Source organism: Thermodesulfobacteriota bacterium (genome assembly GCA_025062045.1).
Classification (GTDB): domain Bacteria; phylum Desulfobacterota; class Syntrophorhabdia; order Syntrophorhabdales; family JANXAF01; genus JANXAF01.
The window spans coordinates 113,895-171,565 of record JANXAF010000001.1; the positions used below are offsets into that span (position 1 = coordinate 113,895).

The 57,671-nt window shown below is 42.9% G+C and carries 59 protein-coding genes (2 of these 59 cut by a window edge); 28 read left to right on the plus strand and 31 right to left on the minus strand.

The window, feature by feature from the left end:
* Positions 1-165, plus strand: partial view of a MoaD/ThiS family protein gene (locus NZ583_00555; protein MCS7280108.1) — the 3' portion only. Its footprint begins 102 nt before the window's first position; 165 of the gene's 267 nt are visible here — the last part of the coding sequence; its start codon lies beyond the left edge, outside the window; it ends in the stop codon at positions 163-165.
* 3 nt (positions 166-168) lie between these two features.
* Here the strand turns inward: NZ583_00555 and NZ583_00560 are convergent, their stop codons facing one another.
* From NZ583_00560 to NZ583_00585, 6 genes are read right to left on the minus strand one after another with little or no spacing between them, the layout of a single operon-like run.
* Positions 169-621: a carbon monoxide dehydrogenase subunit G gene (locus NZ583_00560; GenBank protein MCS7280109.1), complete on the minus strand. Its 453-nt coding sequence runs from the start codon at positions 619-621 to the stop codon at positions 169-171.
* Positions 622-631: 10 nt separating this feature from the next.
* Positions 632-853 carry a hypothetical protein gene (locus NZ583_00565; protein ID MCS7280110.1) on the minus strand — a complete coding sequence of 74 codons (222 nt, stop codon included), beginning with the start codon at positions 851-853 and terminating at the stop codon, positions 632-634.
* Between the two features lie 15 nt (positions 854-868).
* Positions 869-3,199 carry a molybdopterin-dependent oxidoreductase gene (locus tag NZ583_00570; protein MCS7280111.1) on the minus strand — a complete coding sequence of 777 codons (2,331 nt, stop codon included), beginning with the start codon at positions 3,197-3,199 and terminating at the stop codon, positions 869-871.
* Position 3,200: 1 nt separating this feature from the next.
* Positions 3,201-3,686 carry a (2Fe-2S)-binding protein gene (locus NZ583_00575; GenBank protein MCS7280112.1) on the minus strand — a complete coding sequence of 162 codons (486 nt, stop codon included), beginning with the start codon at positions 3,684-3,686 and terminating at the stop codon, positions 3,201-3,203.
* 10 nt (positions 3,687-3,696) lie between these two features.
* Positions 3,697-4,563: a xanthine dehydrogenase family protein subunit M gene (locus NZ583_00580; protein ID MCS7280113.1), complete on the minus strand. Its 867-nt coding sequence runs from the start codon at positions 4,561-4,563 to the stop codon at positions 3,697-3,699.
* Positions 4,560-4,775, minus strand: coding sequence for a hypothetical protein (locus NZ583_00585; GenBank protein ID MCS7280114.1), 216 nt, complete (start codon positions 4,773-4,775; stop codon positions 4,560-4,562). Before NZ583_00585 ends, NZ583_00580 begins: the two co-directional genes overlap by 4 nt.
* Positions 4,776-5,134: 359 nt before the next feature.
* Here NZ583_00585 and NZ583_00590 point away from each other — a divergent pair, with 359 nt between their 5' ends.
* The 6 genes from NZ583_00590 to NZ583_00615 are packed head-to-tail and all read left to right on the plus strand — an operon-like array spanning position 5,135 to position 12,125.
* Complete coding sequence (locus NZ583_00590) at positions 5,135-6,493, plus strand: TrpB-like pyridoxal phosphate-dependent enzyme (GenBank protein MCS7280115.1); 1,359 nt, start codon at positions 5,135-5,137, stop codon at positions 6,491-6,493.
* Between the two features lie 2 nt (positions 6,494-6,495).
* Positions 6,496-7,605, plus strand: coding sequence for a pyridoxal phosphate-dependent aminotransferase (locus NZ583_00595; protein ID MCS7280116.1), 1,110 nt, complete (start codon positions 6,496-6,498; stop codon positions 7,603-7,605).
* Between the two features lie 11 nt (positions 7,606-7,616).
* On the plus strand, positions 7,617-8,846 hold the full coding sequence (locus NZ583_00600; protein ID MCS7280117.1) for a hypothetical protein: 1,230 nt from the start codon (positions 7,617-7,619) through the stop codon (positions 8,844-8,846).
* Entirely contained in the window at positions 8,843-9,418 is a 576-nt protein-coding gene (locus tag NZ583_00605; protein ID MCS7280118.1) for a 2-oxoacid:acceptor oxidoreductase family protein, read from the plus strand. Before NZ583_00600 ends, NZ583_00605 begins: the two co-directional genes overlap by 4 nt.
* Entirely contained in the window at positions 9,415-11,139 is a 1,725-nt protein-coding gene (locus NZ583_00610; protein MCS7280119.1) for a thiamine pyrophosphate-dependent enzyme, read from the plus strand. Before NZ583_00605 ends, NZ583_00610 begins: the two co-directional genes overlap by 4 nt.
* Positions 11,136-12,125 (plus strand): glycosyltransferase, encoded by a 990-nt coding sequence (locus NZ583_00615; GenBank protein MCS7280120.1) that lies wholly within the window; start codon positions 11,136-11,138, stop codon positions 12,123-12,125. The genes NZ583_00610 and NZ583_00615 overlap by 4 nt, the downstream gene beginning before the upstream one ends.
* On the opposite strand, the gene NZ583_00620 is transcribed toward NZ583_00615, so the two are convergent.
* Genes NZ583_00620 through NZ583_00640 form a run of 5 tightly spaced genes read right to left on the minus strand, consistent with a single transcriptional unit; the run spans position 12,096 to position 16,067 of the window.
* The gene (locus NZ583_00620; GenBank protein ID MCS7280121.1) at positions 12,096-12,311 is read right to left on the minus strand and encodes a dodecin family protein; all 216 of its coding nucleotides are present in this window, start codon (positions 12,309-12,311) and stop codon (positions 12,096-12,098) included. The two genes, NZ583_00615 and NZ583_00620, sit on opposite strands and share 30 nt — an antisense overlap.
* Positions 12,312-12,335: 24 nt before the next feature.
* Positions 12,336-13,481, minus strand: a complete 1,146-nt coding sequence (locus NZ583_00625) for a cysteine desulfurase (GenBank protein ID MCS7280122.1) — start codon at positions 13,479-13,481, stop codon at positions 12,336-12,338.
* A 3-nt stretch (positions 13,482-13,484) separates the two neighbouring features.
* Entirely contained in the window at positions 13,485-13,895 is a 411-nt protein-coding gene (locus tag NZ583_00630) for a 4Fe-4S binding protein (GenBank protein MCS7280123.1), read from the minus strand.
* A 10-nt stretch (positions 13,896-13,905) separates the two neighbouring features.
* Complete coding sequence (locus tag NZ583_00635; protein ID MCS7280124.1) at positions 13,906-14,631, minus strand: UPF0280 family protein; 726 nt, start codon at positions 14,629-14,631, stop codon at positions 13,906-13,908.
* 2 nt (positions 14,632-14,633) lie between these two features.
* Positions 14,634-16,067 (minus strand): M48 family metalloprotease, encoded by a 1,434-nt coding sequence (locus tag NZ583_00640; protein MCS7280125.1) that lies wholly within the window; start codon positions 16,065-16,067, stop codon positions 14,634-14,636.
* A gap of 69 nt (positions 16,068-16,136) precedes the next feature.
* On the opposite strand from NZ583_00640, the gene NZ583_00645 reads away from it, so the two are divergent.
* The 8 genes from NZ583_00645 to NZ583_00680 are packed head-to-tail and all read left to right on the plus strand — an operon-like array spanning position 16,137 to position 23,080.
* Positions 16,137-16,874, plus strand: a complete 738-nt coding sequence (locus tag NZ583_00645; protein MCS7280126.1) for an SDR family oxidoreductase — start codon at positions 16,137-16,139, stop codon at positions 16,872-16,874.
* Between the two features lie 34 nt (positions 16,875-16,908).
* Positions 16,909-17,370 carry a hypothetical protein gene (locus tag NZ583_00650; GenBank protein MCS7280127.1) on the plus strand — a complete coding sequence of 154 codons (462 nt, stop codon included), beginning with the start codon at positions 16,909-16,911 and terminating at the stop codon, positions 17,368-17,370.
* 1 nt (position 17,371) lies between these two features.
* Positions 17,372-18,382, plus strand: coding sequence for a sulfate reduction electron transfer complex DsrMKJOP subunit DsrM (dsrM, locus tag NZ583_00655; protein MCS7280128.1), 1,011 nt, complete (start codon positions 17,372-17,374; stop codon positions 18,380-18,382).
* 35 nt (positions 18,383-18,417) lie between these two features.
* Positions 18,418-19,974: a (Fe-S)-binding protein gene (locus tag NZ583_00660; protein MCS7280129.1), complete on the plus strand. Its 1,557-nt coding sequence runs from the start codon at positions 18,418-18,420 to the stop codon at positions 19,972-19,974.
* Positions 19,955-20,335, plus strand: a complete 381-nt coding sequence (gene dsrJ / locus NZ583_00665) for a sulfate reduction electron transfer complex DsrMKJOP subunit DsrJ (GenBank protein ID MCS7280130.1) — start codon at positions 19,955-19,957, stop codon at positions 20,333-20,335. The genes NZ583_00660 and dsrJ overlap by 20 nt, the downstream gene beginning before the upstream one ends.
* Positions 20,336-20,339: 4 nt before the next feature.
* Positions 20,340-21,074, plus strand: coding sequence for a 4Fe-4S dicluster domain-containing protein (locus NZ583_00670; GenBank protein ID MCS7280131.1), 735 nt, complete (start codon positions 20,340-20,342; stop codon positions 21,072-21,074).
* Between the two features lie 6 nt (positions 21,075-21,080).
* Complete coding sequence (nrfD, locus tag NZ583_00675) at positions 21,081-22,244, plus strand: polysulfide reductase NrfD (protein MCS7280132.1); 1,164 nt, start codon at positions 21,081-21,083, stop codon at positions 22,242-22,244.
* Positions 22,232-23,080, plus strand: coding sequence for an ABC transporter permease (locus tag NZ583_00680; GenBank protein ID MCS7280133.1), 849 nt, complete (start codon positions 22,232-22,234; stop codon positions 23,078-23,080). The genes nrfD and NZ583_00680 overlap by 13 nt, the downstream gene beginning before the upstream one ends.
* Here NZ583_00680 and NZ583_00685 read toward each other — a convergent pair whose 3' ends face one another.
* The 3 genes from NZ583_00685 to NZ583_00695 are packed head-to-tail and all read right to left on the minus strand — an operon-like array spanning position 23,081 to position 25,906.
* The gene (locus NZ583_00685) at positions 23,081-24,385 is read right to left on the minus strand and encodes a TRAP transporter large permease (protein ID MCS7280134.1); all 1,305 of its coding nucleotides are present in this window, start codon (positions 24,383-24,385) and stop codon (positions 23,081-23,083) included.
* Positions 24,378-24,935 carry a TRAP transporter small permease gene (locus tag NZ583_00690; protein ID MCS7280135.1) on the minus strand — a complete coding sequence of 186 codons (558 nt, stop codon included), beginning with the start codon at positions 24,933-24,935 and terminating at the stop codon, positions 24,378-24,380. The genes NZ583_00685 and NZ583_00690 overlap by 8 nt, the downstream gene beginning before the upstream one ends.
* Positions 24,857-25,906 carry a TRAP transporter substrate-binding protein gene (locus NZ583_00695; protein ID MCS7280136.1) on the minus strand — a complete coding sequence of 350 codons (1,050 nt, stop codon included), beginning with the start codon at positions 25,904-25,906 and terminating at the stop codon, positions 24,857-24,859. The genes NZ583_00690 and NZ583_00695 overlap by 79 nt, the downstream gene beginning before the upstream one ends.
* A gap of 274 nt (positions 25,907-26,180) precedes the next feature.
* Between NZ583_00695 and NZ583_00700 the strand changes: the two genes are divergently transcribed.
* The gene (locus tag NZ583_00700) at positions 26,181-27,371 is read left to right on the plus strand and encodes a pyridoxal phosphate-dependent aminotransferase (protein ID MCS7280137.1); all 1,191 of its coding nucleotides are present in this window, start codon (positions 26,181-26,183) and stop codon (positions 27,369-27,371) included.
* Positions 27,372-27,373: 2 nt separating this feature from the next.
* The gene (locus tag NZ583_00705) at positions 27,374-28,561 is read left to right on the plus strand and encodes a pyridoxal phosphate-dependent aminotransferase (protein ID MCS7280138.1); all 1,188 of its coding nucleotides are present in this window, start codon (positions 27,374-27,376) and stop codon (positions 28,559-28,561) included.
* On the opposite strand, the gene bioD is transcribed toward NZ583_00705, so the two are convergent.
* From bioD to NZ583_00760, 11 genes are all read right to left on the minus strand, one after another.
* Entirely contained in the window at positions 28,558-29,253 is a 696-nt protein-coding gene (gene bioD / locus NZ583_00710) for a dethiobiotin synthase (GenBank protein MCS7280139.1), read from the minus strand. The genes NZ583_00705 and bioD overlap by 4 nt on opposite strands.
* Positions 29,250-29,450, minus strand: coding sequence for a hypothetical protein (locus NZ583_00715; GenBank protein MCS7280140.1), 201 nt, complete (start codon positions 29,448-29,450; stop codon positions 29,250-29,252). The genes bioD and NZ583_00715 overlap by 4 nt, the downstream gene beginning before the upstream one ends.
* A 12-nt stretch (positions 29,451-29,462) precedes the next feature.
* Complete coding sequence (locus NZ583_00720) at positions 29,463-30,104, minus strand: redox-sensing transcriptional repressor Rex (GenBank protein ID MCS7280141.1); 642 nt, start codon at positions 30,102-30,104, stop codon at positions 29,463-29,465.
* Positions 30,105-30,188: 84 nt separating this feature from the next.
* Positions 30,189-30,986, minus strand: coding sequence for a 4-hydroxy-tetrahydrodipicolinate reductase (dapB, locus tag NZ583_00725; GenBank protein MCS7280142.1), 798 nt, complete (start codon positions 30,984-30,986; stop codon positions 30,189-30,191).
* A complete protein-coding gene (dapA, locus tag NZ583_00730; GenBank protein ID MCS7280143.1) occupies positions 30,979-31,875 on the minus strand; it encodes a 4-hydroxy-tetrahydrodipicolinate synthase in 897 nt (298 codons plus the stop codon). Before dapA ends, dapB begins: the two co-directional genes overlap by 8 nt.
* Positions 31,876-31,888: 13 nt before the next feature.
* On the minus strand, positions 31,889-32,701 hold the full coding sequence (gene dapF / locus NZ583_00735; GenBank protein MCS7280144.1) for a diaminopimelate epimerase: 813 nt from the start codon (positions 32,699-32,701) through the stop codon (positions 31,889-31,891).
* On the minus strand, positions 32,698-33,966 hold the full coding sequence (lysA, locus tag NZ583_00740; GenBank protein ID MCS7280145.1) for a diaminopimelate decarboxylase: 1,269 nt from the start codon (positions 33,964-33,966) through the stop codon (positions 32,698-32,700). Before lysA ends, dapF begins: the two co-directional genes overlap by 4 nt.
* Positions 33,966-34,943 carry a hypothetical protein gene (locus NZ583_00745; GenBank protein ID MCS7280146.1) on the minus strand — a complete coding sequence of 326 codons (978 nt, stop codon included), beginning with the start codon at positions 34,941-34,943 and terminating at the stop codon, positions 33,966-33,968. The genes lysA and NZ583_00745 overlap by 1 nt, the downstream gene beginning before the upstream one ends.
* Entirely contained in the window at positions 34,912-36,285 is a 1,374-nt protein-coding gene (gene argH, locus NZ583_00750; protein MCS7280147.1) for an argininosuccinate lyase, read from the minus strand. The genes NZ583_00745 and argH overlap by 32 nt, the downstream gene beginning before the upstream one ends.
* Positions 36,282-36,959: a YggS family pyridoxal phosphate-dependent enzyme gene (locus NZ583_00755; GenBank protein MCS7280148.1), complete on the minus strand. Its 678-nt coding sequence runs from the start codon at positions 36,957-36,959 to the stop codon at positions 36,282-36,284. The genes argH and NZ583_00755 overlap by 4 nt, the downstream gene beginning before the upstream one ends.
* The gene (locus NZ583_00760) at positions 36,956-37,546 is read right to left on the minus strand and encodes a Maf family protein (GenBank protein MCS7280149.1); all 591 of its coding nucleotides are present in this window, start codon (positions 37,544-37,546) and stop codon (positions 36,956-36,958) included. Before NZ583_00760 ends, NZ583_00755 begins: the two co-directional genes overlap by 4 nt.
* Here NZ583_00760 and NZ583_00765 point away from each other — a divergent pair.
* The 3 genes from NZ583_00765 to NZ583_00775 are packed head-to-tail and all read left to right on the plus strand — an operon-like array spanning position 37,538 to position 40,727.
* Positions 37,538-37,933, plus strand: a complete 396-nt coding sequence (locus tag NZ583_00765; GenBank protein ID MCS7280150.1) for a divalent-cation tolerance protein CutA — start codon at positions 37,538-37,540, stop codon at positions 37,931-37,933. The two genes, NZ583_00760 and NZ583_00765, sit on opposite strands and share 9 nt — an antisense overlap.
* A 47-nt stretch (positions 37,934-37,980) precedes the next feature.
* Positions 37,981-39,558 (plus strand): benzoate-CoA ligase family protein, encoded by a 1,578-nt coding sequence (locus NZ583_00770; GenBank protein MCS7280151.1) that lies wholly within the window; start codon positions 37,981-37,983, stop codon positions 39,556-39,558.
* 5 nt (positions 39,559-39,563) lie between these two features.
* Entirely contained in the window at positions 39,564-40,727 is a 1,164-nt protein-coding gene (locus tag NZ583_00775) for an MFS transporter (GenBank protein ID MCS7280152.1), read from the plus strand.
* Between the two features lie 8 nt (positions 40,728-40,735).
* Here NZ583_00775 and NZ583_00780 read toward each other — a convergent pair whose 3' ends face one another.
* Positions 40,736-40,831 carry a 30S ribosomal protein THX gene (locus tag NZ583_00780; protein ID MCS7280153.1) on the minus strand — a complete coding sequence of 32 codons (96 nt, stop codon included), beginning with the start codon at positions 40,829-40,831 and terminating at the stop codon, positions 40,736-40,738.
* A 53-nt stretch (positions 40,832-40,884) separates the two neighbouring features.
* Entirely contained in the window at positions 40,885-42,624 is a 1,740-nt protein-coding gene (locus NZ583_00785; protein ID MCS7280154.1) for an amidohydrolase family protein, read from the minus strand.
* A 100-nt stretch (positions 42,625-42,724) separates the two neighbouring features.
* On the opposite strand from NZ583_00785, the gene NZ583_00790 reads away from it, so the two are divergent.
* The 4 genes from NZ583_00790 (at position 42,725) to clpB (ending at position 48,963) form a co-directional block, all read left to right on the plus strand.
* A complete protein-coding gene (locus tag NZ583_00790) occupies positions 42,725-43,735 on the plus strand; it encodes an MBL fold metallo-hydrolase (GenBank protein ID MCS7280155.1) in 1,011 nt (336 codons plus the stop codon).
* On the plus strand, positions 43,723-45,771 hold the full coding sequence (locus tag NZ583_00795; GenBank protein MCS7280156.1) for a molybdopterin-dependent oxidoreductase: 2,049 nt from the start codon (positions 43,723-43,725) through the stop codon (positions 45,769-45,771). Before NZ583_00790 ends, NZ583_00795 begins: the two co-directional genes overlap by 13 nt.
* Complete coding sequence (locus NZ583_00800) at positions 45,764-46,312, plus strand: pyridoxamine 5'-phosphate oxidase family protein (protein MCS7280157.1); 549 nt, start codon at positions 45,764-45,766, stop codon at positions 46,310-46,312. The genes NZ583_00795 and NZ583_00800 overlap by 8 nt, the downstream gene beginning before the upstream one ends.
* 62 nt (positions 46,313-46,374) lie before the next feature.
* Positions 46,375-48,963 (plus strand): ATP-dependent chaperone ClpB, encoded by a 2,589-nt coding sequence (gene clpB / locus NZ583_00805; GenBank protein ID MCS7280158.1) that lies wholly within the window; start codon positions 46,375-46,377, stop codon positions 48,961-48,963.
* On the opposite strand, the gene NZ583_00810 is transcribed toward clpB, so the two are convergent.
* Together NZ583_00810 and metG are read right to left on the minus strand one after the other, a co-directional pair.
* On the minus strand, positions 48,960-50,522 hold the full coding sequence (locus NZ583_00810) for a Na/Pi cotransporter family protein (protein MCS7280159.1): 1,563 nt from the start codon (positions 50,520-50,522) through the stop codon (positions 48,960-48,962). The two genes, clpB and NZ583_00810, sit on opposite strands and share 4 nt — an antisense overlap.
* Positions 50,523-50,570: 48 nt before the next feature.
* Positions 50,571-50,900: a methionine--tRNA ligase subunit beta gene (metG, locus tag NZ583_00815; GenBank protein MCS7280160.1), complete on the minus strand. Its 330-nt coding sequence runs from the start codon at positions 50,898-50,900 to the stop codon at positions 50,571-50,573.
* Between the two features lie 136 nt (positions 50,901-51,036).
* Here metG and NZ583_00820 point away from each other — a divergent pair, with 136 nt between their 5' ends.
* Genes NZ583_00820 through NZ583_00835 form a run of 4 tightly spaced genes read left to right on the plus strand, consistent with a single transcriptional unit; the run spans position 51,037 to position 55,227 of the window.
* A complete protein-coding gene (locus NZ583_00820) occupies positions 51,037-51,666 on the plus strand; it encodes a cobalamin-dependent protein (GenBank protein MCS7280161.1) in 630 nt (209 codons plus the stop codon).
* Position 51,667: 1 nt separating this feature from the next.
* Positions 51,668-52,516, plus strand: a complete 849-nt coding sequence (locus NZ583_00825) for a dihydropteroate synthase (protein MCS7280162.1) — start codon at positions 51,668-51,670, stop codon at positions 52,514-52,516.
* On the plus strand, positions 52,517-53,380 hold the full coding sequence (locus NZ583_00830; GenBank protein MCS7280163.1) for a hypothetical protein: 864 nt from the start codon (positions 52,517-52,519) through the stop codon (positions 53,378-53,380).
* Positions 53,377-55,227, plus strand: a complete 1,851-nt coding sequence (locus NZ583_00835) for an ASKHA domain-containing protein (protein ID MCS7280164.1) — start codon at positions 53,377-53,379, stop codon at positions 55,225-55,227. The genes NZ583_00830 and NZ583_00835 overlap by 4 nt, the downstream gene beginning before the upstream one ends.
* Here the strand turns inward: NZ583_00835 and NZ583_00840 are convergent.
* Positions 55,222-56,559: a uroporphyrinogen decarboxylase gene (locus NZ583_00840; protein ID MCS7280165.1), complete on the minus strand. Its 1,338-nt coding sequence runs from the start codon at positions 56,557-56,559 to the stop codon at positions 55,222-55,224. The genes NZ583_00835 and NZ583_00840 overlap by 6 nt on opposite strands.
* A gap of 27 nt (positions 56,560-56,586) precedes the next feature.
* On the minus strand, positions 56,587-57,671 hold the 3' portion of the coding sequence (glmM, locus tag NZ583_00845; protein MCS7280166.1) for a phosphoglucosamine mutase. 265 nt of this gene lie beyond the right edge of the window; 1,085 of the gene's 1,350 nt are visible here — the last part of the coding sequence; its start codon lies off the right edge, out of view; the stop codon is at positions 56,587-56,589.

Consider the following 57,671-nt stretch of genomic DNA (forward strand, 5'->3'; position numbering starts at 1 on the left):
AATCTCCACCCACACATCGAAGAAAAACTGTTCGACAAAAACAAAAAGTTAAGAGGTTATGTTGAGATCCTAGTAAACGCTAAAAGTACATACCCACAGGAACTCTCTTACCCTGTAAATGACGGGGATACAATAAACCTTATCGTATTTCTTTCTGGTGGATAAACCTTAGGCCAAAGCTTTGAGTTTCTCCTGTAAGTTCTTCGTAAATTCCTTCTCCACATCTTTCGCTTTGGCCCTCATAATTCTGTCTCCGAACATTGCGAGTTTTCCAACTATCTGCACATCAGTTTTATAAGTTATCTCGACTTCTCCATTTCCCAAATCCTTAAGGTCTACGACACTTTTCTGTCTAAAATGCCCAAGCTTCGTAATATCCTCCCCTTCGCCTTCAAGCTCTATATGATTAGGTCTTTCGACTCTCGTGAGCCTGCTTATGAACTTAAGTTTTGCCGAGATAGGCCCAACCTTTTGTTTCACGACGCACTCATAAGTATTCTCTCCTATGAGTTTTACGGATTCGGCTCCGGGAAGGCATGTTAAAATCGTCTCGGGCTTTAAGAGAAAGTCGAATAGCTTCTCTATGTCGGCCTTTAGTCTGAATTCCCCTTCTATAACCATCCCTTCCCTCCTACTCTTTTATTTCGGCCTGAGCTTCTTCTACGAGTTTTGAGAGTATCTCATAACTTCTGTTTCCTGGACCGGCTGTCTGCTCTAAGAGCAAATCTATAAAAGAATAACCCCTAGACTCTACCCAAGCCCTGTGGGGTTTATCACCTGTTCCAAAGATATGGCGTGCAACCTGCATACTTGTTGCGTATTGTTTCTTGCAGACGGGACACTTAAAGTTCACAGTATGCCTCCTTTCCTACTTTTCCTCCTTTTTTTCCTTCTCTTTCAAAGCCTTAAGGATCCTTTCCGGAGTGAATGGCAGCTCTTTAAGCTGGATTCCCAGGGCGTGGAAAATGGCATTTCCAAGCGCAGCAGCGGTTGGGTTGGTCAAGCCCTCACCAGCTTCTTTGGCCCCGTACGGGCCTTCTGCCTCGTAAGTATCTATTTCGATCATCCCTGTCTTTGGCATATCGGCAGCCCTTATAACTTTGTAGTCCACAAGGTTAGGGTTCAGAATCTTTCCCTCTTCCATGGGCTGATCTTCAAGATACCCGTATCCTAAGGCCATAGCCGCAGCCCCTTCTAGCTGTCCCAAAAGCCCCAAAGGATTTATAGGCTGGCCGCAGTCATGGGCAGTCATTACTTCGTGAATCTTTATCTTTCCAGTTTCAGGATCAACCTCAGCATCAACAGCCTGCATCATGTAACTATAGGCAGGAGATATCATTCCTTTCCTTCTGGGCGTGTAGTAACCACGACCGATTATCCTCTGTCCGTCCTTTGCCCTGATGGCCTTCTTTACGAGATCCTCGTATTTCATTCCCCTTTCAGGTCTAGCAATTACGTGAACCCATCTGTCCTTTATGTCCAAGTCATAGACTATGTTTAGGCCCATCTCTGCGTAGGCGTACTCAAGTAACTGCCTCTTTGCGTCTTCGGCTGCCATCTTTACCGCGTTTCCAGCCATAAGTGTCTGACGGGATCCCCACGCACCCAAATCAGGCGGACAAATACCAGTATCTCCTGAGAAGACACGCACATCCTCCACTTTTACCCCCAAAGTTTCGGCGCAGATCATGGCTAATGTGGTGTTTGAACCTTGCCCAATGTCCTGAGCCCCAACATAGAGATCCACAGTTCCGTCATAGTTTATAACTACAACTGCGGAGGAAAAGGAGTAAGGCGTGTCAAACCAGTTAAATATACCTCCGGACATGAAACCAGCAGCCGATATCCCGATTGCCCGGTTTGGACCTAAATCTCCCTTCGATTTGACCCACTCTTCTATCTTGTCTATACACTGAACCATGCCACAACTTTGAATATAGGCTTGACCTGGCACTTCGTAACATTCGGTGTGCGCATTCTTCCTTCTCACCTCAAAAGGATCGAGGCCTAAATCCTTGCACATCCATTCAATCTGTTGTTCGGAACAGAACATGGCTTGAGGAGCACCAAAACCTCTCATTGCGGTTGAAGGGATCGTATTTGTGTATACTCTAAAACCATCGTATCTATAAGCTTTCCATTTATAAGGGAAGGAGCAGAAAAAGCCTGTTAAGTAAAGCGCGGTGGCACCCATTCCCGTATAAGCCCCACCGTTTGTAAAGACGCGGACCTCCCTTGCCAAAAAAGTTCCGTCTTTTTTCATCGCTGTTCTTATGTAATAGTACATGGGAGTCCTTCTTTTGGATGCTATAAAATCTTCCTCTCTGGTAAACACTATCTTTACAGGTCTGCAGACCTTCTTTGAAAGTACAGCGCTACAGAAAATCGCGGCATCAAGCTCGAACTTTCCACCAAAACCTCCACCTACGTACTGTGCAATGACCCTCACATCGCCTTCCCTTAAGCCCAAAACCCATGCAAGAAGAGCCTGCATGTAATAAGGCGCTTGGGTCGAACACCAAACTGTAAGTTTTCCGTCTGGTGTGTAACTCGCCACAGCCGCTCTCGTCTCCATACACATGTGATGCTGACTCGATGTCCTAAACCAGTCCTCCCTTATGTAACCGTCTCTTTCGGCCTCAGCAAAAGCTTCCTCCACGTCTCCCCACTCTATATGTCTAGTTACGTTAATGTTCCTTTCCACACCTTCGTGGATTTCTGGTGCGTCTTTCCTTATAGCCTCCATGGGAGTAAAAACGGCTGGTAACACCTCGTATTCCACTTCTATCAACTCCAATGCCTTCTCAGCTATCTCTTCGGTCACTGCACAAACTGCCGCAACTGGTTCCCCAATATACCTTACCTTTTCCAATGGAAGGATCTGTTCGTCACAAAGTTCTTTATACCTTCTCCATATACCCTGCTTTATCCCCAAAGTGTCCTGACCCGTTGCAACAGCCATGACACCGGGAAGTTCCAGCGCCTTAGAATAGTCGATCTTTTTTATTTTAGCATGGGGATAAGGGCTTCTTAGGATTTTCCCGTAAAGCATATTCGGCAGTTTTATATCCGATGCGTACTGGGCCCTCCCCGTAACCTTAGCGTAACCATCGATATTGCGCGTCTTGTGGTTGATAACCGAGTATTTTACGCCCGGTTTAAAGACAGAGTACTTTATGTCTCTTGCTTCATGGCTCATATTAGCCCTCCTTGTATTCTCCCCTTGAGACTGCCTGAATAGCTCTGATAATGCTATTATATCCCGTACATCTACATATGTTTCCGTCTATTCCTTCTCTAATCTCCTCCTCTGTGAGCACCCTTCCTTCGTTTTCTTTAAGCAGCGCAGTGGCCGACATTAACATTCCCGGTGTGCAGAACCCGCACTGAAATGCTCCGTAGTCAAGGAAAGCCTCCTGAATGGGACTTAGCTTTCCGTTCTTCTCTAAGCCTTCAACCGTCGTGATATTCATGCCTTCCACTTGAACTGCAAGCACGGAACAAGATTTTACAGCCATGCCATCCACTAAAACTGTGCAAGCACCACAAGAGCCGCTTTCACATCCTTTTTTCGTTCCTGTCAAACCGATGTGATCCCTTATTGCATCGACAAGAAGTGTCTTTGGATTTATAAAAAGCTCGTATTCAAGGCCGTTCACCTTCAAGTGGACAATTTTCTTCTCCATAATCCCTCCTCTATTTTACAGCCTTATAGGCAGAGGCAAGCATCCTTCTCGTCAAGACTGCTACAAGGTGTCTTCTAAATTCCTCCGAACCATAAATGTCGGAAACAGGCTCACACTCAGAAGAAGCCAAGGCCCCTGCTTTTTCGAAGAGTTTCTCGTTGTATTTCTCTCCTTTGACTGATTCTTCCGCTTTTTTTGCCCGAATCGGGACTCTCCCTGCATTTGCTAAGCAGATCTTGGCATCTTTTATCGTCCCATCATCCATAAGGGTAACCTTGCAGGCTACTCCAACTATAGCCATGTCATTTTTTAGAAGGTTGAACTTGTAATACACACATGCACTTTTCGGTTCAGGTGGAGGAACCCTTATCTCCTTTAGAAGCTCATTCTCTTTAAGCTCAGTAGTGAAATAATCTACAAAGAAATCTTCAAGAGGCATCTTTCTTTCTCCGTTAACGCTGGTCATCGTGACCTCTGCTCCTAATGTAATCAAAACGGGCGCAGGATCTCCCGCAGGATCAGCATGGGCAAGATTTCCGCCTATAGTCCCCCAGTTTCTCGTTTGGATGGAGGCTAAATTCCTCTCCATCTCCACAAGGACCGGATAGTACTTCTTTACCGTTTCAGATTTTTCTATTGTTCTGTGAGTCGTTGTAGCACCTATAGAGAGTCCCTCTTTCTCATCGAAGGTTATGTAGTCCAACTCCTTGAGGTGCTTTATGTCGATCAAATATTCTGGTCTAACCATCCCTTGTCTCATAAGGATTAGCAGCGACTGGCCTCCGCATATTATTTTGCATGCCTCTCCGTATTCAGCGAGCATTGAGAGAGCTTCACCTAGAGATGCGGGTTTCAAATAATGAAAATCGTGTATCATAGCTCGCTCCTTTCTATTAATTCTTCGACATTTTTAATGAGCTTTTTTGCCTCGAAAAGATCCTCAAGCTCACCAAAGTCCAAAGAGATTCCTCTATCTTCTTCTCTTCCGTTTTGCCTCTGCTCACAAATATAATAGTGCCTTCCACGGTAGATGGGACATTCTACACACGCACATCTAATTATAGGACAAAAAATCTTACTTTTTCCCATTTTTACGCTTTAGTCCGCAATTCGGCCGATTTTAAGGAGAGTCTGTTCATGGTTCCGAAATTGGATTAAACTTTAGCCCGTCTACTGGGAAAAGTCAACTATTTTTCGGTTCATTTTAATGAATTTTCGTTCATTATCATGAACATCCAGTTTCTTCTTGACAAGGGCCGGAAACGAAGGTATAAAATGATTATATGACCAGTAAGCAAGCTATAATTAGATCCTGGATATGGTGGAGAAGGGTTAGTGTGGTGTGAAGCCGCCTAATATAAGCCATGGGCGGCTTCGCACCGCCCATGGCTTATCTGGGGCCATGGGTTCATAACCCATGGCCCTTTTATTTTTGTGGGGAGGTCCGGATGGTAAAGAAGATCATTTTATCTGACAGTGAGATTCCAAGGTTTTGGTACAACATTCAGGGAGATCTTAAAAAACCCCTTCCTTCTCCGCTCGATCCCCAAACTAAGAAACCCATAGACCCAGAAACGCTTTTCCGCATATTTCCGGCTAATCTCGTAGAACAGGAGATGAGTACACAAAGATGGATAAAGATACCGGACGAGGTTATAGAAAAACTTGCAATCTGGAGACCTACCCCTCTTTACAGGGCATACTCTCTTGAAAGATTTCTTGGAACGCCGGCAAGGATTTACTATAAGAACGAAAGTGTAAGCCCCTCTGGAAGCCACAAGCCTAATACAGCAATCGCGCAAGCTTACTATAACAAGGTCTTCGGAACAAAAAGGTTAACTACGGAAACAGGCGCGGGACAATGGGGGAGTGCTCTGGCTTTCGCATGTAATCAGTTTGGGCTCGAATTAAAAGTCTACATGGTAAGAGTTAGTTACAATCAGAAACCTTATAGGCGGATGCTCATCGAGGCATACGGAGGGAAATGTGTGCCAAGCCCAAGTATGGATACTGAGATAGGCAAAAGTTACTGTCAAAAAGATCCGGACCATCCCGGAAGCCTGGGTATCGCTATAAGTGAAGCAATAGAGGATGCTATGACCTCTGAAAAGACAAAATACTCTTTAGGTAGCGTCCTAAATCACGTTCTCCTCCACCAAACGATAATAGGGCTTGAGGCAAAAAAACAACTCGAATCGATAAAAGAATACCCAGATATTGTGATAGGATGCGTTGGAGGGGGGAGCAATTTTGCCGGACTTTCGTTTCCTTTTCTATTCGACAAGATAAACGGAAAGGAAGTAAAGGTCATAGCATGCGAACCCGCATCCTGTCCTACCTTAACCAAAGGTCATTATGTCTACGATTTCGGAGACAGCGCAGGAGTAACACCTCTTCTGCCAATGCATTCCATAGGCCACAAGTTTGTACCTCCACCAATACACGCAGGTGGGCTGAGATACCATGGAATGGCACCACTTGTAAGCTTACTTGTGAAAGAAGGCCTAATTGAGGCAAGATCTTACAGTCAGACTGCCACATTTTCGGCAGGTTTAGTATTCGCTAGAACCGAAGGTTTCATTCCTGCGCCAGAGACCAACCATGCTTTAGCCTGTGTGATAGAAGAGGCAAAAAAGGCAAAAGACGCAAAGGAAGAAAAGGTGATCCTTGTGAACTTTAGCGGACACGGGATTCTGGATCTTCTAGCTTATGAATCCTACATCCTTGGGAAACTCGAAGATTATTCTCTCTCTCAGGAAGAGATAGACTTGCTCCTTCATGATCTTAGAGAATTTCCGAGGCCGTGATTATGGATTTAAAAGTTTTAATGTCGGAAAGAATCAAAAATATTAGACCCTCAGGAGTCAGAAGAATATTCGATCTGGTTCAGACTGTTAAAGATCCTATCAATTTAAGTATCGGTGAACCAGACTTCGACGTTCCCCCTCCCATCAAAAACGAGGCTGTAAGATGGATTGAAATGGGGTTCAATAAGTATACACCGTCAGGTGGTATTCCCGAATTGCGCCATAAGCTTTTGGAGTACCTTAAAAAGAAGGGGATATTCTGCGAAGACGTAATTATAACACCAGGTGTGACAGGAGGTCTTTTGCTTGCATTTTTTGTCATTTTAAATCCTGGTGACGAGGTTGTAATACCCGACCCTTATTTTGTTTTATACGAATACCAGATAAGGTTAGTTGGGGCAAAACCCGTCTTTTTTGAAACTTACCCCGATTTTAAAATAAGAGAAGAGCCCCTAAGACGTGCCATCTCGAAGAAAACGAAGGCAATTTTAATAAATAGTCCAAACAATCCTACGGGGGCAGTTTACTCGAGGGATGAACTTTTGCTTATAAAGGAAGTCGCAAAAGAAAAGGGGCTCCTTGTTTTTTCCGATGATATATACGATGCTTTCGTCTACGATGATGACACCGAAAGAGTTTACATGGGCGAGCTTTATGAAAGAACACTGACCTTCGGAGGCTTTTCAAAGACGTGGGGAATGACAGGATGGAGACTCGGGTATGTGGCAGGTCCCAAAGAGATCATAAATTCAATGGTTACGATCCAACAATACGTTTTTAGTAGCGTAACATCTTTCGCCCAGAAGGCAGCACTTTTGGCACTCGATTACGACATGACCCCAGTGATAGAATCTTACAAAAGAAAAAGGGACCTCATCTACGAGGCAATAAAGGACAAGTATAATGTTTTAAAGCCAAAAGGTGCTTACTATATATTTCCTGAGGCTCCTGGAGGTGATGGTGACTCTTTTGTCGAAAGAGCGCTGAAAGAGAAACTCTTTGTCATTCCTGGAAGCGTCTTTTCTAAACGGAAATCCCACATACGGATATCTTTTGCCCAAAAAGAGGATGTACTACTTAAAGCAATTGAAATTTTAAGGAGGCTAGCTTAAATATTTAGCCCATGTTTAAAGATATAGTGCAGCTACTCATAGAAGAAGGTATTGAATTCATTTACACCTCTAGAAAAGCTCTTCCTCTCCTAGAAGTACCTTTTTGCCACCCTAAAGTACACATAGAAACGGTTATTAACGAAAAAGTTGCCTATGAGTTTGCTCTTTCTGCAAGCATAGTAAAAAAAAGATCGTGTTTTATAACTGGTACCCGTGAGTTATGTGAAGCCCTAGATCCCATTATGAGCTCAGCTTATATGGGCGTACTTGGACCGCTGCTCATCGTGGCAGTCCGTGACCAAGACCATGACTTTGCTTTTCTTGGTCCCTTTTCAAAGCTACCTCTCATTGTAGAGGGAAGAAGTGAAAAATTCAGAGATGCGATAAGCTTCGGGATGTATATTTCAGAGAAGTTTGAGATCCCTGTAATTGTGGAACTCGATGTACTTTATTTGGACAAACTTTGCCCGATCTCAAAAACTGGCTCAATGGTCCAAACGACAGGTTCTTTTGAATTCCACAAAAACCCTTCAAGATGGGCGGCAACTCCTAGTTTTAGATATAAACTCCATAAGATTCTCAATGAAAAAATAAAGTCAATAAGGGAAGAGTTCGAAAACTACCAAGGAAATGAGATAAGACTAAAAGGTACTACTGGTTTCATCTCGTATAGACAGAGTGCCCTTTCTTTCTTTTTCGAGGACTTTAGCACGCTTTATCTCTCAACCGTCCATCCTCTGCCTTTAAAGCTCGTCTCGAGATTTTTAGAAGATGTGGATGAGGCCTTCGTTCTTTCGGATCCCCATTCTGTCATTGAGTACCAAATATGTGACTTTAAGGAAAAGATAAAACCCTTTGACTATCAAAACAGTATTAAAAAAAATATCCACGGCAAAGCTGAAACGATCTTCGGTTACGAGGTAGTAAGGGATACATTGGGTCCTGCATCATCGATAAACATGGCCCACGGAATAAAAAAGACCAATCCCGAAAGAAGGATCCTAGCCATCACATACGAAGACCATTTCTTTCACTCAGGAATTCCAGCCTTCATAAATACGTTGTACAATGATTCGCATTACCACCTTTTGATCCTTGCAAAAAATAGGGTCTCGGACCTTAAAGTCTTCATGGAAGGGATCGGATTTAAGGATTACTACACGGTGGAGAAACTGGAGGATCTCAAAGAGTATTTGACAAAGGATGGGCTTACGGTCTTCATAATGGAAGGAAGTATATGAGATCTAAAGGATTATCCATCGAGATTATATGCGCCGGGATTGGGGGTCGGGGAGTACTTTTAGCCTCAACTCTCCTTATAGACTCGGCTGTAAGGAAGAACGTCTATGCAATAGGATCGGATGAATACGGGATGAGTCAAAGAGGGGGTTCTGTCATATCCCAGGTCAAAATAGGTAATGTGAAGAGCCCGATTGTTGGAAAGGGGCGTGCCGACATACTTTTGGGTTTTGAAGAGAGCGAATTTTTGAGGAACGTTTCTTACTTGAAAAAGAAGGGCATAGGGATAGTAAACACCAATAAATCTGAGATTGATCGGAAAGTAACGGATGCTTTAAAAGAGAGAAGTGTAAGGCTCTACCTTTTGGATGCGGACGAAATAGCAAGGAGAGAGGGTCTTTTTCTGGCATCAAACATGGCCGTTCTCGGTTTTCTCTCATCTTTGGGAATAGAACCATTAACTTACGAAAACCTCAAAGAAGCCATAATTTATAGGCTCCAGGGGAAAATGTTGGAGGGGAACCTTAAAGTATTTGAGAATGGTTACAGAAAAGGATTGGAGATTTTAAAATGAACGAGTTGATGATAGGCAATTATGCGATTGCGAGGGGATTCGTTGAAGCCGGGCTAGAGATAGCCGCAGCGTATCCGGGAACACCGAGCTCTGAGATACTGCCAGGAATAGTAGAATTTTCAAAAAGGGAAAATGCAGAAATACATTGTGAATGGTCAGTAAACGAAAGGGTCGCTTATGAAGTTGCATACGGTGCGGCGCTTTATGGAAAAAAGGCGGCATGTATGATGAAGCAGGTAGGTTTGAACGTTGCATTCCCAGCCTTTTACAATTTTAAACACCACGAGATAAAAGGATCGTTCGTTATTGTCTCCTGCGATGATCCGGGTCCCCAGTCATCCCAAACCGAGCAGGACACAAGGATGCTATGTACTTTCATGGACGTTACGTGCTTTGATCCTTCTAGCCCTAAAGAGGCAGCCGATGTGGCGTATTTTGCTCTTCGCCTGTCTTTTGAGACTAAAAGACCGATAGTTATAAGACCAACCCACAGGGTGAGCCACTCGAGAGAGGCCGTCCCCCTCTATAGACCGGGAAAAAGAAGGGTAAGATTAAAGGAAGGGTTAATCAGCAAAGGAAAGACCGCCAAATTAGGTATTGTCGCATCTGGTATGTCATTTTCGGTCGCAATTGATGTTCTAACCGAGCTCAACCTCATAAGAATGATTCCAGTCTATAAGGTACTTAGAGTCCATCCTTTGGACACAAAAGTAAAGGAATTCGCACAAAGCTTACAAAAGGTCTTAATCCTTGAAGAGACTGACGCGGTGATTGAGGCTAAGCTTAACGATTCAAAAAGAGTCTACGGAAGGCTAAACGGTTTTTTAAGTGGTGCAGGAGAATTAACCTACGATGTAATAAAAGAGGCTATTACAAGTTTATGCAGGGATTCGGGAATTGAAGTACAAAATGAGATCGATTATGCGTTGGAAGATCTAAGTAAAACTATTAACATAGTTCCAAGACCTCCCAAGCTTTGCAGCGGATGTCCACACAGGGCCTGTTTTTATGCAATGAGGGAGGCTTTTCCGGAAGCCATATTTCCTGGAGACATAGGTTGTTATACACTTGGAATCCCGCTTGGGGCTGTGGATACGGTTGTGGATATGGGTGGAAGTGTGAGTTTGGCCTCTGGCTTTTACAACGTTTTCTCAAAGGAAAATCGGAATATTCCTATCCTCGCTTCCTTAGGCGACTCCACATTCTTCCACGCCTGCCTTCCCGCAATATACGATGCCAGAAAAAAGAATAAGAAGTTTATTTTAGTGATTCTCGATAACGGCACAACGGCCATGACAGGTATGCAGCCAACACCGCAGACTGGGATCACCGCAAAAGGAGAAAAAAGTAGATCAATAAGTATTGAGGCTACTTTGCGAGCTTTAGGAATCGAAAACATACGTATTGTCGACCCGTATGATATTCCTTTTGTAATCAATACCATAAAAGAAGCCCATCACCACCTCCAAAAGGGAGAGGGTCCTTTCGCGATAATTTCAAGGAGGGAATGTCTCCTCCTTTCAAAGAGAAGATTTGAAGTGAAGATAGACCTTGAAGAAGTCTGCACTGGCTGTAAAAGATGTATAAGGTACTTCGATTGCCCTTCTTTGGAGTTCGACGAGAAAGAAAAGAAAGTGAAAATAAACCGGGATCTTTGCGTACAGTGCGGAAATTGCTTATATGTCTGTCCCGCAAAAAGAAAGAGGCTTGATAGCCTTTGAACCCACAAGGAACCATATCGGTTCTTGTAGTCACAAAGGATACGCCAAATCTTCTATCAAGGCTCATAACATCGATACTAGAGGACAGAGAGCTCTTTTCTGAAATAAGAGAATTGATCGTTGTGGATAACGGTAGCGATTTAGAAACCGAAGAAATCGTAAAAAGGTTTAGCATCGGAATAAAATACCTGCGACAAAATAGAAATCTCGGATTCGCCAAGGCTGTAAATTTAGGTGCCTCCATATCTACTGGCAAGTACTTGCTTCTTCTTAATTCCGACATCCTTTTGCCTAAAGGAGAGATCTTAAAGCTAAAAAAAGTTATGGATTCATATCCGAATATCGCGGTATCCGGTCCGTCCCTTATATATCCTGACGGTTCATTCCAACGCTCTTACTCCCATGTCCCGTCCCTTCTTGTCGAAATAGTTCCTCGTTTCGTCTATGAGGCTCTATTTACAAATAGGAGTAGAAAACTGATCCATTCTGATCCCTTATTAGGACAGATTTTTGAAGTAGAATCCCTAATAGGTGCCTGCCTTATGATAAGGAGGAGCACATTTGAAAGACTCGGTGGGTTCGATGAAAGGTTTTTCTTCTTCTTCGAGGAGACCGATTTTTGCTTGCGAGTAAAAAAGATTGAAGGATCTTGTGTTTTTGTCCCTTCTTGCAAGGTCATTCACGACCAGGGGATGACAGTAAGAAAGGTTTGGGTTTTAGGAAGGCTAGAGTACAATATTTCTCTTCTTAAATTCATCCGGAAACACTATCCCGTTTGGTACTCAAATACATTCGTTTTTGTTAGGTTTTTAAAGACTCTACTCGGAACGCTTCTACTTTTGGGTTTTTTTCCAGTTACGTTCCTTTCAGAAAAAAGAAAAAGGATCCTCAGTTACTACCTTCGTACTCTTTTTTGGTTTTTAAAAGGTCTCCCAGACGACTACGGTTTAAAGAGCTTAATTTTCAAGAACGAATATAATCTCTAAGGTCACTCGGTACTCCACTATCTTGCCATTTTCGACTCTCAATCTGTGGTCCTTTACCCTTATGCCGGTTATTCCGCGTAAGGTCTTCGTTGCCCTTTTGAATCCAACCATTATTGCGTCGTCAAAACTTTTGGGCGAGCCAGCTATAACCTCTGTTACTCGGGCTACCCTTCCTCCCTCCGCCATATAAACCTCCCTTTTTAGGTATCTTTATCTTTCTCTTAGCCTTTTGACCGCAGAGGGGATAACGGAGATGGCGTAATCTATATCTTTTTCCTCTGTAAATTTACCAAGACTTATCCGCACCGCCGATCTTATTTTTTCTTCCGGAAGCCCCATCGCTAAAAGGACATGGGACAAAGAGGATTTACCGGATGTACACGCAGCTCCAGAAGATATAGCTATACCTAAGCTATCGAGTACACTTAAAAGGTTTGGCCCTTCTATGCCATCAAAACTCAGATTTATAGTATTTGGAAGCCTTCTTTCTTGATCCCCGTTAAGCGTAATCCCATCTACACATTTTGTAATGCCTTCGAGCAGTCTTTTGCGCATATTCTCCATCCTTTCTATGTCGCGATCTATCTCTTCCATAAGCGAGGCCGCACAAATGCCCATTGTAACTATTCCTAAAGTGTTTTCTGTGCCTGGTCTTAGACCTTTTTCTTGATGACCTCCGTGAGTGAGTGGTTCCATACCACTTATTCCTTCCCGAACGTAAAGAAAACCGATTCCTTTCGGAGCGTATGCCTTGTGTCCTGAAAAACTCGCAAGGTCTACATTCAATTCTTCAATATCTATCTTTAATTTCCCAAGTGCTTGAACCATATCCGAATGGAATATCACTTCGTATTCTCTCGCTATTTTACCGATTTCCTTTACCGGTAAGACGGTACCAGTCTCGTTATTCGCGTACATGACAGTTATTAGGATCGTCTCTTTCTTTATCGCCCTTTTTACCTCTTCAGGATCTATCTGTCCAATAGAGTCTACCGGTAGATAAGTTACCTCAAACCCTTTGGACTCGAGATACTTAAGTGTGTTTAAAACACAAGGATGTTCGACAGTTGTGGAAATTATGTGATTCCCCTTTTTTCTGAAACCGAAGGCTATCCCTTTAATAGCGATATTTGAGCTTTCTGTTCCAGAGCCAGTAAAGATTATTTCATCTGGCTTCGCGTTTATGAGTTTTGCCACATTTAGGCGAGCCTCCTCTATCTTTTCTTTTGCCAGCCTTCCAGCCCAGTGAGTACTTGAAGGATTACCGAAAAGGTAATCGAAAAAAGGTTCTATCTCATTTTTTAACTTCGGGTGAAGAGGTGTTGTTGCGTTGTAATCGAGGTAAACCCTTCTCATAGGTTAATCGAAATAGACGTTCATGGCCCGTACTGGACAGACTTTCACGCAGAGCTCACAGGCAACACATTTTTCGTAATCGAATTTCACTCGCATCTTATCTTTCCTGTCTATTGAAAGTGCTTCGGTAGCACAGACACTGGTACAGATCCCGCAGTGTACACACTTTTCCTCGTCCCTCGTTATGTCCTGTTCGATGGGTTCTATTTCGAGATTTTTACTCTTTAAGTACTCGATGCCCTTTTCAAAGTTTGCATCATCCCCTTCTATTTCTAAGACCATTATAGATTCAGCCTTTGGATAAACATGGGCCCTTAGGATGTTAAAGATTAGATCGTAGTCTTTTGCCAGTCTGTAGACTATAGGCTTATCTATCGCTTCTTTTTTGAACCTTATGAGGATCCTTTTTTTCAAATCCTTTCCCTCATGTGGCCTTAAGCTCTATATCCCCCCAGACCCCCATATGTTTTCCCACAATCACGACAATACCTAGTATCTCTTCGAATCTTTTCGCAACCTCAATCGCATATGGTATGGAGTCTTTAGTTTTTACAAGATTACCGATATAAGTTGCAAGACCATCCGACATTGCTGCAGAACGCGTAACAATGCACACAGCATCTGCCTTTCCGAAACTCAGAGAATGGCCAAAAGTTCCTGAAGATGTACATATCCCGTAAGGATCATCGGAAGCCTTGATTTTTAACCCAATTCTCTGGCTTAAAGGAGAATCCTTAGCGTAAATAAGGACAATTCTTTCCCTTTTCGTTCTTAGGTAGATGTCCCCCCCGTTCTCTATTATGAACTCGTCAGAAAGTCCGTGTATGTCCTCGCCAATGTACTCTGCTATTGCACCTGCCACACTGGCCATGGGCCCGACCCCGATCTTTTGTGAACATTCAAGCATCCTTTTTACGATCGAAGGAGCCAATGGGTCATAAGCTATAGGCGAAAGGCTGTCTTTGAAAAAGGGATTATGCTTTATGTACTTTTCGATCTGGTTCCTGTAGAAAATTAACCTTTCCCTTATGTAAGCAGAAAGATCGGTCTTTGTGCAACAGAAAAGATCACTCTCTTTGTATTTGACCTCATAAGCTACGAGATCTTCTGGGTTTGAGATCCTTCTATAGAACCTTTCTTCGTATGCCATCTTTATCTCTGGATCGATCTTAACCTGTCTTTAGCGTATCTACCCATTTCGTTATCCGGTGCCACTTTTACTTGCTTTAGGTAGTACTCATAGGCCTTGTGGATTTTCCCTGTCTTTTCGTAACAGATTCCTAAGGTCCCATAGATGGTTGGGTGTTCTGGTAAAGCTTGCAAGGCAAACTCAAGATGGTTAATCGCGTAGTGATAGTTATGAGAATCGAAATAGGCCATTCCTAAATAGTAGTGGGAGGGCACATCGTTTGGAAAAAGAGACAGGGCGTCTTTCAAAAAGGCCATGGCGTTTCTGAGATCTTTCTTCTCATAACATACTATGCCAAGACCTCTTAGTGCCGGCACGTAGGAGGGATCTATCTTTTGGGCTCGCCTGAAGTACCCCTCGGCACTTAAATGGCGGCCCCTTTTCTGTTCCAGAATACCTTTCAAGGTAAGATACGGGGCCTCGTCATTTTTTTCCTCTAAAGCTCTGTCGATTAATCTTTCGGCCTCTTTGATATTTCCTTTTCTTAGTGCCGAAACTGCCGGGTCATAGTAAGTGATATATATTCTGTGCGTCCTTTTTAAGTTCGAGATAGCCTCCTGAAAAATCTTTCTCTGGGTGCCATCACCTCTTAGGTTTACAGGTTTTACCTTCTCCGTAATCGTCTTTAGCTCTTCAATTCTTATCTTTGTTCTCGGATGGGTCGAGAGAAGCTCGGAAAAAAAGCTACCCTCCTCCGAATCTTTTCCAACCCGTCTTAAGTACTCATCCGAAGCCCTTTGGACATTTAAGTGGGCATATATAGCATTCTTTGGGTCGTATCCCAATCGCACCATATACTCCACGCCCAATCTATCCGCTTCCAGCTCATCCTCCCTCGAATATTTAAGGAGGAGAAGGTTGGCTCCTATCGAACCCAATGCCATTGCCCAGTCTGCGTAACTTTTGCCTGAAAGTGCGTAGCTTCCCACTTTAAGTAGCGAATCCGCAAGGATTGACTTTGACATCTGAGAAGCTGAATGGCGGGCAGAGATATGTCCTATCTCGTGACCCATCACGTAGACGAACTCAGCTTCACTCTCTAAAGCACAGAGCAAACCCCTTGTTATGGCAACATATCCTGGAATGGCCCAAGCATTCGGTAATGAACTATTCTGAATCACAAATTCTATTGGAAGGTGCGGTCTATGAGAGACTCGGTGTATTTGTAAAACTAAGTCCCGAAGGTAGGCCTTTAGTTTGTCGTCTTTAAATTCACCCCCTGCTCCCTCAGCGCTCCAAAGTATATTTGGATACCATTCCTTTGCCAGTTTAATCTCGTCCTTTTCGGATAAAAGTATTATCTCTTTTTGCCCTGAAACTGGGTTCGTGGTACATCGTAAAGAGAAAAAAGAAAGTACGAGAATGATAAAAAAGACTTTTAATGGAGATTTTTTCATCGGGTATTAAAATTAGCAGAAATGCTTGTGCCTTTGCAAAAATTTTTATAAAATTTAGGCCACCTTCGTATGTCTCTTCGGGGAAGGAGAGCCTTAATCACAGGCGCATCTCAAGGCATAGGGAAGGCATGCGCATTTGTTTTCGCTGAAAAGGGTGCGGAGCTAGTACTTGTCGATAAAAACAAAAAAGCTCTAAAAGAGGTATCCGAGGAGTTAAAATCGAAGGGTTTTTCTGTCTTTTCTTACGCATTCGATCTTATGCGCACAAACAAACTTGAATCACTGATTTCTCAAGCAAAAAAGGAAAAACCGATAGATATTCTTGTAAATAATGCAGGATTTGACAGGCCGGGAACTCTCGCTAAAACGGAAAAAAAGATGTTCGTTGAGGTTCTGACGATTCACGTTGTAGTTCCGTTTCTTCTTATGAAGCTTCTCCTTCCTGATATGAGGATGAGAAAGTGGGGAAGGATTATAAACATAAGCTCCGTCTATGGGCTCGAAGGCGCAAAAGGAGAAGTGGCATACTCAACCGCAAAGGCGGCCATAATAGGACTCACAAAAAGTGTGGCTAAAGAGGGAGGGCCAGACGGAGTAACTGTAAATGCCATAGTGCCCGGAATAATCCGTACGCCCCCTATCCTTAAAATGCCAGACAAATATAAAGAACCTCTCATATCCCGGACTGCCATAGGTAGAATGGGAGAACCAGAAGAAGTGGCGTATGTAGCTAGTTTTCTTGCCTCTGACGAAGCTTCGTACATCACAGGGACCACCCTTGTTGTTTCAGGCGGGTGGGGCGGATAGAGATTTATCTTGCAAGTTATTCGTTAATTCTTGTATGACTTTATCCGTGGAAGCTGCCATAGAGATTATAAGAGATCTCTGGCTTTTTAACATTCTTTCCACATATCACAAAGAAAGCATCGGTTTCCTCACGAATGAGAGCGATAGATTCTTAAACCCCGTCGGCCATAGTTATAAAGACAGCATAAGCCAGATCTTAGAGGAAATTTTCGGATCCTTTTCTGAGCTGAAAATAAAAGAGGCCATGGGGATGATGGCCAAAATTGGCTGCCTATCAGGATACTCCTTTGAAAATGAAAATTTCACATTTTTTCTTCAAAAGGTTTTGAAGGAGAAAAAAGAGCTTGTAGGGGCAGAGCTTACAGAAAAAATAGAGGAAAGACTTGCAAAGCTTTACATGTTGGAAAAGAAAATTTTTGAAGAAACCCAAAAGAAGCTAGAAGAGCTCAAAAAGAGGGGCTTTTTTACAGGCATGAAAAGAAAAAGGGTCGGATAAGGTGTCGACAAAGCTAATATACGCTTTAACTTTCACCATATTTTTAGTTACGATTCCCATTATCGGTGTTGGTATTTTGAAACTAGAGTTTTTGTTCTCGATTGTCGTTCCTTATTTGGCGCTAGCAATATTCTTTTTGGGCTCCATACACAGGGTAGTCCTTTGGAGCACATCGCCTCAGCCTTTTAACATAACCCTTTCTGCAGGCCAAAATAAGTCTTTTCGATGGATACGTACAAGTTACGTGGAAAGTCCGCATTCAAAATTTGGAGTGATACTTAGAATGATCACAGAAGTACTCTTATTTAGGTCTTTACTGAGGAACGAAATGGTCAAAACGCACGAATCCAGATGGCTTGTTTTTACACCAAAAAAGGGACTCTGGTTTTTGGCCATGATTTTCCATTACTCTCTTTTAGTGATCGTTCTCAAACATTTAAGATTCTTTTTCGAACCGACTCCCTTCTTTTTAGACCTTATTCTCCGTATCGACAAGTTTTTCGAATTATCCCTCCCTTCTCTTTCTTTGACAGAAGTACTCGTTCTTGTTGGAACGGTAGGTCTTCTCCTAAGGAGAATCCTCTCCAAAGAGATAAAATACATCTCCCTTTTTGGCGACTACTTCATTCTCCTTTTGATCCTCACTCTGGTTTTGACGGGCATTCTCCTTAAACACTCTTTTAGAGTCGATCTCTTAGATGTCAAACGGTTCTGCATAGGTCTTTTCACCTTCAATCCGCATGTTCCTAGCAAGGTCGGTCTTACATTTTACGTTCATCTATTTTTCGTCTCTGTCCTTTTGGTCTATTTTCCTTATAGCAAGCTCGTCCACGCAAAGGGAGTATTCTTTTCTCCTACAAGAAACCTACCGAACAATAGTAGGCAAAAGAGGTACATTAATCCCTGGAACTATCCAGTGAAAGTAAAAAGTTATGAAGAATGGGAAGAGGAGTATAGGGATATGCTAAAGGAAGCGAATATTCCGCTAGATAAGGAGGAAAAGGGGCCTTGAAAGAAAAAAAGAAAATAGATCTAAACGAAGACTGGATGGACAAAAAGGTAGAGTTCAAAAAGGGTACGTACTGCTTTGGTGCTCCTGTAAAACATCAAAAATATTTGGATCTTCCTTTTGCACGCGAGTGGCAGCCCCACAACGAAGACTGGGGTCTTCCTCATAACTGGAAAGAGATCATTATCCAAGGGATGAAAACGCTCCTTAACAGATATAGGTCATTCAAACTCTTTATGGATGTTTGCGTAAGATGTGGGGCATGCGCGGATAAATGCCATTTCTTTATCGGAACTGGTGATCCAAAAAACATGCCAGTTTTGCGGGCTGAGCTTCTCCGGTCAGTGTATAGGAGGTATTTCACCCTCCAGGGGCGTATCTTTGGTAGACTTGTTGGAGCAAGGGATTTGACGGAGGAGATTCTCAAAGAATGGTTTTACTATTTTTACCAATGCACCGAATGTCGAAGGTGTTCCCTTTACTGCCCGTATGGGATAGATACATGCGAAATTACAATGATGGGAAGAGAACTTCTAAATCTTTTAGGCTGCAATATCCAGTGGATCATTGAGCCCGCATCTAACTCTTACAGAACCGGCAACCACCTCGGTGTACCGCCGCTTGCCTTTAAAGAAACAATGGAATTTGCAGTGGACGAAATCAAAGAGCTTACAGGGATAAAGATAGATGTTCCAATAAACAAAAAAGGCGCGGAAGTTCTTTTTGTTGCCCCTTCCGCAGACTACTTTGCAAGCCCGCACTGGTACACGCTTTTGGGCTATCTTATGCTCTTTCATGAAGTAGGACTCGACTACACATGGAGCGCTTTTGCGTCAGAAGGTGGAAATTTTGGACTTTTTCACTCTTATGAACTTATGAAGAAGCTCAACGCAAAGATATACGAAGAGGCAAAAAGACTCCGGGTAAAATGGATACTCGGAGGCGAGTGCGGACACATGTGGAGGGTGATACACCAGTACATGGATACGATAAATGGGCCTGCAGATTTCCTCGAAGAGCCCGTCTCCCCTATAACCGGCACGAGATTTGAAAATGCAAAATCAACAAAGGTGGTCCACATAGCTGAGTTTACCGCGGATCTCATATTCCACAACAAGCTAAAACTGGATAAAAGTAGGAACGACAAATGGGTTGTAACCTTTCACGATTCGTGCAATACGGCAAGAAGCATGGGACTTTTTGAAGAACCAAGATTCATATTGAGGAACGTATGTAATAGATTTTACGAGATGCCAGAGAACACTATAAGGGAAAAGACTTTCTGTTGCGGAAGTGGGGCCGGATTGGGAGCTGACGAGAATCTAGAGGCTAGGCTAAAAGGAGGTTTTCCCAGGGCTTATGCGGTAAAGTACGTAAAAGAGAAATACGGGGTCAACATGGTTGCTTGCATGTGCGCTATAGACAAAGCATCACTCCCCACATTATTCGAATACTGGGTAGGCGGTGTTGATGTTTGCGGGATTCACGAGCTTGTAGGTAATGCCTTAGTTATGACAGGAGAAATGGAAAGAACAAAGGATTTGCGTGGCGAACCTCTGTCAAGTGGGAAAAATAATGAAGATCTACGACAGTAGAAAGGTAGTTACAGGTTTGATACTCGCTCTTTGCCTTCTTACTTCCCCTTTCTGGTATAACATCTTCTTTGGCAGACCGAAATACTTACCTGAACTTAAAGTAGAAAGGATAAACAAGTGTGTTAGAGAAGCTTCATACATGAGGAAAAACCACATGAAACTTTTAGATCTTTGGAGGGATTCGGTTGTGAGAAAGAATGAGAGACTCTATCTGAAAGAGGATGGGAAAGAATACAAGATGAGTCTTTCGGGTACATGCCTTGGATGCCACAAGGAAAAAGAAGCCTTCTGCGACAGGTGTCACGGATACATTGGTGTGACTCCAAAATGCTTTAGGTGCCACGTCGTTCCCAAGGGGTAACAAGATGAAAAGGAGGGATTTATTAAAATTCTTTGGAATGGGGATCGTTTTCGGTCTTTTTAGTCCTTACCTTTTCTCTTCGACAGAAAAGAAGACTGAGAAGAGATATGTCATGGCTTTAGAATTAAAAACCTGTTGGAGCTTAAAAGACTGTAGAGTGTGTGTGGATGCCTGCCACGAACTCCACAACGTCCCAGATATAGGGGATGAAAAAGAAAAGATCATGTGGATTTGGGTAAGACCTTTTGGAGAGGTCTTCAAAAATGAGTTTCCGGACCTTAAAGCAAAGGGATTGGCAAGTCTTCCTGTGGTTTTACTATGTAACCATTGCGCTAATCCTCCTTGCGTAAAAGTCTGTCCCACCCGCTCCACCTGGAAGAGAAAGGACGGCATAGTAATGATGGATTACCACAGATGCATAGGCTGTAGATACTGTATGGCGGCCTGCCCTTATGGTGCAAGAAGCTTTAACTGGAAGGAGGCAAAAAACTACCTAAGAAAAATAAACCCGGACTTTCCTTTGCGAACCATTGGAGTCGTTGAAAAGTGTAATTTCTGTGAAGAGAGGTTGGCTACGGGACTTCTTCCTAGATGTGTGGAAGTCTGTCCTGTGTCGGCTTTAAAGTTCGGAGATCTTCTCGATGATAAGTCGTCTGTCTCTGATCTTTTAAGGGAAAGAGTGGGGATCGTAAGAAAACCCCACCTTGGAACCAATCCTTCTGTTTTTTACATTTTGTGAGGGATTATGATCGAAAAGGCCTTCAAAGGGTCAAAAATTTACTGGCTCTGGCTCAGTCTTCTCTTTTTTGGTGTAACTTTCGGTTTTGTTATGTATCTTAAGCAGCTATCTTTAGGGCTTGGAATTACTGGGATGGGAAAAGATGTCTCTTGGGGTCTATACATAGCGAATTTTACCTTCTTTGTAGGTGTTGCCGCCTCAGCCTTTATGATTCTTGTGCCTTACTATTTCCATGGGGTAAAAGCGTACGGAACTCTAATAGTCCTTGCTGAATTTCTTGCGGCCGTATCAGTGCTTGTCGCAATAGCCTTTGTGTTTGTGGATCTTGGAAAGCCCGAGAGAGTACTTAACATCTTTCTTTATCCTTCTTTTCACTCACTCCTCTTTTGGGACGTAATTGTCCTTTCTTCCTACCTCATCATAAACGTAATACTCGGTTGGTCGAACCTTAGTGCCATAAGTACAGAGATTGACCCTCCGTCCTGGACAAAGATTCTCTTTTTTATTTCCATCCCTTTCGCTATAGCCATCCACACTGTTACTGCCTTTATCTATTGCGGGCTCATAGCGAAACCCTTTTGGGCATCTGCTCTTTTGGCACCCAGATTTTTGGCCTCTGCTTTTACGTCTGGGCCGGCCATACTTTTAATACTATGCCGGCTACTTACAAAGCTTGAAGGTTTCTTTGTGGGCGAGAAAGCTTTGCAAATCTTAAGGAAAACCGTAGCCTATGCCCTTTCCGTTCACATCTTCTTCATCCTTATTGAACTTTTCACAGTATTTTACGGTGAGCATCCCGAACACGTAAGCCACTTAAGCTACGTATTTTTTGGTTATAAGAACGATAGAATGCTTGTGCCGGCAAGTTGGGGTTCGCTTTTTGTTTCCATTTTTTCTTTTGTTCTTCTTACTTGGCCAAAGCTTTCAGAAAAGCATGCACTTTTTCTTCCGATACTCATCCTTTTAGTAATCGCCATATGGCTCGATAAGGGTTTGATTTTGGTAGTTGGGGGATTTAATCCCACATATGAGGATACCGTTTCGAGATACGTACCGACATTCGAGGAAGTGGGAATCACAATCGGTGTATGGTCTTTTGGATTTTTGATCTTAACACTTCTTGTAAAGATAACAGTTGAGGTGAAAAGGGTGGTCAGTTGGAAAGACTAGGGATCCTAAAGGCTTTGTGGAAAAGTAGTCTCGGAAGGGCAGGCCTTATAATTTTGATGCCCATGTTTGGCTGTGCCATATTTGCACCTCTTCTCGCCACCCACAGTCCTTACGAACCAGATCTGAAAAACATCTTAGCCCCACCCTCCTATGAGCATCCCTTTGGTACAGACATGTTAGGAAGGGATGTTTTTGCGAGGGTCGTTTACGGAAGTAGGATCTCACTCCTTGTCGGGTTCGTTTCAGTTGGAATATCGGTACTTATAGGGGTCTTTTTGGGTGGGATATCGGGATACTATGGGGGATTCGTTGACAATCTAATAATGAGGATTGTGGATCTCATGATGTGTTTTCCAACATTCTTTTTGATATTGGCCGTTATTGCTTTTTTAGAACCCAGCATATGGAACATAATGGTCGTTATAGGGCTTACGAACTGGATGGGAGTTGCAAGGCTTGTGAGGGCTGAGATTCTAAGCATAAAGACTAAAGACTATGTGCTTGCTGCAAAAGCTATGGGGCTTTCGAAACTCAGAATCATATTCTCTCATATTCTCCCAAATGCCCTCTCTCCCGTTTACGTAGTTGCCACTTTCGGTATCGGCGGAGCGATCCTTTTGGAATCGGCTTTAAGCTTTTTGGGCATTGGTGTTCAGCCACCAACACCTAGCTGGGGAAACATCTTAACGCAGGCCAAGGAGTGTGTGGAAGTGGCTTGGTGGCTTAGTCTATTTCCTGGACTCGCCATATTCTTTGCTGTTATGGGCTATAACCTTTTGGGTGAAGCTTTACGCGATATATTCGATCCAAAAAAACGTCTCTCATACTTAAGATAACTAGATCTCGAAGAAAACGGACGGAAGCCAAAGGGCGATTTCAGGAAAGATAAAGAGCAATATCCAGACAATAACAAGTGATATAAGAAAAGGCAAAACCCCTTTGTAGATGACGCCCATCGGAATCTTCGTTATGTTTTTCACAACAAAGACACATATTGCCACAGGAGGAATAACAACTCCTATCATGGCAACAACCCCGATTACTATCCCGAACCATAAAGGGTGAAAACCGAGCTTTACAGCAACTGGATAAAAGATCGGGGTAGCAAGGATGAGAAACGCCAGATCATCAATGAATGAGCCTCCAATCTGGTATATGAAGCATATGATTACCATGATCACATAGGGATGGACATCCAGTGAACTTACCCAGTCTGCCACAATTTGCGGTATGTGGGTTACCGCAATAAAATGCCCAAAAACTGTCGAGCCATAAATGAGCATGAGTAGCATTATGGATGTTCGCAATGACTCTTTAACCGACTGGAAGTACTTCTTGAAAGTAATATCTTTTTTTACAACCGAAAGCAAAAGTACTGCGAAAGCTCCAACAGCCGCCGCCTCAGTGGGCGTGAAAAAGCCTTTTACAATACCCCCTATTATTAGGATAAAAACGACAAGCACCCAGAAGACCTCTGGTAAAGACCTGATCCTTTCTTTCCACCCGAATCTATCCGATTTCGGAGCTATCTGGGGATCGATCCTCGCCCAGACGTAGATTATTCCTAAAAATAACCCAGCGATTAAAAGTCCCGGTACTATCCCAGCAAGGAAGAGCTGGCCTATCGATTGTTCCATCAGTATCCCTAGGATGATAAGCGTTACACTCGGCGGAATGATAACACCTAGCGTTCCAACAGTTGCCACAACACCCGCCGAAAGCTTAGGACTGTAGCCGAACCTTTGCATTTCTGGAATCGCTACACTGGCAAAGGTTGCGGATGTAGCCGCGGATGACCCACATATTGTTTTGAATGCAGTAGCACCTAAAACAGTTGCCATGGCGAGTCCACCCGGTATGTGCCCTATGAACTTGTGAGCTGCATCATAGAGCCGAGCCGCAATCCCAGCGTTAAAACCTATCTGGCCCATAAGGATAAAGAGGGGAAAAACTGAGTATCCGTAATTTGTTATTACCTCAAAAAGGTCACGGGCCAGGAGGTTTGCGGCGGCGTGAAATCCGTTGGTGTATGTAAATCCCAAAAATCCAATAAGCGCCATAGCAAAGCCGAGTTCGATTCCACTTGCGAAAAGAAGTAGGAGGATGCCGAGACCTAATAATCCAACATTTACTTCACTCATTTCTTTTTCTCCAGAGATTTACGACTTCCCTTATGAGGACCAAACTCTGCATAAAACAGCAAATAGCGCAAGTATAGGCAAAAGGATAGAAAGGTATCTTCATTGTGGCTGTGACTTCCTTCGACTTTTTGTACAAACTTCCAACGTCCAGAAGGTATATACCGCCTAAGACGAAGAGAAAAATCACACACAGCCTCGTGGCTGTGTTGACTATTCTCTTCGTCCTTTCTTTTAAGCGTTCCACTACAAATTCCATATAGACGTGGCCCCTTTCCAAAGAGACCTGCGGAAGCCCAAGTGCCACAACTAGAGCCAAAAGTAAAGATACCATCTCATACGTCCCAACTATCGGCCGCTTCAAAGCCCTAAGCGCAACATCTGAAAAGGTGAGAAACATCATTACCGTTAGACTAAGCCCTGCAATTACGCTTATGAGCTTACTTGCGTTGAGTATGAATCTGTCCATCGTTCCTAGAACGGAGAAGGAATCCTTCTTGCCCTCTCTTCCTTCTTCCAGTAATCGATTCTTTCTTTTATGAATTTGATCCATCCATCCACATCCGATGCTTTAAACCCTTTTTCCACCATGCTCTTTTTGTAATCCGCTATGACAGGTTCAACGGCTTTTATCCATTTTCTCGCCTCTTCGTCAGTTAAGTCAAAGATCTGGCCGCCTTGCGCTTTAAAGGTCTCAATACCCTCTAAGTCCATTTCGTTCCAGAGTCTTGCTTGCCTCTCCTTTGCTTCGTGGGCAACTTCCATAATGATTCTTTGGGCATCCGCGGGTATCTGTTCCCATTTTTTCTTGTTCATAACGAAATAGAAGGTTATGGTCGTTCCTACCTTCCAAGTGGAGGTCACATATTTTACAACCTCTGCAAACTTCCAGTACTTGAGTGTTGAGTAGTCCACACTGACACCATCTATTACTCCTCTCCTTAATGACTCATAAACCTCGGGCATGGCAAGTGGTACCGGCACAGCACCAAGATACTTATAGACATCTGCAAGCTGACCCGTCGCCCTTATCTTTAGGCCTTTTAGATCTTCGAGAGTCTTTACAGGCTTATTCGTTGTCTGCAAGATAAGCGCACCAGCTGGCGTAAGATAGAGAACCTGGACGTCATCGAACTCTTTTGGTTTGAACCTATTGTAAAAGTCCATGCAGACCTGCGTGTTTACCCATCCACTGGGAAAACCGAGTGGAAGATCGAAGACTTCCATAACCGGGAACTTTCCTCTCGTATACTGGATATGAGAAAAACCGAGATCCGCAATTCCAGTTAACACCCCATCGTACATCTTTACAGGCGAAAGCAAAGTTCCTCCCGGATGATACGCAATCTCCACACGGCCTCCTGTCCTCTTTTTTACCTCTTCGCAGAACCATGCCGTAAGCAAGGACATGGGATGAGTTGTGGGTAGATAGTTTGCTGCCTTAAGCTTTATGACGTCGGCGTAGACGGATGAACAAAAAACAAAAAGAATCAGGGCTTTTAAGATGAACCATTTGGCTTTCATCATTAACCTCCCTTAAGATTTTTAGCTTTGTATTACAGAACATCCGGACTTGTCAAGTTCTTTTGTAGAAAACCTTGACAAACGAAAATCTTTAGTCTAATAAATATTCATACAATGGAAAGAGTGGTCAAACTTTCAGGTTTTTACTTTTATTTTAGAAACTGGCACCCATGATTCAGGTGCCTCTTTAGGCACTGAGCCATGGGTGCAAAACCCATGGCTCTTTTTTTTGGGCCATGGGAAACCGTGGCCCTTTTTATTTTAGGAGGGAGCGATGATAATTTCAAAAAAGCTAAGTCAACTCATTGCCGCACAGGAAGGTTGGACAAGAAGAATGTTCGAGGAAGGGATGAGACTCAAAAGAATGTACGGAGAAAAAAACGTCTACGATTTTTCGCTCGGAAATCCGGATGTGGAACCGCCAAGGGAAGTAAAAGAGAGGATTATCGAGCTTTTAAAAAATGAAGAAAAAGGGATGCATCGCTACATGGAGAATAGTGGTTATGAATACGTAAGATCAGAGATCGCCGAATACCTTTCTGAGAAATACGGTCTCCCTTTTACAGCAAAGCACGTTTTTATGTCTTGCGGTTGTGCCGGTGGTCTTAACGTTGTTCTAAAAAGTATACTCAACAGGGGAGACGAGGTTATAATCCCAACTCCTTTTTTTTGGGAATTTAAAAATTACGTTGAAAATTTTGGTGGAAGAGTGAGATTTGCAAAGACAAAGGAAGATTTTCAGCTCGATTTAGATGCCATAGACGCTCTAATAACAGAAAGAACCAAGGCTATCCTCCTAAATAGCCCAAACAATCCAACAGGAGTGGTATATAGGGAGGATGTATTAAAGGATCTCTCCTTGCTCCTTCAAAGCAGAAGAAGGGAGGGTAAGACTATCTATTTGATCTCCGATGATGCCTATAAAAAGATAGTTTACGATAATATCTCCCTTCCCAATCTCTTTTCCCTTTATGACCTTGTAATTTCCGTCACATCTCATTCAAAGGATCTCGCCCTGCCAGGGGAGAGAATTGGCTATATTGCCATATCCCCAAAGATAGAGTGGGTTGATCTTCTCGTTTCTGCCTTTATGATCTCTTCGAGAGCTTTAGGTTTCGTAAACGCTCCGGCCCTTTTTCAGAGAGTTGTGAGTAAATTCCAGCATAATTCAGTCGATATTGCGGAATACCAGGAAAAGAGGGACATACTTTACAATGCCCTTATCGATGCAGGGTTTGAATGTGTAAAACCGATGGGTGCTTTTTACATGTTTCCCAAATCTCCCCTTAAAAACGAGCTTGAATTTGTAAGGAAACTTCAGGAGGAAAGGATACTAGTTGTGCCCGGTCGGGGATTCGGGAAAAAGGGATACTTTAGGATCGCATACTGTGTTCCCAAGGAGACTATCTTAGCCTCCCTTGATGGCTTCAGAAGAATCGGTGAGAAATACCTAAAAAGGAGGTAGTGATGGCCGTCTCGAGAAAGATATCCGAACTTATGAAGGACTCTTCATGGATAAGGGCAATGTTCGAAGAAGGGGTAAGACTCAAACAAATATACGGCGAGGAAAACATCTTCGATTTCACTTTGGGTAACCCTTCCACAGAACCTCCTAAGGAGGTAAAGGAGGAACTTATAAGGATTGTGAGCTCCCATGAGAAAGGCATCCATCGATATATGCCGAATAACGGTTACGAAGACGTAAGAAGTGAGATAGCGAGTCTTTATAGGGAAAATACCGGTCTTCCTTTCACCGAGAATCACATAATAATGACGGTTGGGGCAGCAGGTGGAATGAATGTTGTGCTTAAGGCTTTGCTCGATCCGGGAGACGAAGTTATAGTTCCATCCCCTTTCTTTGTGGAATTTAAATTCTACATAGACAACCACGGTGGTGTTATGAGACTCGTGGAAACAAAGGAGGATTTCCATCTAAATCTGGAGGCAATTGAGGCTGCCATAAATGAGAGGACAAAGGCGATAATAATAAACTCTCCGCATAACCCAACAGGAGTGGTATACACTAAAGACGAACTTTTAGAACTCTCTTCTATTCTTAGGGAGAAAAAGAAAAGAAACCAAACCATAGTTATTGTAGCGGACGAGGCGTATAGAAAACTCATCTACGACAATATAGAATTTCCCGATCTCTTCAAAATATATGAGGACACAGTAGTTGTCATATCCCATTCCAAGGATTTGGCCTTGCCAGGAGAAAGAATTGGATACGTTGCCATCTCCCCCCTCATGGAGGAGGCGGATAATTTCATCGGGGCTGCGGTTTTTGCCAATAGAACTTTGGGTTTTATCAACGCTCCTGCGCTCATGCAAAGGCTTGTTAAAGGATTCCAGAAAAATAGCGTTGATATTGGAGAATACCAGAAAAAAAGGGATGCAATATATAGCATACTCATTGAAGCAGGAATTGAGACGATCAAACCCTCCGGTGCTTTTTACATATTCCCCAAATCACCCATTCCTGACGATATAGAGTTTGTAAGACACTTACAAAAACACCGCATACTTGCCGTGCCAGGGCGGGGTTTTGGAAAACCTGGCCACTTTCGGTTGGCCTACTGTGTTGAGTACGAAATCATAGAAAGGTCGAGACCATACTTTCTTGAAGCCATGAGAACATTAAAAGAGAAAGATTAGAGCGGAAGTAGTTTGTGACGGATGGAAGATTCGAAGAATTCAGCTAATTTCTCCCTCAAATCCCATATTTTTACTTTCCCAAGATACGGAAAGGACCCCAAAAAGGGTACAGGGAGGAACTCTTCTAGGACAGAGGCGTTCGATTGTGCAGAGATATCCAACTCTTCTTCTTTATTGTTGAGGATCACACCTAAAACGGGAACATTTTTTAAAATTAAATAATGGCAGGTAAGGAGAGTATGGTTTATTGTACCTAGTCTATTCTCAGAGACGACAAGGACTGGTACGTTCCACCTTTTTACGAGATCTAAAAAGAAAAAACCCTCCTTTATTGGAACGAGTATTCCACCGGCACTTTCTACAATAACCAAATCATGTCTCGAAAGCAGCTTCTTATAAACTTCATCAAGAACACCAAGATCTATATCTTTTTTTTCCGATCTTGCTGCCACAAGGGGTGCAACTGGTAGGTCGAATCTATACGGTACTATTTCCTCTATCGGATCCTCGGAACCCGAAAGGACCTTTAATGTCATAGCATCTGAATTTTTTGGATCCCACCCTGTCTCAACCGGCTTCATAACTCCGACTTTTAAGCCTTTTTTGAGAGAAAGGTAGCTACAGAGTGCGCCTCCAACAACTGTTTTTCCCACACCTGTGCCTGTTCCTGTCACGAAGATCGCCTTCATCATCTTGCCAAAGCAATGAAGATTAAGGCCACTCCGATGAAAAATGAAGAGATTATGATCGATAGTCCTATTGATCCATTAGGGGCTATCCTTTTTTCGAATTCAAGCGAAAATGCGGCAAATATTATCTTTGCGCCGACGGTGAGAATAAAAACATAGAGGGCCGAGTAGATGAAAACCTCAACGATTTCTCCTAACATAGCAACCCCTTTTTACTTTGAAAGATAATATACGAGACTGTCCAAAGCGGCAGTAAAAAATAAGTTCCTCACTTTGACATGCTCAGGGGCTCTCACAGGGACAGGTGAAAGATTAAGAATCCCTTTTACGTTTGCCTCCACCAAAAGATCTGCTACTTTTTGGGCTTCCTGCGGTGGTACGGTTATTATACCTATCTCGATATTCCTCTGCTTCACCACCTCTTTAAGTGTATCCACGTGGAGTATTTCTACTGGCCTTCCAAGCCTTTCAGAAATCCGTCCCGTAACACCGACCGGATCTATGTCGAAGGCCGCAACTATCTTGTAATTCTGTTTCAAAAAATCCTTGTAGACGAGAATGGCACTTCCCAGATTCCCTATTCCAACAACTGCAATCCTCCACTCCCTGTTTATCCCTAAAATGTCCTTTATGTGATTTTGGAGGTCCTTTATCTTGTAACCCATCCCCCTTACACCAAACTCGCCAAAATAGGCAAGGTCTTTCCGAACCTGAGCTGGGTTCACATTACACATGGCGGCCAAAGTGGCACTCGATACTACCTTTTCCCCTTTGGACTCGAGCTCTTCTAAGCATTTGAGGTAGTTGGAAAGCCTCCTTATTGTGGCCTCCGGTATCTTTGCGTGTTTTGCCACCTTACCCTCTCTAATTTTTTAAAATTATTGATCTATTTGTAATATCAGCGGGACTACAAAAAATCAAGAGAAAAATTTCTCAAGCTAGATTTTGAGACCTAAGACATCCTCCATAGAGTAGATGCCTTCCTCCATGTTGACTATCCATTTTGCGGCAATGAGTGCGCCCCTTCCGAAGTTTTCTCTCGATGTGGCTTTGTGGGTTATTTCAAGTCTTTCGCCAGGGCCAAAAAATATGACCGTGTGTTCTCCGATAACATCCCCCCCTCTTACACTTAGAATCCCAATTTCCCCTTTTTTTCTTTCACCCGTAATTCCGTGCCTTCCGTAGACAGGTTGCCAGCCCACTTCCGGATTGGTACCCATAATAATATCCCTCATCTTTAGGGCAGTTCCGCTTGGAGCATCTCTCTTTAGCCTGTGGTGGATCTCCACTATCTCTACGTCATAATCTTTTCCGAGAAGCGGTGCTAGTCTTTTAAGAATAGCGAACATAACATTTACACCCACGCTCATGTTAGGAGAGATTACAGCTCGGACATTTCTTTCTTTTCTTATCGTTTGAATCTGATCTTCCGAAAAACCTGTTGTCCCTATAACGATGGCTTTTCTACGGTTTTTTGCGATTTCAAAATGGTAAAGAGAGGCACTAGGTTCAGTAAAGTCTATAACCACATCGCAATTTTCAATTACTAAAGATAGATCGCTAACGACAGGAATATTCGCTTTAGCCAAACCCAGCTCTTTTAAAGTCTTGCCGCACGCGGGATGATCTTTTTTCTCTACGGCCCCACATATATCGAATTCCTCCATAGTATCAGCCAGAGCTATTACTGTTTTTCCCATCCTTCCTAAAGCACCAGTTACGGCAATTCTAATCATCTTTTCTCTCCTTTAGAAGGCCATAATTTTTTGAGATCTCTTCCAAGTATTTGCTTGTCTTTTCAGAGGGTGGACAAAGAGGAAGCCTAAGTTCCCTTTCTATCATTCCCATAAAGAAAAGTATCTCCTTTATCGGAATTGGGTTTGTCTCAACAAATAAAGCTTGAAAAAACGGGAGTAACTCTGCGTGAAGCCTTATTGCCTTTTCCACATCCTTCTTTACGAGAAAAGCTTCGTACAACTCCTTTACTCTATTCGGCATAGCATTTGACGCAACAGATATAACGCCCGTTCCACCAACACTCATAATTGGAAGGAAAAGGTTATCGTCACCGGAAAGTATTGCAAATTTTCCTTTCGTAAGCCTATATATCTCTGCTGCCTGTGTTAGGGAACCCGAAGCCTCTTTTATCCCGACTATGTTTGGGATCTCCGCAAGCCGGGCAACGGTCTCTGGTGCCATATTTACACCGGTCCTTCCGGGAATGTTATAAAGGATTATGGGAATATCAACCTCTTCCGCTACTTTTTTGAAATGCCTGTAGAGTCCCTCTTGGGTCGGTTTGTTATAGTACGGCGTCGTAAGTAAACACATATCGGCCCCAACCCTTTTTGCCGCCTGGGTAAGCTCTATTGCCTCATGTGTGCTATTGGATCCTGTGCCCCCTATGACAGGTACCCTTTTATTTACGAATTTTACCGTGAGTTCTATTACCTTTTCGTGCTCTTCGTACGTAAGAGTGGGTGCCTCACCTGTTGTTCCGCACGGAACAATCCCGTCAACCCCATTTTCTATTTGAAACTCTATAAGCCTCTTTAGGGATTCTTCATCTACCTTGTTATCCCTAAAAGGCGTAACTATAGCTGTAAATACGCCTTTCAATTCCATCTTCTTCCTCCCTTTAATTTAATGCTTCTTGATGGAGTCTACCTTCGAATACAAATCTAACCTCCCCTTCTAGGAAAACCCCATCTCTTAAGTAAACCTTGAGGATCTCACCGCCCCTTGTTATCACGTTCACCTCATCTCCCACCATATCCTTTTTATTCAGTACCACAGCCGAAGCAACAGCACCTGTCCCGCATGCGTAAGTTTCCCCTTCCACCCCCCTTTCATAAGTTCTCACCATAATTTCACCGCTATTTAAAACTTTTACAAAGTTCACATTCGTCCCACCGGGGCTAAAAGCAGAATGGAAACGGATTTCTCTTCCAAGTTCGGACACGGGGGCAGACTCAATATTCTCATAAACCAGAACAACATGGGGTACTCCCGTATTCACACTGCTTATGAATATCTCTCTGTCATTTAGGCTTATCTCATAGTCGAGTTTTAATGAATGTGGCTCTGTGAGCTCAATCTTTACTCTTTTTCCACTGACTTCTGCTCTTATGATTCCAGACTTTGTCTCAAACCTCATAACGTTGGAAGCTATCCCCATCTCATAGGCGAAGCGGGCTACACATCTACCCCCATTACCGCACATCTCTGCCTCCGACCCGTCTGAATTAAAAAATCTCCAACCAAAATCGGCTACATTCGACTTCTCAACGAGAATTACACCATCTGCACCCACAGAGAGATTCCTTCTGCAAATGTTTTTTACAAATTCTGTGACGTTTTCGAAGTTCTTTTCGATGACGGACTCTCTATTGTCGATGATTATAAAATCGTTGCCGCAGGCGGTCATTTTGTAAAACTTAAGGCCCTTCATATCCTTCCCTCTTTTAGAGGTTCTGGCACTATTTCGTTCCGCATAAGATCCTTGATCGTCTCCCTTTTCCTTATCAGATAGAATTCGCTTCCACTTACCATCACCTCAGCTGGCCTCTTTCTCAAGTTGTAGTTGGATGACATGGAAAAACCGTACGCGCCAGCGCTCATAATGGCCAAAAGGCTTCCCTCAAATTGCTCAGAAATCAGTCTTTCTTGGGCAAAGAAATCCCCTGACTCGCATACGGGGCCCACAATGTCTACTTTTACTTTGTCTCTTTCAGCGCCAGTTACGGGTAAAATCTCATGGTACGCGTTATAAAGAGTAGGTCTTATAAGGTCATTCATGGCCGCATCGACTATGTAAAATACCTTTTCTTCAGTCCTTTTGATATAGATTATCCGGGTTAAAAGGATTCCGCTATTGCCCACTATTACCCGGCCAGGCTCAAGTATGAGGGTATAATCTTTACCGGAAAGAAGCTCTTTTATTTTCTCTCCATACTCCGTTGGATGGGGAGGAAGCTCATCTTTATACGTGATACCCAGTCCACCCCCTATGTCCAAGAACTTTATATCGATGCCATCCATCTTCAGGTCCTCCGCGAGGCCAAGAAGCGACCTTAAGGCCTCAAGGAACGGTCCAAGTTCCAGGATTTGGGAACCTATATGGGATGAGATACCGCAAGGGACAAGATATCTACTCTTCTTCGTCGCCAGATAGAGTCTGCGAGCCTGAGATAGGGAAATTCCAAACTTGTTCTTTTTCAAACCTGTGGTTATGTATGGGTGGGTCTTAGGATCTATGTCTGGATTGACCCTTAGGGCCACATTCACTTCAGTCTTTAGGCGTTCAGAGATCTCTATAAGTCTTTCAAGTTCGCTTTCCGACTCCACATTTATAAGGAGAATCCTCTTTTTTACCGCCTGTTCAAGCTCTTCTTTGGTCTTACCGACCCCAGAAAACACGATTTTTTTTGGCGGAATGCCGGCCTTTAGGGCTTTTGCGAGTTCCCCTCCAGAGACAACATCAGCTCCGCTTCCAAGTTTGCCTAAAAGAGTAAGGATTGCAAGGTTAGAATTCGCCTTAAGAGAATAGCAGACAATGTGCGGAATACCCAAGAAAGCTGAATCGAATACGTGAAAATGCCTTTTTAAGGTCTTCGCACTATATATGTAAACGGGTGTTCCGAAGGCACGTTCGATTTCTTTTAAAGGCACTTCCTCACAGTAAAGCTCACCATTTTTATACTCGAAATAATGCATCAGTCTTCCTCCAAATAGACTATTGCCATATTCGAATCCTCACTCTCCTCCCCTTTATGGCCGATGGATTTGATAGCGTATATCACGTATGTTCCGAAAGGAAAATTGTAGTCTTTAAATCTAGTCTCTTCGACAGATACTTCCCCTATGACTTCTCTTTTACCCTCCGAAAACCTATAGATGCGAAAAGACTTAACATTTCCATTCCTTTTTGCTTCCCAGAAAATGGATATCCCATCATCCTCTTTTTGCGCAATAACGTTATAAGGCGGAGGAGGTATCACTTTTTTTCTTATATCAACTTCCACACCCTTTCCCTCTCCCTCCCAAAGAAGATCTCCTTCTCTCTTTACCTTCCTTACCTCATATACATATACTCCTTCCTTTTCTAAGCTCGAATCCCTATACCAGGGAAGGTCGATAGGTTTTTCGTTTATCGGAAAGACAGAATAGGTTCCCTTCTCATACCTGTAAATGTTGTAAAGGTAGCCCTCTTCCTTTTTCCAACTTATGTTAACCACTCCATCTTCAACTTCTATTCTTAGATCTTCCACAGGCTCTGGAGGAACCCTCCATTTTATAAAGAAGGGATTTGAATGACCGGCGTTTAATCCTCCTTCACCATAGACAAAGACAGTGTACGTGTAAGTTGATCCTTGAGTGAGATCAGAATCAAAGAAGTAGATTCGATTTTTGTAAAAACCGTAGGAACCTTTTGAACCCATCCTTATGTACTTTTCTTTTTCAGACCCTCTTTTTCCGTTTATCGTTTCTTTTCGGATCACTTTGAACCCTTCGATAATTAATCCTTTCGGGACTGAAAAAGAAAGAAGAAGGGCACCGTCTTTCACTTCACCTTTAAGATCTGTTATTAGGTATCTTTCAGCCTCTATCTTTGGAACTGGCGGACCTTTTTTTCCGCAAGAGACGATGACTATTAAAAGGCTAAGAACTAAGATAAACCCTTTCTTCCTCAATCTGTTTCACCACCCCGTCGTACGAAGCACCACCATAGGTCATTCTCTTTTTTACTATCATGAGGGGGTCCATAAATTCGTAAACATCTTCATCGAATAGAGACGAAAATGACTTCAGTTCATTTATCTGGAGATCCTTTAGGCTGATCTTTCTTCTGTCGCATTCCTTTATAATGGTCCCCACGAGTCTGTGGGCCTCGCGGAAAGGCAAACCTTTCAGTACAAGATACTCAGCCAGCTCTGTTGCCTCTATGTAACCGGTCTTTAAAGCATTTTCTATCCCTTCTCTATTTATCTCCAATCCCTCTATGCACAGTCTCATTATAGAAATCGAAGATTTTGCAACGGATAAGGCATGAAAAAGTGGCTCTTTGTCCTCCTGCAAATCCCTATTATATGTGGAAGGAAGAGCTTTAAGCAGAACCAGAAGGCTAAAAAGGTCGCTTATCACCCGGGCAGTTCTTCCCCTTATAAGTTCTAAAGCGTCGGGGTTCTTTTTATGGGGCATAAGACTGCTCCCTGTAAGTAGCCTGTCTGGAAGTCTAAAGAAGGAAAACTCTTCGGTAGAAAAAATGATAAGATCTTCGCTCAATCTAGAAAGATGTACCATAAGTACGGAAAGCGCGTATGTGGCATCGAGCACGAAATCTCGATCCGAGGCGGTATCCATACTGTTTTCCGTTAGTCTAGAAAAACCGAGCCTCTCTCTTAGATACTCCCTATCTATGGGGATTGTAGAACCGGCAAGTGCTCCTGTACCGAGAGGCATGGCATCAGCCTGGGAGATTGCGAGTTTTATCCTTTCCCTATCCCTTTTGAACATGTAGTAGAAGGAAAGCATGTAGTGTCCAAAGGGAACAATCTGAGCTTTTCTCATGTGAGTGTATCCTGGCATAGAAAGGTCCTTGTACTTTTCCGCTTTTTCAAGTATGGAACCCATAAGGCGAACAAGCTCGCATTCAATCTCCCTTAGCTCATCCTTAAGGAACATTCTTACATCAAGCGATATCTGCTCGTTTCTACTCCTTCCCGTGTGGAGTTTATTTCCAGTCTCTCCTATCTTTTCGACAAGCCTTCGTTCTACGTGCATGTGTATATCTTCCAATTCATTCGAGAATTTAAACCTTCCAGTCTCTATCTCCTCTTTTATCTCCTCTAGGGCTTTGACTATCTTTTTTCTCTCCGCCTCCGAAAGAATTCCAATCCTTTCCAACATCTCTGCGTAAGCTATACTGCCCATTATGTCATAAGCAAAGAGCCTTTTGTCAATCTCTATGGAGGCGGTAAAGTCCTCTATTTGGGGATCCGTGGGTTCCAAAAATCTACCACCCCAGGGCTTCATCTTCTCTCTCCAAAGATCGCGGTCCCTATTCTTACCATGGTTGCCCCTTCTTCTATTGCCACTTCAAAATCATTGGACATGCCCATAGAAAGCTCCTTCATTTCAAGGCCAAATCTTTCATTTGTCCTTTGCAGAATCTCCTTGAGTCTTCTAAAGTACGGCCTTGCCATCTCTGGATCTTCAAAATAGGGTGGCATCGTCATAAGCCCAATCGGTTCTATGTTTTCCATCTCTTTGGCCCTCTTTACGAGTTCAAAAAGCTCATCCTCAGTTCTCGCTCCAAATTTTGTCTCCTCCCCAGATAGGTTTACCTGAAATAGAACTTTAAGCGGTTTTCCAAAAGAATTTAGCAACTCGAGAACCTTTACTCTGTCTACAGAATGAACGTACGAAAAGATATCCGGAATGAATTTCACCTTGTTTGTCTGAATATGTCCAATCATATGCCAGGTGACATTCCAATTTTTGAGCATTTCAGCCTTTTTTTTCGCCTCCTGAACGTAATTTTCGCCAATATCGGTAAGCCCCTCTTCAATGGCAAGAAGAATTCTATTCACATCTATACCTTTTGTTACACCAATCAGTTTTACAGTTTTAGGGTCCCTTTTAGACTTTACACAAGCTTTTTCTATTTTATGCCGGACGATTTTGAGTGATTCTCGTACGTCTGTCACGAAACGATGCCTAAACTCTGGAGCGCCTCAACGAGTTCGCAGATAGGCAGGCCAACCACATTTGCATAAGAACCCCTTATCTCTTTCACCATGAACCCGCCTTTGCCTTGTATGGCGTAGGAACCCGCCTTCCCAAATGGCTCGCAGGTCTTTATGTACCTTACAATCTCCTCATCGGAAAGATCCTTCAAAAAAACCTTCGTTTCGACAGAATCTGTATGATAAACGTTTTTTTCGATATTTACTATACTAAACCCCGTTATCACCTTGTGCCATTTACCCTTAAGCATCTTTAACGTTCTATACGCATCTTCCTCATTTTCAGGCTTTCCAATTAGCCTGTTTTTATGGACAACTACTGTGTCTGCTCCTATGACCCATTTGTCCGGAAAGAATTTGGCTATTGTCATCGCCTTTTCCATAGATATGCGGCGGACGTAATCTTTAGGAGTCTCTCCCTTTTTCCTCTCCTCGTTTATCGAAGGCGGAATAATGGAAAAAGGAATTCCGAGCGTGCGCAGAAGGTCAACTCGCCTTGTGGACTCACTTGCAAGGATTATAGAATGTCCGTTATTGAGATGAAACATGGATCTGTTAAATTATATGAAATCCCAAATAAATTCAACACAAAATTCACTAAAGGAGGCGTTATGGTCATACAAGTCCTAACTACTGGAGACAAAAGAGACGCTCTTGAAGCCATAGCAAAGAACCTTTTAGAAGAAAAACTCATAGCCTGTGCGCAGATTGTGGGACCAATAAAGAGCATGTACTGGTGGAAAGGAGAAATTGCAGAGGACGAGGAGTATCTCTGTATTATGAAGACAAAGGATGAACTTTTTCATCTTGTTGAGGAAAAAATCCGGAAGTTACATCCATATGAAGTTCCTGAGATAGTGGCCGTGAGAGCTGATTTTGTTTCAAAGAATTATGAAAGCTGGCTTACAAATGAAGTCATTGGATCTATTGGTTGACCAGTAGGTAAAAAAAATAGTAGTATGTAGGAAAAAAAGGAGGAAGTATGATTCACGGGGAAGAAAGGGAATTTTTCAATGCGGCGGACTATTTTATAGACAGAAATATAAGACAGGGAAGGGGTCACAAAATAGCAATTTACACGGAAAACAGAAATTATACGTACAATGACGTTCAAAAAATGGTCAACAAAACTGGAAATGCTTTTAGGGAGCTTGGTGTAAGAATAGATGACAGAATTGCCATGCTCATTCTCGATTCACCCGTTTTCTACGCTGTCTTTTTCGGAGCCATAAAAATAGGTGCAGTCCCTATCCCTCTTAACACTATGTTGACACCAGACGACTACGAATATTACTTAAACGACAGTAGATCAAAGGTCCTTGTAGTTTCGGAAGAACTCTATCCATTGATAAAGCAGATAAAAGGGGATCTTCCCTACCTTAGAGATTTGATAATAGTTTCGGAGACAGAGGGAGCCCACGTGCCTTTCAAGCAGAAGTACAAACACGCTCCTTCTGAACTGAAACCAGAATTCACAACGAAAGACGATGTGGGATTCTGGCTTTATAGCTCAGGCTCTACGGGCTCCCCGAAAGGAGCCATCCATTCCCAGTACGATATGGTTGTTACCTCCAAATGCTATGCGCAGGGGGTTTTGCAACTTACCGAAAACGACATCTGCCTTTCCGCCTCGAGGCTATTTTTTGCTTATGGACTTGGAGGTGGAATGTATTTTCCCCTCTCTGTTGGGGCTTCCGCTGTGCTCAGCCCAAAAAGACCGACACCCGAACATATCTTCTCGCTCCTTCGAAGGTTTAGGCCAACAGTATTTTTTGGAATTCCGACCCTTTACGCCCAAATGCTGGATTATAAAGAAAAGGAAGACAGAATCCTCGGTAGGAAACCCGATCCAAACTCCGATCATGAGTTCTCTTCATGCCGAATATGCGTATCATCAGGAGAGGCTCTACCGCCCGATATCTTTTTTAGGTGGAAAGAGAGATTCGGATTAGAAATACTAGATGGGATAGGTTCCACAGAGGTTCTCCATATATTCTGTTCCAATAGGCCAGGCGAGATAAAACCTGGTTCTGCTGGAAAACCAGTGCCTGGATACGAACTCAAAATAGTAGATGAGGAGGGAAGAGAGGTACCGCCAGGAGAGATAGGTACGCTTCTAGTAAAAGGGGATAGCATTGCTCAGCAGTACTGGAAGAAAAGGGAAAAAACGAGACTAACCATGCAAGGCGAGTGGATAAATACGGGGGACAAATTTTATAAGGATGAAGATGGATTCTATTTTTATGCCGGAAGATCGGACGACATGCTCAAGGTTGGAGGTATATGGGTCTCTCCCATTGAGGTGGAAAACTGCATAAGACAGCACCCTGCTGTCTTGGAAGTAGCGGTAGTCGGAAAAGAGGATGAAAATGGTCTTATAAAGCCAAAGGCCTATGTCGTGCTGAGGGAAGGTTACGCGGCTTCCGAGGCCATGGAAGAGGAAATAAAAAAATGGGTCCTTGAAAGATTGGCTAAGTACAAATATCCCAGGTGGGTCGAGTTTGTAAAAGAACTACCGAAGAGCTCCACAGGAAAGATTCAGAGATTTAAACTCAGATGATCGCTATGTCTAGAAACTTTGCATTGCTTTTCATTTCAAACATTTTTAACTCCTTCGCCTTCTATTTGCTCGTCCCGACCCTTCCCTTGTACTTCCTTTCGGACTTAAAGCTGAGTTTCCAAGAGATAGGATATGCGATATCCTCCTTTTCCATCTCTGTCATACTTTTTAGACCGTTTGCCGGTTACCTTGTGGACAGGTTTAGAAGGACAACTCTTTTAAGATTGACTCTTGTGGCTATAGCCCTCACGTACCTTCTCTATCCCAGAATCCACACATTTTTAGGTATTGTGGCAATTAGAATCTTTCACGGGATGCTATTCGGTATAAGTTCATCCGTTCTTTCCGCGGTTGCGGCAGACCTAGGAGGGGATAGAATCGGTCAGGCTATAGCTCTCTACTCTTTAACGATCCCTTTAGGAATGATGGGCGGGTCCTTTCTTGGGCTTACGATTTTGAAGAGCTCTGGTGCGGAAATTATGTTTCTCTTTACGTTTCTTGTCTCTCTCATACCGCTTACGCTCTCTTTCTTTTTGAGCAGTCCCAGTGAAGATTCAAAGAAAGGAAGGTTTTTTAGCCTAGCTCACCTTATCTCTTTGGATGCACTACCTTTCTCAGTTTCCATGATCTTTCCCATGATGGTATACGGCTCAATTAATACCTTTGCGGCCATCCATGCAGAACAGGTCGGTTTTGGTTCTTGTGAGATCTTTTTCTTTCTTTTTTGTCTCTCCCTTATACTTTCTCGGCTATTTATGGGAAAACTCTTTGACAGTGGGATGATAAAAACGTTGGTTTTAGGAGGGCTTTTTCTGATCCTTCTTGGGACCCTCACTCTTAGCTTTTCTCATGGTATCTTTTCCTTTTCCATATCAGGGATCCTTTCTGGAGCTGGCTTCGGAATCCTTATGCCAACTTGTCAGGCTGCCATAAATGCCATCTCAAGGCCAAACGAACGTGGATCGGCAAACTCGACGTATTTTTTATCTTACGATTTGGGAATCGGGCTTAGTTCTTTTATTGTCGGGCACCTTCTCGATACGGCAACAGTGGCGGAAGTGTACAGAATATTTTCTTTTATTATCCCTTTTGCGGCAATCCCTTTCTTCCTCTTTGCCCTCCCGAGATTCCATATGAAGAAAGGGATTGCCAAACTCCAAACGATTTAGTGTGGGATCTACGATTCCTTCTTTTTCTTCTTCTTAGGACGGTATTTGCCGAAAGTGTGCCTCCAGATCTTTCCTCTTCTCGTCTTTCTGTCTCCCTTTCCCATTTTTACTCCCACTTAACGTAAGGTTTTATTTCTATTCTATTTTTCGGTGATTGTCAATCCACAATAAAGCTTAAAGCCTCTTTTTGTCTTAAATCCACAAGCCCCCTGTCTGATACCCTCAAAAATGGGATTGCCGGGGTTGTGAGCGTTTCAAGTGTCATAATAGGTTTGTTCCATCTTACTCCCCTTTTTTTTGCCTCTCCGTTTATAAAGGAGATCCTTTTTGCAACCTCCTCAAAAGGAAGGTCAGATATGAGAGAGCCTATAGGTAAAGGAAGTTCCTCAACAATACGGCCCTCATCAACTATCACAATGCCTCCCCCAAGTTCTATGATTCTATTTATAGCAATACACAGATCATCGATCCTTACCCCCACGGCCAAAACCCCGTACGCTTCCCAAAGACTGCTTGTCGCCAGTGCGCCGGTCTTCAGTCCGAAACTTTTAATTAGGTAGTTATAGCAACCTTCTGTCGTTACATAAGAAAGCCTAAGTATGTCCTCTTCCGGGTTTGGCGTAAGTTCCCCGTCTTTTGGCACAATCTCTTTTATTGACTCTCTGGTTATAAGATCTGTAACCTGTTCTACCAATCTTACCTTTACCCTTTCCCTTTTCGGTGCCCTAATTATGAGATCTTGGGTTTTTATAAACGGTCGTTTAAATCCCTGAAGCCTAAGAGGCTTTCTCTCTTTAAGACCAATTGAATTACCATTTTCGACAACGATCCTACCGCCCGATATCACTGTTTGTGGCTCTATTTTCGTAAGGCTGGGGCTCACTACTAAATCTGCGTATTTACCAGGCGCTATTCCTCCAAGCACGTTGTCCAGTCCGAAATGGGAAGCGGGATTAAGTGTTACCATTTGGATAGCAGAGACTGGGTCTATCCCATTATCTATTGCCCTACTTACTACGTATTCCATGTATCCCTTACTCAGTATCTCTTCCGGAGACATAAAATCACTAACCAGTATTATCCTTCTTGTGTCTAGTCCAGATCTTTTAAGTTCGGCAAGGCATCCTATATCGCTCCTTACACTTCCTTCCCTCACCATCACATAAAGGCCGAGTCTCAACCTTTCAACAACTTCTTCATAACTTATTGGTTCGTGGCATGAACTAACACCTGTAAAAGCGTAAATTTGCAATTTTTCTCCCTTGCACCCTGCAGAATGGCCTTCTATAGTTTTTCTCATCCTTAAGGCATATGGAGCAAGCCTAAAGAAGAGTTCATGTCCTCTTAGAACTTCTTGCCAGAAACTCTCTCCTAACCCTAAGACATCTTCCCTTTTTAAAAGATTGAGGATCTTCTCAAACTCTGGTGTCCTTTTTTTCGAAGCCTCACTTAACGTTATAAAGACCGGGATTGTAGCAAAGACCTTACAAGGCGCACCTTTTGTGGCCTCCAAATATTCTTCCATCCCTTCTAAATCCACTTTAAATGAAAGATCTAGAAGCTCAGTAACAACTGTAGTTACACCCCTTTTTGCAACTTCGTATAAGATCTCTTGAGGGTGGCAGTAGCTCAGTATATGGGCATGTCCATCTATAAATCCGGGTACGATGTATTTTCCCTCTACATCGAGACACAAGGTTTCCGGTCCAATAACTGAAGATACGTCTTTGTCAACCCGGATTATCCACCTATCTTTTATAGCAACCGAATATCCATTCAATATCTCCTTAGTGTAAACATTGATGAGATTCCCATTTGTTAACACAAGATCGGCATGTCCTTTTTTCAAGTAGGACTCCAAGACCCGTCTCCTATCCATATCCATGAACTGGTCCATCAGAGCCTCCATAAGATCTTTTGAAAAGGCTACTTTCTTTCTTTTTGCCTGTCAACATCTGTTTAAATGGTAAAAAGTAGGTGGTATAATTGTCACGAAAATGTTCTTCGAAGAGATCCAAAAGGAATTCTATCGGCTGGTTATTCCTCTACATATTGACTCTCTCAGATCGGCCAATATTTACGTCATAAAGGGAAAGGATATTTCGCTTATTGTCGACACAGGAATGGGTGATGAGAAGATGTTCCTTGAGCTACTATCCTCACTAGATTCGATTGGGGTGAGCCTTGAGAGATCTCTTGTTGCGGTTACCCATTTTCACATAGACCACTTCGGTTTTGTAAGGAAAATGCAAAATTTTGGGGCAAGGTTCCTATTAAGTAGAAAGGACTGGGAGAAAGCAAAAAGAATCAGATCACAAACCCTCAAAGAAGAGGTCTATTCTTTCCTTTCCCTCTCTGGATTTCCACAGGACGAACAAAAAATCTCTTTCTTTGAGGATGTGGACGAAATATACGAGGTAGAGGAAAATAGGTGCGTCGAATTCGCATTCCACGGTCAAAGGATCGTTATAGGAAATTACGAATTTTTAGTTTTTTTTACACCGGGCCACACACCTGGCCATCTTACCCTCTTTGAGGTAAAAACCGGCTATTACCTCTCTGGCGATCACATTCTAAGGGAAATATCTCCGACACTCCAAGCGAGAAAGCCAGAAGATGACCCCTTGAAAGAGTACTTTAAGAGTCTTCACTCTGTATCCAAACTCCCCATAAGCAGGGTTCTTCCTTCCCACGGTGATCCCTTCCATAACGCAAGGGAAAGGATTGCGGAACTCTTTGCCCACCACAGAAGAAGGCTTGCTGAGATTATATCCCTTATCGAGCGCGGAACTAAAACTATCTATGAACTGGCATCCAAGATGGATTGGGATTCACCTACAGGCGATTTTTACGAGCTTCCAATAAAACACAAGATTTTTGCCATGGGAGAAGCCCTCGCTCATACAAATTACTTAAAGAACAAAGGTAGGATAAAGTATTTCTTTCATCCAAAAGGAACGATTCAAATGTCACTTAATTTGGAGGTAAAAAGGCGGTGCCTAAGGTAAGAAGTGTCTGCAATCTCTGTCCATCCCTTTGTGGATTAGAGATAGAAGTTGATGGGGGAAAAATCTTAAGGCTCAAAGGTGACAAAAACTCGCCAATAAGTCGCGGTTTTTTATGCAGGAAGGGAAAAGCGCTTCTCGAGTACGCAGCTTGCAAAGAAAGGATCCTCCACCCTTTAAAGAGAGTGGACAAGGCAGGTTCCATCTTCTGGGAGAGGATCTCTTGGGATGAGGCCTTTGATATCATAGTTTCGGAACTTAAAAGGGTAAGATCGGATTACGGTCCAGAGTCTGTCCTTTTTATAAGGGGGGCAGCTTCAGGCTTAGCTGACATATTGCTTACGAGACTTGCTTATGCTTTCGGTTCACCTAATGTAACATCTATGGGTTTTCTCTGCTTTATGCCTAGGGTTTACGCGTCATATGCCACATTCGGTTCGTTTTTATTGCCTGATTACGATCATCCGCCAAAGACAATAGTTCTTTGGGGTATCAACCCCTACGCAACTTATCCATACATTCACCAAAAAGTATTATCTGCAAAAAGAAGGGGTTCAAAAATAATAATAATAGATCCTTTCGAGACGCACTTAGTAAAGATTGCGGATCTCTGGCTTAAACTGAGACCAGGTTCTGATCTTCTTTTGTGCTTAAGTATGCTTTACGTTGTTATAAATGAAAATCTTTACGACAGAACGTTTGTCGAGAGATGGACTTACGGATTCGACAAATTGAAAGACTTCGTGATGAAGTTCCCACCTGAGAAGACAGAGAGGTACACGTACGTAAAACCACACGAAATCAGAGCATTTCTAGAAATTTACATCCAAAATCGACCAGCATCGATCGTTGAGGGAAATGCCCTCGATCAAGGAGTAAATCCTTTTTTGACCCTAAGGGCCATATACGTTCTTGAAGCGATCTCTGGAAATATTGGGGTTCCGGGAGGAAAGATAAGATATAAAAACCCGAATGTAGTAAAAAAGTACGGTCCTTCCTTCACCCTAAGAAACCTTTTGCCAAAAGATGCCAAAGGCATAGGATATGAACTACTTGCTCCATTCGTACATTACGCTCTTCCCCAGGCAGTCGTAAAATCTTTAATCGAGGGGAGTGATAACAGTCCCAAAGCCGCCTTCGTAATGAGGGGAAATGTTGTCCTTACTTGGCCAGATACAAAAAAAACTTTGGAGGCCCTAAAAAGACTTAAGTTTTTGTTCGTCTCTGACCAGTTCCTAACACCGACTTCAGCTTTGGCAAATGTAATACTTCCTGCGGCTACTTGTCTTGAGTATGATTCGATATGTCTTTCTCCGGACTTTCCTTTTCTCGTGCATGCCCAAAGGAAAGTTGTGGAATTCGGTGAAGCAAAATCAGATCTCTGGATAATAAATGAGCTGGGAAAGAGGCTCGGTCTTCAAGAATACTTCTTTGAAGACGAATATGCGCTATTTGATGAAATTTTAAAGGATGACGGACTTACCTTCGAAGAATTAAAAAAGAAAAACCTAATTACTGGCGAAAAAGAGTACATGTTTTTCGAAAAAGACGGATTCAATACCGAATCTAGAAAAGTAGAGATCTATTCGGAAAGTCTAAAGTCATATGGCTACGATCCCCTCTTTGATTTTGACGACTCTGTTTTTGAACAAGATGACCATTTTCCCTATGTTCTTACGAGCTATAAACCTAGAGATTTCAGGCACACAAACTTTAGACAGATCGAATCAATAAGAAAGAGAAACCCCTATCCAAACGTCTTTTTGAACAGTAAAACCGCAAAAAAACTAGGAATAAAGGAGAACCAATGGGTCTTTGTGAGCACAAAAACCGGCCAGATTAAGGGATTAGCAAAGTTAATGGATAGAATTCATGAGACTCTTGTTGTTGTCGAACACGGCTGGTGGCTCCCTGAGGATGAAGACTCATACCTTGAATTGAACATAAACGTTCTCACATCCATCGAAAATACTTGGAGGATTACTGGATCCCCAATGCTTAGGGGTATACCTTGCAACGTAAGACACAAAGATGAATGAAAAAGAGATATTGGAGTTAAAAAGGATAGCCCTAAAGTACATTGAGAGCCATAATACAATGACTATTGCCACATGTAAAGACAACGTTCCTTGGGCCGCCGATGTATTTTACGCAAGCTCTGGTTTCAGACTCTATTTCATTTCAAACCCTCAAGTTGCAATCCATTGCAAAAACATAGCGGCAAATCCTATAGTTTCGGTTGCAATAAGCGAGGATTACAAATTAAAGGGATTTTCGGACTGGAAAAGGATAAAGGGTATTCAGATGGAAGGTCTTGCAGAAATGCTTGAACTGGAAAATGAGATAAAAGAAGCACTGGAAATCTACATCAAAAAGTATCCTTTCACTTCCCCCTACCTTAAAAAGCTCTTTCTGTATGAAGAATACACACCCTTGGAAAAACTTCTTATGCGCCTCAAGATCCTCCCAACTTTTACGCCTTCAAAAGAGAACAGGTTCTTTAAAGTGACCCCAAAAAGGCTGTTTCTCGTAGACAACAAAAGAAGCTTTGAAAAAAGGATCGAGATTCCACTTGAGTGAACGTTGAAACCGACTTTTAAGTGATTATATTAGAAGTACCGAAATTTTTTCGGAGGATAAAAATGAACTGGGATAAACTGACGATCAAAGCACAAGAGGCCATAAGTTCCGCCCAGAGAAAGGCGGAGTCTTTAAACCATCAGATGATCGAAAACGAGCACCTTCTCTACTCCTTGATCACACAGAAAGATGGGATAGTAAAGCCGCTCCTAGAGAGGCTCGGAGCGAATCTCAATGTGATACTTAATGAGTTAGAGAGGGAGCTCGCAAAGATACCTTCCGTTGAAGGACCGGTGCAGATCTATATATCCCCAAGTCTAAAACACGCCTTAAGTTATGCCTTCGATGAGGCGGAAAGGCTAAAAGACGAGTATGTGAGCACAGAACACCTCTTAATCGGGATTACCGAGTCAAAAGAAAGCCCATCCCATAGGATACTCAAAAGCTTAGGCGTAACTAAAGAATCTATATACTCGGTCCTCAAAGAGATAAGGGGGAGCCAAAGGGTCGTCGACCAATCTCCAGAAGATAAGTACAGAGCTTTAGAAAGGTACTGTAGAGACTTAACGGAAGAGGCAAGGAAAGGAAAACTCGATCCTGTAATCGGCAGAGACGAAGAGATAAGGAGGGTCATGCAGGTCCTATCCAGAAGAACGAAGAACAATCCCGTGCTAATTGGAGAACCCGGAGTTGGAAAGACTGCCATAGTTGAGGGTCTGGCACAAAGAATAGTGAAGGGGGATGTACCTGAAACGCTAAGAAACAAGAAGGTTTTAGCTTTGGATATGGGTGCACTACTTGCGGGTGCCAAGTACAGGGGGGAGTTTGAGGATAGACTTAAGGCGGTTCTCAAAGAGATAGAGGATGCAGAAGGTTCCATAATCCTCTTTATAGATGAGCTACATACAATCGTCGGTGCGGGAGGTGCTCAAGGAGCCATAGACGCTTCAAATATGCTAAAACCGGCTCTCGCGAGAGGAGAACTCCGCTGTATTGGAGCCACAACACTCGATGAGTATAGAAAGTACATTGAGAAAGACGCTGCACTAGAGAGGAGATTCCAACCTGTATACGTACGGGAGCCTAATGTGGAGGAGACTATAGCGATACTTAGAGGATTAAAGGAACGTTATGAAATTCATCACGGCGTAAGAATTAAGGACTCGGCTATAATTGCGGCCGCAACCTTATCCCACAGATACATCACCGACAGGTTCTTGCCCGATAAAGCCATAGACTTAATAGATGAGGCGGCATCGAAATTGAGAATGGAAATTGATAGCGTTCCAACAGAGATAGACGAGATTGAAAGGAAGATCATGCAAATTCAGATAGAGATAGAGGCTTTAAAGAAAGAAAAGGATGAAGCATCTATAGAAAGAAGGGAGAAACTGGAAAAAGAACTCTTTGATTTAAAAAGGGATGTGGAAGAAAAAAGGAGGCACTGGGAAAAAGAAAAGGCTTTAATAACCGACATCAGGCTAATAAAGGAAAAGATAGAGAACGCGCGAATTAAGGCAGAAGAGTTCGAGAGAAAAGGTGATTTTGAGAAGGTTGCGGAGATAAGATACGGGATTATTGTGGGTCTGGAGAAAGAACTTAAGGAAAAGAACGAAGAGCTCCAAAATTTGCAGAAAAAAAGAAAGATGCTCAAAGAAGAAGTCGATGAGGAGGATATAGCGAAAGTTGTATCCAAATGGACCGGAATTCCTGTAAGCAAGATGTTGGAAGGAGAAATAGAAAAACTTGTGAAAATGGAGGAGAGACTCCATGAGAGAATAGTCGGTCAGGATGAGGCAATTCGGGCTGTCTCAGATACCATCCGGAGAGCAAGGGCCGGATTACAGGATCCCAATAGACCTTTAGGTTCCTTTCTCTTTCTCGGTCCAACGGGGGTTGGGAAAACTGAGCTTGCAAAAGCTCTTGCGGAATTTCTATTCGACAATGAGCAGGCAATCGTGAGAATCGACATGAGTGAATACATGGAGAAACACTCCGTTGCGAGATTGATTGGAGCTCCCCCAGGCTATGTGGGATATGAAGAGGGAGGCTACTTAACAGAAGCCATAAGGAGGAGACCTTACTCCATAGTCCTCCTTGATGAAGTTGAGAAAGCCCATCCTGACGTCTTCAACGTGCTTCTTCAGGTTCTCGATGAAGGAAGACTCACCGACGGAAAGGGTAGGACCGTTGACTTTAAAAACACGGTTATAATTATGACTTCCAATATCGGAAGCCAGTGGATAAGCGAGATCGGCCCGAAAAATTACGAAGAGATGAAAAGGAGGGTCAATGAGGCCTTAAAGATCCAGTTTAAACCCGAGTTTTTAAATAGGATCGACGAGATAATAATCTTTAGGAGTCTTACAAAAGACGACATAAAGGCTATAGTGAAATTGCAGCTTAAGGCTTTAAATAGAAGGGCCAAAGAGAGAGGGATAGAACTTATATTTTCTGAAAACCTAGAGAATATGCTTGCCACACACGGTTACGATCCCGCATATGGAGCAAGACCACTTAAGAGGTTGATCCAAAAGAGGATAGAGAACGAACTTGCTCTCCAAATGTTAAAAGGGGAAATAAAGGAAGGTGATAAGGTTCTCGTAGATGTCACACCTTCACAAGAAATTGTGTTTAGGCAAGTATCTTAACTTAGTGTGCGGAGTCCTTCGCACATAGATTTTATGTGTCTTATGACTCCTTCCAGGTTTATTAAGATGTCCACGTAGAGAGGTCCTGCCTCCCGTAGGCAGATTTTACAGTAGAATCTTTCGAGATGGTTTGAAAAAGCCTCTTTTATCTCTTTTTGTACTACTTCTGTCTTTTTCGTTAATTCCTCTATATCTTCGATTTTGGGATCTTGGAGAAGATTTCGCGCACTTTTTAGCCCCATTAGTACCTTTTTTGAGATCGATTCAAGTTCTTTCTGGGCCGCATCCGAAAAATAGGTTTTTTTATCTCTTTTAATCTTTGCAATCTCCGAGATGTTTTGGGCATGATCGGCTATCCTCTCGATATCATGGACTATAGAAGTATAAACGAAGAGTCTCCTCGATTGATATTCTGTCATCTCAAAACATGAAATCTGCCAAAGGTATTTCAATATCTCTGTTTGCAGATTGTCCACGATGAGTTCCACGTAATTTATCCCACGCTCCAAAGACTTTTTGAACCCATATAGAAGCTTGAGACCGTCTTCTACCATGCTTTCTGCAAGCTCCGTCATTCTTAATAACTCTTTTTTCACGCAAAGAAGTGCCTCATCTGGGCTTCCAAGACAACTCTTTTCAAGATACTCGGGAAAGATGGAGAGAACCCTCCCTCTTTTCGGAATCAACTTTTCAAGGCCATGTACGAGTGAGTCGATAAAGGGGTAAAAGACTATTGCAACTAAGAGATTGAAAAGAATATGGCTTAGAGCTATCTTCTGTGGAAGTTCAAAGGGAATAGACCTCAAAAGATCGTAAAAATGAGAACTAAAAATAGAAACCAAAAGAATACCGGTTCCCTTAAACAAAAACTGGCCCAAAGCCACTTTTTTACCTTCCGGACCTCCAGAGAGACTTCCAATTAATGGCGTCCCCACCACTCCCAAATTAGCCCCAAGCACGCAAAAGATTGCAGATTCTAGAACTATCATTTCCTTCTGAGCCATAATTATGACCATAGTTATAGGAACAGCCGAGGACTGGGCAAAAAAGGCAAATAAAAAGCTAACGAAGAATGCCGTAAATCTGTGTCTTTCACTGATAACAGTATTCGAAAATATTGGGCTTTCCCTCAAAAGCTCAGAACCCATCGAAACCGTAAGAATTCCGAAAAGGAGAAGTCCAAAATAAAAGAGTCCTTCCCCTATTCTTCTCAATCTTTCATTCTCAAAAACGAAAAGTACAAAACCAGTAAGAAGGATTAAGGGGGATAACTTGGGTATTCTCCAGACGACAAGCTGGGCTGTGATTGTGCTACCGATGTCCGCGCCTAAAATCATGGGTAAAGCTCCTTTCACACTTAAAAGACCCGCGTTAACCAGGCTTAGTGCGACAAACGTCGCAGCCCCGCTACTTTGAAAGAGAATTGTAACGCAAAGACCAAAAATAAGCCCGTTTAACTTTTTTTGTACGGAAAATCTTATGTACTCCTTTATCCTACTCCCGATCGCAAGCTGGAGTAGCCTACTTAGCATCGAAAGACCAAAAAGGAAGAGTGCCACTCCTCCAAAAAATAGACCAAAAGTGTAAAGCATAATGTTTCAAACTAACTATGAGACTTTAGTTCCAGGGGGTACCTCTCTATCAACCGTCAAAATAGAGACAATACTCTTTTCTTCATCTAAAGCCGCAAGGAGCATCCCTTCCGAAAGGACACCCCGAAGCCTTTTAGGCTCTAAGTTTTTGAGTACAACAATCGTCTTTCCAATTAGCTCCTCTTTCTTATAGTATGGCTTTATACCAGCCACAATCACTCTTTCCTCTCCAATATCTACCGTTATCTTATAGAGTCTATCCGATCCCTTTATTTCTTCGCACATAACTATCTTTCCCACTCTCAGATCGAGTCTTTTGAATTCATCGAAGCTCACGTAGTCCATAACTCCTCCTTCTTAAGGGTCTTTGAAAAAGTATAATTACAACTTTTATCCCGTTTTTTTAAAGAAAATTTCTTTTGACAATCGGACCGACCGTTCACTATATTTAAGGTCCGTAAACCTAAAAAGGAGGATACGGATGAATGAGGATCTTGTAAGAAAGATGGCAGACCTTATGGAAGATGAGGTTTTAGAGATAGTAAAAACGGAGATAGATAAGGGGACAGACCCTTTTTTAATCTTAGATTCGGCAAGAGCTGCGATGGAGATAGTTGGAGCGAGGTTCGAAAGGGGTGAGTACTTTCTTCCGGATCTCATTATGGCAGGTGAGATACTAAGAGCAGTTTCAGAGCTCGTAAAGCCTCACATAAAGTATGAAAAAGGTAAGGAAAAACTTGGAAAGGTAGTTATAGGGACGGTGGAAGGTGACATTCATGACATAGGAAAAGACATAGTCGTTTTTATGCTAGATGTTAACGGTTACGAGGTTTACGATTTAGGAGTCGATGTTCCACCATCTGTCTTCGTAGAAAAGATAAAAGAAGTAAAACCCCAAGTTGTGGGACTTAGCGGCTTTCTGACCCTTGCCTTCGACTCCATGAAAAGAACGGTTGAGGAGATAAAGAAACATGGATTAAGGGAGAGCGTAAAAATAATGATAGGTGGCGGACAGATAGACGAGAAGGTGAAAGAATACGTGGGTGCTGATGCATATGGAAAGGATGCTGTCGCTGCTGTTACTCTCTGTAGAAAATGGATAGGAGGGTAAAGTGCAAACAAAAGTATTAAGCCCAAAAGGAAAGGAAGTTAAAATAGGGGACCTAAATCCGACAGCCATAATAGGAGAAAGAATTAACCCTTTTGGAAAATCGCAAATTAAGGAGGCGTTAGAGAAAAAAGACATAACCCCCATTTTAAAAATAGCCGAAGAGCAGATATCGGATGGTGCGGACATCCTAAATATAAATGTTGGAGCCTTTGGGATAGACGAAAGAGAACTATTACCTTTTGTAGTGGAAAAGATAGTCGAAAGATTCGATGTTCCCCTCTGTTTAGAAAGTAGAAACAAAGAGGCTTTGAAAAGAACTTTAGAGCTTGGGCTTGGAAAACCGATAATAAATTCCGTACCTGGTGAAACTTCCGTCATTGAGTCCGTTTTCCCTCTTGTCAAAGAGTATAAAACTGCAGTTGTCATAATCGCTTCTGATGGAAGGGGTATACCAAAAGAGCCAGAACGGAGATTAGAAATAGTGGGGTCTATTCTTGAAGAAGCACAAAAATATGGGATCGACAAAGAGGATATAATAGTTGACTCCATAGTGGAATCCGTAGCTTTGAGTACGACTGCAGCTCATAATACTTTAAAAACAATGGCGGATGTAAGGTCCAGATGGGGACTAAATTTGATTCTCGGAGCGAGTAACATCTCTTTTGGGCTTCCCATGAGAAATTTCATCAATATAGTATTTCTTTCGGCTGCTGTTCTTTTTGGTTTAAGCTGCGTTATCACCAATCCAAAAATACTCAAACCATACATAATGGCGGCTGATCTAATCGCTGGGAAGGATCATCTTGCGCGCAGGTACACTGCCTACATGAAAGGCTTAAAAACGAAGTAGATGACGGAGAAAAAGGAGCTTGTAAGGAAGGCTCTTAGCTTTTCTTGCGAGCCCCTTCCTCGGCTTCCAAAAGGAGAACTCTTTATATTCGATGAATTTCTGGATAGTTTCGTCCCTGAAAAGCTAGGACTTGGAGAAAGAATTGCAAGACTTTCATGGAATCTGGGACTCGATCTCGTCCCTTTTTCATATGACCGATTGGACTCTTTGGATACGACCGACCTAAAGATCCTTTCAGAATTTTTTTTAGTTCTTAACATACCTGGTCCATTCTCGTATTCTGTTTCGCAAAAAGGTTATCTTGAGACTTTAAAGATCCTCGGTAGGGATCCTAAAAGGTTTTTACTTCTGGTTGAAGAACATCTCTTTAGGGTTTTGAGCGATCTACCAAAAATAAAAGAGAAAGGTTTCGACGGAATTTCAATAGTCGATGATATAGCCGGAACTTCAGGTCTTTTATTCTCTTTTAGAATTTTCGATTCCATGATTAAACCTTTTCTTGAGAAAGTAACCATGTGTGCCAAATCCGAGGGGCTTTACGTTTTTTTCCACTCTGATGGATACGTAGAAGAAATCCTTCCTTTCTTGGTGGAGCTTAAAATCGATTGTCTTTCCACTTGGGACCAGCAGGCCCACATGGACATATACGCCCATAAGGATAGGTTTTTTGGAAATGTCTCTTTCATGGGAACAATTGACCTTCTAAGTTGGGACGAAAAAAAGATAATTGAGGAGATAAAACGTGAGGAAGCCGAATTTTCTTCTGGTGGATTGATCCTCGGTTCTTCTTTAGGTCTCTCAAAGGAGATACCAATCGGGAAACTCTCTCTCCTTTATCCAAAGATTAAACATCACATAAGATGAGTAGAATTACGATCACAATCTATCCCTGGGGTAGAAAGATCAGGGCCCGAAAAGGAGAGAATCTTTTGGATATCCTACGAAGGGCAAATATATACATAGAATCCTACTGCGGAGGCGCAGGAACTTGTGGAAAATGTAAAGTGAGAGTTCTCAATGGGGATTCTCTTTCAGAAGTAACAGAAGAGGAAAGAAGACTTTTGGGAAACGACGAACTAAGATCCGGCCAAAGACTCTCATGTAAAGCAAAAGTATTTAGTGACATGGCTTTGTACGTCCCTTATGAATTTGTCAATCACTATCCCTACACAAAGAAGGAAAAGTTCAATATCAAATCTAACCTAATTCCGGCGGTCAAATCTTTTAGACTTAAACTTTCTCCTCCGACTATCGACGACCCGAAATCGGACATGGAAAGGATATGTGAGTCTTTAAGTTCACTTTACGGAGTCCGAGTCTCGAGGGTTGACCCAATTTGTCTAGTTGATGCCCCAGTTGTTATACGAAAGTACAACTGGGATGTCGAAATCTGCGTGTGGATGGAAGAAGAGATAATAGCTGTAAGACCACCTTTCGGGAAAGGTCTTTATGGACTTGCCATAGATATCGGAACGACTCAGCTTGGTATGTATATTGTAGATCTAAAATGTGGCGAGATAGTAAGTTCTGGTTCAATTCTAAATCCACAGGTAAGATTTGGAGAGGATCTGATAACGAGACTAAATTACATCGTGAAGAAGGGAAAGAAGGGGCTTTTTGAGATGAACCGGGTTCTTGTAGAAGGCCTAAATGGCCTTATAGATCGGCTCGTAAAAGAAGCAAATATATCAAGAAGTGAAATCATGGATGTTGTGGCAGTGGGAAATACGCTTATGCACCACGTATTTTTCAAAATAAATCCTCAGTCGCTAGCCATATCTCCTTTCGTACCCCATATTTGCTTCCCCTTCAATATTAAGGCCAGAGAGCTAGATCTCCAAGTTGCAGATACTGCTTACGTTCATTCTGTTCCTCTAAAAGCCGGATTTGTGGGGTCTGACACAATATCCTCTATCACCGCCGTGCTACCAGATCTTAAAGATAAACCCAAGCTCATAATAGATATAGGCACAAACGGGGAGATTGTTTACGGAACGGAAGAGAGACTACTTTGTGCGTCCTGCGCAACAGGCCCAGCCTTCGAAGGCGGTAACATATCGCATGGAATGAGAGCGAGATTAGGAGCGATAGAGAAGGTAAAAATAGAAAGAGATACCCTGAATGTCACATATGGTGTTATCGGTGGCTGTAAACCCGAGGGTATATGCGGTTCAGGGATCATAGATGCGGTCTCCCAACTTTTCCAAGCAGGGCTTCTCGATAGATCAGGTAGATTCATAGAAGAAAGGCCCTGCGAAAGGTTAAGGAAAAAAGGCGAGTTTTTGGAATTCGTAATAGCATGGGGATACGAAACCAAAGACGGGAAAGACATAACCATCACCCAAAAAGACATAAGGAATGTACAGCTTGCGAAGGCAGCTCTTTACGCAGGAGCAAAAATCCTTATTGAGAGGTTTGGAGGTGGAAAACCTGAAAAAGTCTTTGTTGCTGGCTCATTTGGAACCCATATCGATCTTTTGAACGCGTACTTACTTGGCATGTTCCCTATTGTGGGGTTGGACGATATCATTCCTAAAGGAAATCTTGCAGGATTTGGGGCTCTAGTTGCCCTCCTTGACCGGTCGATGAGAAATGAGGCGGAAAAGTTCGCAAAAAAGGTAAAGTACGTTGAACTTTCCGCCTCGAGTGATTTTCGGAGAGAATTTTTCGACGCTTTGTACATACCCCATGCGAAGGACACCTTTTTATGAGAGCCTTCCGTATTCCTTTGCGGCCTCGATCATCGCTCTGATATTTTCTGGTTTTCCCTCGTCAAGGGAAGTTCCGCTTGTAAGAACAAACCCCCCATCCCTGCCTACCTTCTCGATAAGATCTTTACAGTAAGATTTGATCTCTTCTGGAGTCCCAGTTAAAAGGAGACCTGCTGGAATATTGCCTCCTATGCATACCCGATCTTTGAGCACTTTTTTGGCCTTTTCCATGTCAGTTCTGTCGAAATGGCAGAAACAAGACTTCTCCGGAAGTTCCTTTAAATAGTCGAGTCTCGTGTTATACGCACCTTCTACGAAGAGGTAAGGCACGCACCCTTCCTTTACAAGTCCATAAACCGTCTCAAGGAGTGAAGGCCAGTAGAATTTGCGGAACTGCTCATCGGACATAAATCCGTCAGCTCCTTTGTGGAGGGGAATGAATACAAAAGGAACACCACTCTGATTGACACCCCGAACACCCTGGTTTATGGCAAGAGGGGTGAGCCTCTCTACGGCCTTTAAGATCAATTCCGGTCTCCTGTAGAGGTCTATCATTATCTTTCTCGTACCCCTTAGAGTGTCACCGAGTATATCGAACGGAGCCTTCGTTGTTCCTCCCACAATCGGCGGATACCCCATGCTTACAATCTCCATCCCACAAAGTCTCATCTTCTGGATCCACTCGAGAGCCAGTTTTCCAGCCTCAATGAGCCTATTTAGTCCGTCCGCAACTAGCGGATTGGAAAAGGGTACGAAATGGGGAGAAACGATCACTATCTCCCATAAATCTGTAAATGGAGGGATGTCCTTTAGGCCATCGAAAGCTCCAAACATTCTCGGAAGCAGCTTTCTTAACCAGAAATCCGTAGGGTCATCGATTAGGTCCTTGTACTCATCATCCCGCATGTACTCCGCTTCCACATACTGGTAACCCACCTCTTTGGATACACCCCTTCCCGGCCATCTGTACTGTTTGTAATCGAGTGCTTCAAGAACCCTCCCGGAACCTATAGATAGGGGAGTTAGGGCGTAGTCCGGTTTGTATTCCTCATGGAATTTTATGTGGGCATCCACGATCTTTTCGTAATCGTACATGGCTTCATAAGGGGTAAGCCTGTAAAGGGAGGCTACAAGAAAGGTTCCTCTGACAAGCACAGGCACTCTATCGGGGATCTTTTCCATCGTTAAACAGTCGATAAATCTTTGGCAGGAAGCCCTATACATCTCTTCCGCCTCTTCGTTTTTGAATTTCACGTTATCAGCCCTCTGCCATCTCTTCAATCTTTCTGAGAGCTTTTCTTGCCAAGACATGGATGACAAGTTTTTCTCCATAGTTCACCTCTCTATTTGATCCGTTTTTCAGCTTAAATGTTTTTTTGCAACTTCTGCTATTGCATGGCAGTATCCTTCGACCTTCTCCATATCGGGCCCCTCGACCATTATCCTTAGGAGGTTTTGGGTACCGGAATACCTCACAAGAACCCTGCCTTCGTCTTTTAACTCCTTTTTTACCTTTTCTACCGCGCAAAGCACTTCAGGAACGGTATCTAAGCTTCTCTTTTCCCTTACCTCCACGTTCATAATTTTCTGAGGATAAACCTCCATAAGCTTAGAGAGTTCTGAAAGTCTTTTATTTGTCTTAAGCATAACAGAAATTAGCTGTAGGGCGGTAATTATCCCATCCCCTGTTGTGTGGTGTTCCAAAAAGATGGTATGACCAGACTCCTCTCCTCCGAGAACCGAGCCCAGTCTTAACATATCTTCGAGAACGTACCTGTCACCGACTCGGGTAAGGTGGTAATTGATACCGTATCTATTACAGGCCTTGCAGAATCCGAAGTTACTCATCACCGTTGCGACTATAAGGTTATTTTTGAGACGGTTTTCGTCTTTTAACGTCTTCCCGCATATGATGAGAACCTGATCTCCCGTAAGAATATTCCCTTTCTCATCCACAGCGATTAAACGATCCCCATCTCCATCAAAAGCCAAACCGATATCTGCACCGGTCTCTAAGACTTTTTTTCTTAGGCCTTCCGGGTACAGAGAACCACACTGATCGTTGATATTAAGACCGTTCGGTGTGTTGTTTATCACGTAAGTTTCGGCTCCAAGTTCGAAAAATACCTCAGGCGCCACTCTATACGCCGCTCCATGGGCAGTATCGAGTACTACTTTTAGGTTCTCCATAGATAGTTCCCTTGGAAAAGTGTTTTTGAGAAAGACTATGTACCTTCCGTGGGCATCTTCTAACCTAAATGCTTGTCCCATATCTTTCGGTTTTGGAAGGAAACTTGCAAGTTTCTTTTGCAAAACCAGATCCTCGATCATCTCTTCCTGTCCGTCAGAGAGTTTAAAGCCATCCCTTCCAAAGATCTTTATGCCATTGTCCTCGTACGGATTATGGGAAGCGGAGACAACGATTCCTGCATCAGCCCTCATGC

Excerpts from the sequence above, each read along its gene's own strand:
- NZ583_00560 (MCS7280109.1), bottom strand. The coding sequence starts at position 621 with ATGGTTATAGAAGGGGAATTCAGACTAAAGGCCGACATAGAGAAGCTA.
- NZ583_00570 (MCS7280111.1), bottom strand. The coding sequence starts at position 3,199 with ATGAGCCATGAAGCAAGAGACATAAAGTACTCTGTCTTTAAACCGGGC.
- NZ583_00575 (MCS7280112.1), bottom strand. The coding sequence starts at position 3,686 with ATGGAGAAGAAAATTGTCCACTTGAAGGTGAACGGCCTTGAATACGAG.
- NZ583_00580 (MCS7280113.1), bottom strand. The coding sequence starts at position 4,563 with ATGATACACGATTTTCATTATTTGAAACCCGCATCTCTAGGTGAAGCT.
- NZ583_00585 (MCS7280114.1), bottom strand. The coding sequence starts at position 4,775 with ATGGGAAAAAGTAAGATTTTTTGTCCTATAATTAGATGTGCGTGTGTA.
- NZ583_00590 (MCS7280115.1), top strand. The coding sequence starts at position 5,135 with ATGGTAAAGAAGATCATTTTATCTGACAGTGAGATTCCAAGGTTTTGG.
- NZ583_00595 (MCS7280116.1), top strand. The coding sequence starts at position 6,496 with ATGGATTTAAAAGTTTTAATGTCGGAAAGAATCAAAAATATTAGACCC.
- NZ583_00600 (MCS7280117.1), top strand. The coding sequence starts at position 7,617 with ATGTTTAAAGATATAGTGCAGCTACTCATAGAAGAAGGTATTGAATTC.
- NZ583_00605 (MCS7280118.1), top strand. The coding sequence starts at position 8,843 with ATGAGATCTAAAGGATTATCCATCGAGATTATATGCGCCGGGATTGGG.
- NZ583_00610 (MCS7280119.1), top strand. The coding sequence starts at position 9,415 with ATGAACGAGTTGATGATAGGCAATTATGCGATTGCGAGGGGATTCGTT.
- NZ583_00620 (MCS7280121.1), bottom strand. The coding sequence starts at position 12,311 with ATGGCGGAGGGAGGAAGGGTAGCCCGAGTAACAGAGGTTATAGCTGGC.
- NZ583_00625 (MCS7280122.1), bottom strand. The coding sequence starts at position 13,481 with ATGAGAAGGGTTTACCTCGATTACAACGCAACAACACCTCTTCACCCG.
- NZ583_00635 (MCS7280124.1), bottom strand. The coding sequence starts at position 14,631 with ATGGCATACGAAGAAAGGTTCTATAGAAGGATCTCAAACCCAGAAGAT.
- NZ583_00640 (MCS7280125.1), bottom strand. The coding sequence starts at position 16,067 with ATGAAAAAATCTCCATTAAAAGTCTTTTTTATCATTCTCGTACTTTCT.
- NZ583_00645 (MCS7280126.1), top strand. The coding sequence starts at position 16,137 with ATGTCTCTTCGGGGAAGGAGAGCCTTAATCACAGGCGCATCTCAAGGC.
- NZ583_00650 (MCS7280127.1), top strand. The coding sequence starts at position 16,909 with ATGACTTTATCCGTGGAAGCTGCCATAGAGATTATAAGAGATCTCTGG.
- NZ583_00660 (MCS7280129.1), top strand. The coding sequence starts at position 18,418 with ATGGACAAAAAGGTAGAGTTCAAAAAGGGTACGTACTGCTTTGGTGCT.
- dsrJ (MCS7280130.1), top strand. The coding sequence starts at position 19,955 with ATGAAGATCTACGACAGTAGAAAGGTAGTTACAGGTTTGATACTCGCT.
- NZ583_00670 (MCS7280131.1), top strand. The coding sequence starts at position 20,340 with ATGAAAAGGAGGGATTTATTAAAATTCTTTGGAATGGGGATCGTTTTC.
- nrfD (MCS7280132.1), top strand. The coding sequence starts at position 21,081 with ATGATCGAAAAGGCCTTCAAAGGGTCAAAAATTTACTGGCTCTGGCTC.
- NZ583_00685 (MCS7280134.1), bottom strand. The coding sequence starts at position 24,385 with ATGAGTGAAGTAAATGTTGGATTATTAGGTCTCGGCATCCTCCTACTT.
- NZ583_00690 (MCS7280135.1), bottom strand. The coding sequence starts at position 24,935 with ATGGATCAAATTCATAAAAGAAAGAATCGATTACTGGAAGAAGGAAGA.
- NZ583_00695 (MCS7280136.1), bottom strand. The coding sequence starts at position 25,906 with ATGAAAGCCAAATGGTTCATCTTAAAAGCCCTGATTCTTTTTGTTTTT.
- NZ583_00700 (MCS7280137.1), top strand. The coding sequence starts at position 26,181 with ATGATAATTTCAAAAAAGCTAAGTCAACTCATTGCCGCACAGGAAGGT.
- NZ583_00705 (MCS7280138.1), top strand. The coding sequence starts at position 27,374 with ATGGCCGTCTCGAGAAAGATATCCGAACTTATGAAGGACTCTTCATGG.
- bioD (MCS7280139.1), bottom strand. The coding sequence starts at position 29,253 with ATGATGAAGGCGATCTTCGTGACAGGAACAGGCACAGGTGTGGGAAAA.
- NZ583_00715 (MCS7280140.1), bottom strand. The coding sequence starts at position 29,450 with ATGTTAGGAGAAATCGTTGAGGTTTTCATCTACTCGGCCCTCTATGTT.
- dapB (MCS7280142.1), bottom strand. The coding sequence starts at position 30,986 with ATGATTAGAATTGCCGTAACTGGTGCTTTAGGAAGGATGGGAAAAACA.
- dapA (MCS7280143.1), bottom strand. The coding sequence starts at position 31,875 with ATGGAATTGAAAGGCGTATTTACAGCTATAGTTACGCCTTTTAGGGAT.
- dapF (MCS7280144.1), bottom strand. The coding sequence starts at position 32,701 with ATGAAGGGCCTTAAGTTTTACAAAATGACCGCCTGCGGCAACGATTTT.
- lysA (MCS7280145.1), bottom strand. The coding sequence starts at position 33,966 with ATGCATTATTTCGAGTATAAAAATGGTGAGCTTTACTGTGAGGAAGTG.
- argH (MCS7280147.1), bottom strand. The coding sequence starts at position 36,285 with ATGAAGCCCTGGGGTGGTAGATTTTTGGAACCCACGGATCCCCAAATA.
- NZ583_00765 (MCS7280150.1), top strand. The coding sequence starts at position 37,538 with ATGAAACATGGATCTGTTAAATTATATGAAATCCCAAATAAATTCAAC.
- NZ583_00760 (MCS7280149.1), bottom strand. The coding sequence starts at position 37,546 with ATGTTTCATCTCAATAACGGACATTCTATAATCCTTGCAAGTGAGTCC.
- NZ583_00770 (MCS7280151.1), top strand. The coding sequence starts at position 37,981 with ATGATTCACGGGGAAGAAAGGGAATTTTTCAATGCGGCGGACTATTTT.
- NZ583_00775 (MCS7280152.1), top strand. The coding sequence starts at position 39,564 with ATGTCTAGAAACTTTGCATTGCTTTTCATTTCAAACATTTTTAACTCC.
- NZ583_00780 (MCS7280153.1), bottom strand. The coding sequence starts at position 40,831 with ATGGGAAAGGGAGACAGAAAGACGAGAAGAGGAAAGATCTGGAGGCAC.
- NZ583_00785 (MCS7280154.1), bottom strand. The coding sequence starts at position 42,624 with ATGGACCAGTTCATGGATATGGATAGGAGACGGGTCTTGGAGTCCTAC.
- NZ583_00790 (MCS7280155.1), top strand. The coding sequence starts at position 42,725 with ATGTTCTTCGAAGAGATCCAAAAGGAATTCTATCGGCTGGTTATTCCT.
- NZ583_00800 (MCS7280157.1), top strand. The coding sequence starts at position 45,764 with ATGAATGAAAAAGAGATATTGGAGTTAAAAAGGATAGCCCTAAAGTAC.
- clpB (MCS7280158.1), top strand. The coding sequence starts at position 46,375 with ATGAACTGGGATAAACTGACGATCAAAGCACAAGAGGCCATAAGTTCC.
- metG (MCS7280160.1), bottom strand. The coding sequence starts at position 50,900 with ATGGACTACGTGAGCTTCGATGAATTCAAAAGACTCGATCTGAGAGTG.
- NZ583_00820 (MCS7280161.1), top strand. The coding sequence starts at position 51,037 with ATGAATGAGGATCTTGTAAGAAAGATGGCAGACCTTATGGAAGATGAG.
- NZ583_00830 (MCS7280163.1), top strand. The coding sequence starts at position 52,517 with ATGACGGAGAAAAAGGAGCTTGTAAGGAAGGCTCTTAGCTTTTCTTGC.
- NZ583_00835 (MCS7280164.1), top strand. The coding sequence starts at position 53,377 with ATGAGTAGAATTACGATCACAATCTATCCCTGGGGTAGAAAGATCAGG.
- NZ583_00840 (MCS7280165.1), bottom strand. The coding sequence starts at position 56,559 with ATGGAGAAAAACTTGTCATCCATGTCTTGGCAAGAAAAGCTCTCAGAA.